This is a genomic window from Nocardia sp. bgisy134, from assembly GCF_057708325.1.
In genome coordinates, this window is record NZ_JBYIRW010000009.1 from 228,009 (window position 1) to 285,679 (window position 57,671).

At 70.2% G+C, this 57,671-nt stretch carries 48 protein-coding genes and 2 pseudogenes (2 of these 50 cut by a window edge); 33 read left to right on the plus strand and 17 right to left on the minus strand.

Annotated elements, in window-relative coordinates; genetic code table 11:
- From AC3ERS_RS18135 to AC3ERS_RS18160, 6 genes are all read left to right on the plus strand, one after another.
- A protein-coding gene (locus AC3ERS_RS18135; protein ID WP_431968948.1) for a DUF4247 domain-containing protein crosses the window boundary here: on the plus strand, positions 1–10 show its 3' portion. Its footprint begins 410 nt before the window's first position; 10 of the gene's 420 nt are visible here — the last part of the coding sequence; its start codon lies off the left edge, out of view; its stop codon occupies positions 8–10.
- Between the two features lie 42 nt (positions 11–52).
- Positions 53–478 (plus strand): DUF350 domain-containing protein, encoded by a 426-nt coding sequence (locus AC3ERS_RS18140; RefSeq protein WP_431968950.1) that lies wholly within the window; start codon positions 53–55, stop codon positions 476–478.
- The gene (locus tag AC3ERS_RS18145) at positions 479–2,044 is read left to right on the plus strand and encodes a polyamine aminopropyltransferase (protein ID WP_431968952.1); all 1,566 of its coding nucleotides are present in this window, start codon (positions 479–481) and stop codon (positions 2,042–2,044) included.
- Positions 2,045–2,123: 79 nt separating this feature from the next.
- Positions 2,124–2,678 carry a GNAT family N-acetyltransferase gene (locus tag AC3ERS_RS18150; protein WP_431968954.1) on the plus strand — a complete coding sequence of 185 codons (555 nt, stop codon included), beginning with the start codon at positions 2,124–2,126 and terminating at the stop codon, positions 2,676–2,678.
- Positions 2,679–3,236: 558 nt separating this feature from the next.
- Positions 3,237–3,842 carry a LuxR C-terminal-related transcriptional regulator gene (locus AC3ERS_RS18155; RefSeq protein WP_431968956.1) on the plus strand — a complete coding sequence of 202 codons (606 nt, stop codon included), beginning with the start codon at positions 3,237–3,239 and terminating at the stop codon, positions 3,840–3,842.
- 163 nt (positions 3,843–4,005) lie between these two features.
- Positions 4,006–4,644 (plus strand): MerR family transcriptional regulator, encoded by a 639-nt coding sequence (locus AC3ERS_RS18160; RefSeq protein ID WP_431968958.1) that lies wholly within the window; start codon positions 4,006–4,008, stop codon positions 4,642–4,644.
- Here AC3ERS_RS18160 and AC3ERS_RS18165 read toward each other — a convergent pair.
- Positions 4,614–5,288 carry an HAD family hydrolase gene (locus AC3ERS_RS18165; RefSeq protein WP_431968960.1) on the minus strand — a complete coding sequence of 225 codons (675 nt, stop codon included), beginning with the start codon at positions 5,286–5,288 and terminating at the stop codon, positions 4,614–4,616. The two genes, AC3ERS_RS18160 and AC3ERS_RS18165, sit on opposite strands and share 31 nt — an antisense overlap.
- A gap of 270 nt (positions 5,289–5,558) precedes the next feature.
- Between AC3ERS_RS18165 and AC3ERS_RS18170 the strand changes: the two genes are divergently transcribed.
- The 11 genes from AC3ERS_RS18170 to AC3ERS_RS18220 all read left to right on the plus strand — a co-directional run bounded on the left by AC3ERS_RS18170 (position 5,559) and on the right by AC3ERS_RS18220 (position 25,639).
- The gene (locus AC3ERS_RS18170; protein ID WP_431968962.1) at positions 5,559–7,286 is read left to right on the plus strand and encodes a fatty acyl-AMP ligase; all 1,728 of its coding nucleotides are present in this window, start codon (positions 5,559–5,561) and stop codon (positions 7,284–7,286) included.
- Entirely contained in the window at positions 7,286–12,883 is a 5,598-nt protein-coding gene (locus AC3ERS_RS18175; protein ID WP_431968964.1) for an SDR family NAD(P)-dependent oxidoreductase, read from the plus strand. The genes AC3ERS_RS18170 and AC3ERS_RS18175 overlap by 1 nt, the downstream gene beginning before the upstream one ends.
- Positions 12,880–15,975 (plus strand): type I polyketide synthase, encoded by a 3,096-nt coding sequence (locus AC3ERS_RS18180; RefSeq protein ID WP_431968966.1) that lies wholly within the window; start codon positions 12,880–12,882, stop codon positions 15,973–15,975. The genes AC3ERS_RS18175 and AC3ERS_RS18180 overlap by 4 nt, the downstream gene beginning before the upstream one ends.
- Positions 15,972–16,751: a thioesterase II family protein gene (locus AC3ERS_RS18185; RefSeq protein ID WP_431968968.1), complete on the plus strand. Its 780-nt coding sequence runs from the start codon at positions 15,972–15,974 to the stop codon at positions 16,749–16,751. Before AC3ERS_RS18180 ends, AC3ERS_RS18185 begins: the two co-directional genes overlap by 4 nt.
- Before the next feature lie 4 nt (positions 16,752–16,755).
- The gene (locus AC3ERS_RS18190; RefSeq protein ID WP_431968970.1) at positions 16,756–17,772 is read left to right on the plus strand and encodes an AfsA-related hotdog domain-containing protein; all 1,017 of its coding nucleotides are present in this window, start codon (positions 16,756–16,758) and stop codon (positions 17,770–17,772) included.
- Positions 17,769–19,415 carry an FAD-dependent monooxygenase gene (locus tag AC3ERS_RS18195; protein ID WP_431968972.1) on the plus strand — a complete coding sequence of 549 codons (1,647 nt, stop codon included), beginning with the start codon at positions 17,769–17,771 and terminating at the stop codon, positions 19,413–19,415. Before AC3ERS_RS18190 ends, AC3ERS_RS18195 begins: the two co-directional genes overlap by 4 nt.
- A gap of 1 nt (position 19,416) precedes the next feature.
- Positions 19,417–20,523: a cyclase family protein gene (locus tag AC3ERS_RS18200; RefSeq protein WP_431968974.1), complete on the plus strand. Its 1,107-nt coding sequence runs from the start codon at positions 19,417–19,419 to the stop codon at positions 20,521–20,523.
- Positions 20,524–20,619: 96 nt separating this feature from the next.
- On the plus strand, positions 20,620–22,854 hold the full coding sequence (locus AC3ERS_RS18205) for an MMPL family transporter (protein ID WP_431968976.1): 2,235 nt from the start codon (positions 20,620–20,622) through the stop codon (positions 22,852–22,854).
- A 68-nt stretch (positions 22,855–22,922) separates the two neighbouring features.
- Positions 22,923–23,369, plus strand: coding sequence for a nitroreductase family deazaflavin-dependent oxidoreductase (locus AC3ERS_RS18210; protein WP_431968978.1), 447 nt, complete (start codon positions 22,923–22,925; stop codon positions 23,367–23,369).
- Complete coding sequence (locus AC3ERS_RS18215; RefSeq protein ID WP_431968980.1) at positions 23,366–24,940, plus strand: MFS transporter; 1,575 nt, start codon at positions 23,366–23,368, stop codon at positions 24,938–24,940. Before AC3ERS_RS18210 ends, AC3ERS_RS18215 begins: the two co-directional genes overlap by 4 nt.
- Before the next feature lie 27 nt (positions 24,941–24,967).
- Positions 24,968–25,639, plus strand: coding sequence for an MspA family porin (locus AC3ERS_RS18220; protein WP_431968982.1), 672 nt, complete (start codon positions 24,968–24,970; stop codon positions 25,637–25,639).
- A gap of 13 nt (positions 25,640–25,652) precedes the next feature.
- Here AC3ERS_RS18220 and AC3ERS_RS18225 read toward each other — a convergent pair whose 3' ends face one another.
- Complete coding sequence (locus tag AC3ERS_RS18225; protein ID WP_431968984.1) at positions 25,653–26,033, minus strand: nuclear transport factor 2 family protein; 381 nt, start codon at positions 26,031–26,033, stop codon at positions 25,653–25,655.
- Between the two features lie 86 nt (positions 26,034–26,119).
- Between AC3ERS_RS18225 and AC3ERS_RS18230 the strand changes: the two genes are divergently transcribed.
- The gene (locus AC3ERS_RS18230; protein ID WP_431968986.1) at positions 26,120–26,965 is read left to right on the plus strand and encodes a helix-turn-helix domain-containing protein; all 846 of its coding nucleotides are present in this window, start codon (positions 26,120–26,122) and stop codon (positions 26,963–26,965) included.
- Here the strand turns inward: AC3ERS_RS18230 and AC3ERS_RS18235 are convergent.
- The 5 genes from AC3ERS_RS18235 to AC3ERS_RS18255 all read right to left on the minus strand — a co-directional run bounded on the left by AC3ERS_RS18235 (position 26,943) and on the right by AC3ERS_RS18255 (position 31,155).
- Positions 26,943–28,088 (minus strand): serine hydrolase domain-containing protein, encoded by a 1,146-nt coding sequence (locus AC3ERS_RS18235; RefSeq protein ID WP_431968988.1) that lies wholly within the window; start codon positions 28,086–28,088, stop codon positions 26,943–26,945. The genes AC3ERS_RS18230 and AC3ERS_RS18235 overlap by 23 nt on opposite strands.
- A gap of 344 nt (positions 28,089–28,432) precedes the next feature.
- The gene (locus tag AC3ERS_RS18240; protein ID WP_431968990.1) at positions 28,433–28,660 is read right to left on the minus strand and encodes a hypothetical protein; all 228 of its coding nucleotides are present in this window, start codon (positions 28,658–28,660) and stop codon (positions 28,433–28,435) included.
- A gap of 201 nt (positions 28,661–28,861) precedes the next feature.
- Positions 28,862–29,479, minus strand: a complete 618-nt coding sequence (locus AC3ERS_RS18245; protein ID WP_431968992.1) for a TetR/AcrR family transcriptional regulator — start codon at positions 29,477–29,479, stop codon at positions 28,862–28,864.
- 4 nt (positions 29,480–29,483) lie between these two features.
- Positions 29,484–30,353, minus strand: a complete 870-nt coding sequence (locus tag AC3ERS_RS18250) for an oxygenase MpaB family protein (protein WP_431968994.1) — start codon at positions 30,351–30,353, stop codon at positions 29,484–29,486.
- Positions 30,354–30,438: 85 nt separating this feature from the next.
- The gene (locus AC3ERS_RS18255; protein WP_431968996.1) at positions 30,439–31,155 is read right to left on the minus strand and encodes an SDR family oxidoreductase; all 717 of its coding nucleotides are present in this window, start codon (positions 31,153–31,155) and stop codon (positions 30,439–30,441) included.
- Between the two features lie 154 nt (positions 31,156–31,309).
- Here AC3ERS_RS18255 and AC3ERS_RS18260 point away from each other — a divergent pair, with 154 nt between their 5' ends.
- Both AC3ERS_RS18260 and AC3ERS_RS18265 read left to right on the plus strand, forming a co-directional pair.
- Entirely contained in the window at positions 31,310–32,140 is an 831-nt protein-coding gene (locus AC3ERS_RS18260) for a helix-turn-helix transcriptional regulator (RefSeq protein ID WP_431968998.1), read from the plus strand.
- Between the two features lie 305 nt (positions 32,141–32,445).
- Complete coding sequence (locus AC3ERS_RS18265) at positions 32,446–32,925, plus strand: nucleoside deaminase (RefSeq protein WP_431969000.1); 480 nt, start codon at positions 32,446–32,448, stop codon at positions 32,923–32,925.
- Between the two features lie 81 nt (positions 32,926–33,006).
- Here the strand turns inward: AC3ERS_RS18265 and AC3ERS_RS18270 are convergent, their stop codons facing one another.
- On the minus strand, positions 33,007–33,765 hold the full coding sequence (locus AC3ERS_RS18270; RefSeq protein ID WP_431969110.1) for a DUF1460 domain-containing protein: 759 nt from the start codon (positions 33,763–33,765) through the stop codon (positions 33,007–33,009).
- Positions 33,766–33,969: 204 nt separating this feature from the next.
- On the opposite strand from AC3ERS_RS18270, the gene AC3ERS_RS18275 reads away from it, so the two are divergent.
- The 5 genes and pseudogenes from AC3ERS_RS18275 (at position 33,970) to AC3ERS_RS18295 (ending at position 38,479) form a co-directional block, all read left to right on the plus strand.
- Entirely contained in the window at positions 33,970–34,467 is a 498-nt protein-coding gene (locus AC3ERS_RS18275; protein ID WP_431969002.1) for a MarR family winged helix-turn-helix transcriptional regulator, read from the plus strand.
- On the plus strand, positions 34,460–36,103 hold the full coding sequence (locus AC3ERS_RS18280) for an MDR family MFS transporter (RefSeq protein ID WP_431969004.1): 1,644 nt from the start codon (positions 34,460–34,462) through the stop codon (positions 36,101–36,103). Before AC3ERS_RS18275 ends, AC3ERS_RS18280 begins: the two co-directional genes overlap by 8 nt.
- A 222-nt stretch (positions 36,104–36,325) precedes the next feature.
- Positions 36,326–36,436, plus strand: a pseudogene (locus AC3ERS_RS18285) (OsmC family protein); the annotation flags it as partial.
- Positions 36,437–36,471: 35 nt separating this feature from the next.
- A pseudogene (locus AC3ERS_RS18290) lies at positions 36,472–37,119 on the plus strand (PLP-dependent transferase); the annotation flags it as partial.
- Between the two features lie 415 nt (positions 37,120–37,534).
- Positions 37,535–38,479 (plus strand): formylglycine-generating enzyme family protein, encoded by a 945-nt coding sequence (locus tag AC3ERS_RS18295; RefSeq protein WP_431969006.1) that lies wholly within the window; start codon positions 37,535–37,537, stop codon positions 38,477–38,479.
- Between the two features lie 117 nt (positions 38,480–38,596).
- Here the strand turns inward: AC3ERS_RS18295 and AC3ERS_RS18300 are convergent, their stop codons facing one another.
- Entirely contained in the window at positions 38,597–39,805 is a 1,209-nt protein-coding gene (locus AC3ERS_RS18300; protein ID WP_431969008.1) for an AI-2E family transporter, read from the minus strand.
- 348 nt (positions 39,806–40,153) lie between these two features.
- Here AC3ERS_RS18300 and AC3ERS_RS18305 point away from each other — a divergent pair, with 348 nt between their 5' ends.
- Positions 40,154–41,449 carry an NtaA/DmoA family FMN-dependent monooxygenase gene (locus AC3ERS_RS18305; RefSeq protein WP_431969010.1) on the plus strand — a complete coding sequence of 432 codons (1,296 nt, stop codon included), beginning with the start codon at positions 40,154–40,156 and terminating at the stop codon, positions 41,447–41,449.
- A 30-nt stretch (positions 41,450–41,479) separates the two neighbouring features.
- Here AC3ERS_RS18305 and AC3ERS_RS18310 read toward each other — a convergent pair whose 3' ends face one another.
- The 3 genes from AC3ERS_RS18310 to AC3ERS_RS18320 all read right to left on the minus strand — a co-directional run bounded on the left by AC3ERS_RS18310 (position 41,480) and on the right by AC3ERS_RS18320 (position 43,811).
- Entirely contained in the window at positions 41,480–42,757 is a 1,278-nt protein-coding gene (locus AC3ERS_RS18310) for an RNA polymerase sigma factor (RefSeq protein ID WP_431969012.1), read from the minus strand.
- Between the two features lie 15 nt (positions 42,758–42,772).
- Positions 42,773–43,192, minus strand: a complete 420-nt coding sequence (locus AC3ERS_RS18315) for a YciI family protein (protein ID WP_431969014.1) — start codon at positions 43,190–43,192, stop codon at positions 42,773–42,775.
- Between the two features lie 268 nt (positions 43,193–43,460).
- Positions 43,461–43,811 carry a hypothetical protein gene (locus AC3ERS_RS18320; RefSeq protein WP_431969016.1) on the minus strand — a complete coding sequence of 117 codons (351 nt, stop codon included), beginning with the start codon at positions 43,809–43,811 and terminating at the stop codon, positions 43,461–43,463.
- 169 nt (positions 43,812–43,980) lie between these two features.
- On the opposite strand from AC3ERS_RS18320, the gene AC3ERS_RS18325 reads away from it, so the two are divergent.
- From AC3ERS_RS18325 to AC3ERS_RS18355, 7 genes are all read left to right on the plus strand, one after another.
- Entirely contained in the window at positions 43,981–45,327 is a 1,347-nt protein-coding gene (locus AC3ERS_RS18325) for a cytochrome P450 (protein ID WP_431969018.1), read from the plus strand.
- Entirely contained in the window at positions 45,324–46,232 is a 909-nt protein-coding gene (locus AC3ERS_RS18330; RefSeq protein WP_431969020.1) for an alpha/beta fold hydrolase, read from the plus strand. Before AC3ERS_RS18325 ends, AC3ERS_RS18330 begins: the two co-directional genes overlap by 4 nt.
- Positions 46,216–47,073 carry an SDR family NAD(P)-dependent oxidoreductase gene (locus AC3ERS_RS18335; protein WP_431969022.1) on the plus strand — a complete coding sequence of 286 codons (858 nt, stop codon included), beginning with the start codon at positions 46,216–46,218 and terminating at the stop codon, positions 47,071–47,073. Before AC3ERS_RS18330 ends, AC3ERS_RS18335 begins: the two co-directional genes overlap by 17 nt.
- The gene (locus tag AC3ERS_RS18340; protein ID WP_431969024.1) at positions 47,070–48,563 is read left to right on the plus strand and encodes a flavin-containing monooxygenase; all 1,494 of its coding nucleotides are present in this window, start codon (positions 47,070–47,072) and stop codon (positions 48,561–48,563) included. Before AC3ERS_RS18335 ends, AC3ERS_RS18340 begins: the two co-directional genes overlap by 4 nt.
- A gap of 10 nt (positions 48,564–48,573) precedes the next feature.
- Complete coding sequence (locus AC3ERS_RS18345) at positions 48,574–49,209, plus strand: TetR/AcrR family transcriptional regulator (protein ID WP_431969026.1); 636 nt, start codon at positions 48,574–48,576, stop codon at positions 49,207–49,209.
- Positions 49,210–49,389: 180 nt separating this feature from the next.
- Positions 49,390–50,724, plus strand: coding sequence for a lipase family protein (locus AC3ERS_RS18350; protein ID WP_431969028.1), 1,335 nt, complete (start codon positions 49,390–49,392; stop codon positions 50,722–50,724).
- Positions 50,725–50,850: 126 nt separating this feature from the next.
- Complete coding sequence (locus AC3ERS_RS18355; RefSeq protein WP_431969030.1) at positions 50,851–51,792, plus strand: alpha/beta hydrolase; 942 nt, start codon at positions 50,851–50,853, stop codon at positions 51,790–51,792.
- 186 nt (positions 51,793–51,978) lie between these two features.
- On the opposite strand, the gene AC3ERS_RS18360 is transcribed toward AC3ERS_RS18355, so the two are convergent.
- The 5 genes from AC3ERS_RS18360 to AC3ERS_RS18380 all read right to left on the minus strand — a co-directional run.
- Complete coding sequence (locus AC3ERS_RS18360) at positions 51,979–52,569, minus strand: QsdR family transcriptional regulator (protein ID WP_431969032.1); 591 nt, start codon at positions 52,567–52,569, stop codon at positions 51,979–51,981.
- Between the two features lie 120 nt (positions 52,570–52,689).
- Positions 52,690–53,898, minus strand: coding sequence for a lipase family protein (locus tag AC3ERS_RS18365; RefSeq protein WP_431969034.1), 1,209 nt, complete (start codon positions 53,896–53,898; stop codon positions 52,690–52,692).
- Positions 53,899–54,104: 206 nt separating this feature from the next.
- Positions 54,105–55,763, minus strand: a complete 1,659-nt coding sequence (locus AC3ERS_RS18370) for a long-chain fatty acid--CoA ligase (RefSeq protein WP_431969112.1) — start codon at positions 55,761–55,763, stop codon at positions 54,105–54,107.
- A gap of 122 nt (positions 55,764–55,885) precedes the next feature.
- Positions 55,886–57,583 (minus strand): aldehyde dehydrogenase family protein, encoded by a 1,698-nt coding sequence (locus AC3ERS_RS18375; protein ID WP_431969036.1) that lies wholly within the window; start codon positions 57,581–57,583, stop codon positions 55,886–55,888.
- A protein-coding gene (locus tag AC3ERS_RS18380) for a GMC family oxidoreductase (RefSeq protein ID WP_431969038.1) crosses the window boundary here: on the minus strand, positions 57,580–57,671 show its 3' end. The gene runs 1,477 nt beyond the window's last position; only the last 92 of its 1,569 coding nucleotides appear in the window; its start codon lies beyond the right edge, outside the window; the stop codon is at positions 57,580–57,582. Before AC3ERS_RS18380 ends, AC3ERS_RS18375 begins: the two co-directional genes overlap by 4 nt.

A 57,671-nucleotide genomic window follows, 5' to 3' on the forward strand; every position in this document is an offset into this window, starting at 1 on the left:
TGGCAAATAACGCCCGCGCGCTCGGGGATCGTCGGAGTTTCAGGAGGAATACATGCTGGCAGACCTAGCTGCCGACGCGGGCGCCGCGCTCGCCTACACCGGCGTCGGCATCGCGTTGATGGCGTTGGGGTTCGTGCTCGTGGACGTCATCACGCCCGGGAATCTGCGCGAACAGATCTGGGTCGAGCGGAACCGGAACGCCTCGCTGCTGGTGGCGTCGAATCTGCTCGGCGTCGGGATCATCGTGGCCATGGCGATCTGGACCTCACAGGGCGCGATCGGCGAGGCGCTGGTGGCCAGCGCGGTGTACGGCGTGATCGGTCTCGGCGCGATGGCGTCGTCGTTCCTGCTGCTGGATCTGCTCACCCCGGGCCAGTTCCGAGACGTGGTCGCGGACAGCGCGATTCACCCGGCCGTGTGGGTCACCGCGGCGCTGCATCTCGCGGTGTCCTTCGTGGTGGCGGCGGGCCTGTCGTAAATGCGCGCGGGCACCGACACCGCGCCGCTACCGCCGCTGCGGCGCCGCCCGGCCCGCATCGCGTTGCTCGTCACCGCGTTCGTGTGCGCGGCCTGCGGCCTGGTCTACGAACTGTCGCTGGTGACGCTGGGCAGCTACCTGCTCGGCGACACCGCGGCGCAGGCCTCGATCACGTTGAGCGTCATGGTCTTCGCCATGGGCTTGGGCGCGCTCGCCGCGAAACCGCTGCGCGGGCACGCGGCGGCGGCGTTCGTGGCGGTGGAGTTGCTCCTCGCGCTGCTCGGCGGGCTGTCGGTGGTGATGCTCTACGCGGCCTACGCCTGGCTGAACATCTACACCACGGCGCTCATCGTGATCGCGAGCGTTCTCGGCATCCTGGTCGGCGCCGAAATCCCGCTGCTGATGGAGCTTTTGCAGCGGATACGCAAGCAGGAGCCGGGCAGCGCGGTGGCCGACCTGTTCGCTGCGGACTACGTGGGCGCGCTGCTCGGCGGGCTGGCTTTCCCGTTCCTGCTGCTTCCGATGTTCGGCCAGATCCGCGGCAGCCTGATCGTCGGCGTCGTGAACGCGGCGGCGGGACTTGCGCTGGTATTCCTGTTGTTCCGCACCGAACTCCGCCCACGTGCCCGCTGGGCTTTCGGCGCGCTGACCGCGTTCGTCGCGGCGACGCTGCTCGGCAGCTATCTGTACGCCGACCGGTTCGAAGCGACCGCGCAGCAGGCGCTGTTCGCCCACCCGATCGTGCTGCACGAGCGGACGAAGTATCAGAACATCGTGCTCACCGAATCGATCTCGCCGTTCGGCACGCCGGACACCCGGCTCTACCTCAACGGTGATCTGCAGTTCTCCTCGGTGGACGAATACCGGTATCACGAGGCGCTCGTGCATCCTGCCCTCGCCGGTCCGCGCCGCACCGTGCTGGTGCTCGGCGGCGGCGACGGCCTCGCGCTGCGCGAGATCCTGCGCTACCCCGACGTCGAGACGATCACCCTGGTGGAGCTGGACCCGGAGATGATCCGGCTGGCCCGCACCGACGAGCGGCTGATCGCGTTGAACCGCAACGCCTTCGACGACCCGCGGGTGCGCGTGGTCAACGAGGACGCCTTCTCTTGGCTGCGCGACTCCCCCGGCGCGTTCGACGCGGTGCTGGTCGACCTCCCCGATCCCGACCAGACCTCGATCGCCAAGCTGTACTCGAAGGAGTTCTACGCGATGGCCGCCCACGTGCTCGCGCCCGGCGGCACGCTCGCGGTCCAGTCCGGTTCCCCGTTCTTCGCGCCGCGCTCGTACTGGTGCATCGCGAACACCATCCGCGCGGCGGGTCTGCGGACGCTGCCCTACCACGTCGACGTGCCCAGCTTCGGCGACTGGGGTTTCGTGCTGGCGACCAGGGAAGCCGAACCGCGCCTTCGCCTGGACGCGCCCGCCCCGCCGCGCTCGCTCGACGAGGCCTCGCTGGCGGCCGCCGCGGTGTTCGCGCCCGACCGTCGCGACACCGGCGCGCCCGTCTCGACGCTCATGCATCCGGTCATCGTGGACCTGGAACTTCGGGAGTGGCGGCGCTGAGTCACCGCGAGGTCACCAGCGCGAGGCGCGCGCTCGCGCCTCGGCCGCACAGCGGCGGGCCCCTGGCACACTGGCCGCCATGGACAACGCCACCGTGCTCGTCCCGATGGGCCTCGGCCATCTGCGCCAGGTGCTCGATCTCGGGCACCAGGTCTTCGACACCAGCACCAAGCCCTACACCTCGTGGTCGCTGACCAGCGTGGCCGAGCACCTGGACAGTCCGGACAACGCGTGCTGGGTGGCGCTGGATTCCGATCGGGTGGTGGGATTCGTGCTCGGCTCCATGGAATTCGAGCTGCGTGACGACTGGGGCTACCTCGAGTGGATCGCCGTCGCGCCCGATATGCAGGGAAACGGCATCGCGCGCAGGCTGGTCGACGCGTGCTCGGCGGCGCTGTTCGCGCGCGGCGCGCTGCGCATCGTCGCCGACGTGGAGAACAACAACACCGCCTCGGCGACATTGATGACCCGCAGCGGCTTCCGTCCCGCCGCGACCGTCACACTGTTCGTGCGCCCCAATCCCGAAGAGCCGACGGCCGACGCCGACGCGGCGCTGCCGCCCATCGCTCCGGGCACGAAACGCGATCTCATCCGCCGTGGCCGGCTGGCAGGCGAGGGCCGCGGCGGACGCTGAGTGCACGGCGGCCCACCGGCGAATCGTGCCGAGTGCCCCCATTTTTAGTGGCTTGACCATTAATTCCGGCACACAGTTCTCACAGCCACGTTTCCAACCCTTGCGGTAAGTGTTAACGGATCGGGAACACTTCAAGCCGAATTGTGCGCTGCGGAACACCTGGGTTGTGGAGACAACCGTTTACGGATAGGGTCACTTCCTATAACCGGTCTCAGGTTCCAAATGCCAAGTGTCGGTGGTCGTTTCGACGCCGATTCGAGGCGGGGCCGGTTCTCTGGTTCATCGGCGAACAGAATCCAGCGGGTTGATGCCGTGTGCTGTCGTGGCATCGGCCGACGGGTCGGCAACGTACGGGGGTGTCACAAGGATGCTTGCCGTGCGCCCGACTCAAGCAACCCCGAGGTGGATGTGGTGAAAATGAGTGGAACCGCCCGAGTAAGACGCTCGGCAAACATCGAAAATGCGGCGCCGGACGCCATTTCGGAATGTTCCGCTCCACGCCTCGTCTCGGTGATACCGACAAACGATATGGCGCAACGGGTCGTCAACATTCAGATTGTGACGGACAACTTTCTCACCCGCGAGATGTTGTGCGGTTTCCTGAATTCCGAAGAGGATTTCGCGGTGGTCGGCGACGTGTCGTGGAGCGAGGCCGGATATCTCGCCGCGGCCGTGCATCCGGACGTGATCGTGCTCGACAACGACGAAATCGGCAGCGCCACCGTGCAGATGGTGCGCGCGCTGACCCGCGCCTGCCCGGCCGCGGCCGTCGTCGTGCTCAGCTCGACCGGCACCGAGACGCTGCTCTACGACATGCTCGACGCCGGCGTGCGATGCTTCCTGCACAAGAAGATCTCGCGCAGCGAGCTGGTCAGCGCGATTCGCGGGATCGCCTCGGTGGAGGACCAGATCACCGTCAGCGTGCCGCGCGACTTCCTCACCGGCTCGGCGGCGAATCGGGGCAGGCTCTCGGCGCGCGAGGAGCAGGTGCTGCGCCTCGTGGCCGAGGCGATGACGAATCGTCAGATCGCCAACGCGCTCTCGATCACCGAGGGCACCGTGAAACGGCACCTGCGGAGCATTTTCGACAAGCTGGGCGCCGTCTCTCGAATAGACGCGGTGAATCGGTACCGGGCCCATACGGGACAACAGAATTCCGCATGACGGCGCCGCCGGGCATGGTCCGCCCGGCGCCCGCGCGCGGTTGTGGCGTCGGCGACCGTTTACCCTGATCCGACCGGGGCATTCGAGCAGCAACCGGAACTGGTCGCTATCCGTCTACCCGTACACTGGGTCGACCAGAAGTAGCCGCGGACGGGAGGCGGATATGCGTATCGCCGAGTTGAGCAAGGTCTCGGGCGTGCCTGCACCCACCATCAAGTACTACATGCGCGAGGGGCTGCTGTTTCCGGGCGAACGTACCAGCCCGAACCAGATGCAGTACGACGATTCCCACGTGCGACGGCTCAAGCTGGTCCGGGCCCTGATCGAGGTCGGCGGCTTGTCGGTGGCGGCGACCAGGGAAGTGCTGGACAAGATGCACACACCGGGGATGACGGTGCTGGAATCCGCGGGCAAGGCACAGTTCGCGATGTCCAGGCCGCCTGCCGCCGAGCCGGACGAGACGCAGCTGGCCGCGGCTCAGCAGGTCCGCGAACTCATCGCCAAACGCGGCTGGCAGGTGCGCGAGACCAACCCGGCCCGCGGCACGCTCGCGGCGGTGCTCGCCACCCTGGGCAGGCTGGGACAGGAGTACTGGGACCTGCTCGACGACTACGCCGAACTGGCCGAACGGATCGCAGCCAAGGAGATCGACACGCTGTTGCGCCAGCCGAACGCGGAGAGCATGGCCGAGGCGCTGGTCGTCTGGACCGCGCTCGGCGATGCGATGTTCAGCGCTCTGCGCCGGCTGGCGCACGAGGACGCGGCCTCGGCCTATATCGCGACGCCCTCGCCGACGAGCTGACGCACCGCGGCGTCCACCTCGGCGGTCGCGGTCGCGGCGTCACGGAACTGCACCGCGCGCCAGCCCGCCGCTCGCGCGCCCTCGCAGTTCTGCGGCAGGTCGTCCACCAGGACGCACCGCTGCGGGTCGATGCCCGCGCGCGCGGCCGCCAGCTCGAAGATCCCGGGATCGGGCTTACGGCAGCCGACCTGCGCCGAGTTCACGATCTCCTCGAACAGCTCCTCCGCGACGACCATCCGCCGCCAGTGCGGCTCCCACGCGGGCGGCATGTTGGACAGCATGCCGACGAACAGGCCGGCGTCGCGGTAGCGCCGCAGCGCGTTCTCCCACGGCACGTTGGCCTTTCGGCCGTCGAACCAGGCGTCCGCGAGGCTGGGGACCTCCGTGTGCACGCCCTGCTTGCGCAGCGCCGCGCGCACCAGCTCCAGCCACTCGTCCTCACTGATCAGGGGCGTGTCCAGCGGCAGCATCATGTCCTCGGTACCGAACGACGCGGTGACTTCCGCGATCGCACGGCGCAACGGATCCGGCGCCAATCCCGTCTTCGCGCAGAATGCGGCGAATGTTTCGGCTACCGGCGGCGTGAGCACTCCCCCGAAATCCGACCAAATGGCGATGCGCTCCCGCGCTGTGTTGCTCGTCACAGTTTTTCTCCGCTCTGTGTTCGGCAATTCTTCGGTGCAGCGGGACCGTATCCGGCACACTGCATCGATCGCCATTACACAAAGGTGACAGTTCCTCCGGACTATTCCTTCCGAAAGATTTCCGTCCGAAAGTGATATGTCTTCCGATCGCGCACGCGTCGCCCTTCGGACCCCGTTCTATGCCTGTCCATTTCATCGCTTGCGCCCGTAATGTCCCTGTTCTGTCGGCACCGTCGTGAGGGGCTGCCGGCTGATAGAGGAGGGATTGCGATGGAAACCACACTCCGGGCTCGAACGCTCGCCGAGGCAATTTCGCAGCGCGCCGCCGACGCTGCCGATAGAATCGCGTACACATTTTTACCGGACGGCGAAAACGAATCGCATTCCTGGACCTTCGGCGAAGTCGAGCAACTGTCCCGCGCACTGGCCGCTCGAATTTCGCAGGACGCCGCGCCCGGCGATCGGGCGCTCATCGTGGCGCCGGATTCCGCGGATTTCGTGCTCGCGTTCCTGGCCTGCCAGTTCGCGGGCGTGGTCGCGGTGCCGGTGTACCCGCCGTTCCCGATCACCTCGCCGCGGCGGGCGCAGACCCTGCGCACCATCGCCGAGGACTGCGGCGCCACCGCGGTGCTGTGCGCCGCGCCCGAGCAGACCCGCGGGCTGCTGACCGAGGCCGTCCCCGAACTGGACCGACTGCGCTGGATCGGCATCGAGGCCGACGCGCAGGGCGCACCGGACTTCGAGCCGGTGCCGGTGACCGGGGCCGACGTGTCGTTCTTGCAGTACACCTCGGGATCGACCTCCGCGCCGAAGGGCGTGGTGGTCACCCACGACGCGCTCATGCACAACCAGGAAGTGATCCGCCAGTCCATGGGTTTCCACCCAGGAACGCGTTTCGTCGGCTGGCTGCCGCTGTTCCACGACATGGGCCTGATGGGCACCGTGGTCCCGGCGATCTACGTGGGCAGCCGCGCGGTGCTGCTGCCGCCGCTGACCTTCGTGCAGCGGCCGATCCGCTGGCTGCGCGCCGTGACCCGCTACCGGGCCACCATCACCGGCGGCCCCAATTTCGCCTACGAGCTGTGCTGCCGCCGGATCCCCGCCGCCGACCGAGAGGGCCTGGATCTCAGCTCGCTCGAGGTGATGTTCAACGGCGCCGAGCCGATTCGCGCGGAGACCCTCGCCAAGTTCGCCGCCGAATTCGCCGGGCATGGCTTCGATTCGAACGCCTTCTACCCCTGCTACGGGCTGGCCGAGTCCACTCTCATGACCACCGGTACGGTCCGCGGCACGGGCGCGGTCACGCTGAGCGTGAGCCGCGACGAACTGGCCGAGGGTCGCGTCACGCCGGGCGCGGATCAGACGCTGGTCGGTTCCGGCCGTGTCTCGTTGCACCGCGAGCTGCTGATCGTCGACCCGGACACCAGGGTCCCCGCGCCCGACGGACAGGTCGGCGAGATCTGGATCGGCGGCCCGGACGCGACGCTGGCCTACTGGGGCAACGACGCGGCCACCCAGGACACGTTCCACGCCGAAACCGTTGCGCCGCAGTCGGGTCCGTACCTGCGCAGCGGCGATCTCGGCGCGCTGATCGACGGCGAGCTGTACGTGGTCGGCAGGCGCAAGGATCTCGTCATCATCGGCGGGCGCAACTACTACCCGCAGGACATCGAGCACACCGTCGAGAACGCCGACTCGCGAATCCGGCGCGGCTGCACCGCCGCGTTCGCGGTCGACCGCGAAGGCGGTGAGGAGCTGATCGTGGTGGCCGAGCTGAAGGCGGACGCCGAGCCCGACGTCGCCGGGCTCACCGCGACGCTGCGCGCCGCCGTCACCGTCGATCACTCGATCACCCCCGCGCGGGTCGTCCTGGTGCGGGCGGGCTCGGTGCCCAAGACCTCCAGCGGCAAGCTGCAACGGCGCGCGACCCGCGCGGCGTTCGAGGACGGCACGCTCGACGAGATCACCTCGCAGGCCGCGACCGAGGCGGTGCGGTGATGAGGTCCACACCCGAGATCGAAGCCTGGCTGATCGCGCGGATCGCCGAGCTACTCGGCGTCGATCCGGCGGGCCTGCCGGTCGACGTACCGTTCGCCGCGCTCGGCCTCTCCTCGATGCAGGCGGTGGAGCTGTCCGACGACCTACAGAGCTGGGCCGGGATCAGCCTGTCGCCGACCTTCGCCTACGACCACCCCAGCGTCGCCGCCGCGGCCGCCGCCCTGGCCGCCGCACTCGCGGGCACGAACGAGACCACCGAGCAGAAGGGATCCGCCGCCGACCCGGCCGATGGCATCGCCATCGTCGGGATCGGCTGCCGATTTCCCGGCGCCGACGGGCCGAAGGAGTTCTGGGACCTGCTCCGCGCGGGCGTGGATGCCATCACGGAGGTCCCCGCGGATCGCTGGGACGCCGCGGCGCTGTACGACCCCGACCCTGACGCGCCGGGTCGAATGACCACCAAGTGGGGCGGATTCCTCGACGACGTCGAGCATTTCGACGCCGGGTTCTTCGGCATCGCGGCCAAGGAGGCCACCAGGATGGACCCGCAGCAGCGCCTGCTGCTCGAGGTCGCCTGGCACGCCATCGAGGACGCGGGCATCGGCCCGAGCAGGCTGGCGGGCACGTCGACCGGAGTCTTCCTCGGCGCGTCGTCGTACGACCACGGCGGGGCGATCCTCGCGCCGGGCACCGAGGTGTCGGCGACAGACGGCACCGGCTCCGCGCTGAGCATCGTCGCCAACCGGCTGTCCTACTGCCTGAACTTGGCGGGCGCGAGCATGGTGGTGGACACCGCCTGCTCGTCCTCGCTGGTCGCGGTGCACCTGGCCTGCCAGTCGCTGCGGGCGGGCGAGTCGGAGGTGGCGCTGGCGGGCGGTGTGAACATCATCGCTTCGCCCAGGGTGGCGCTGAGCTTCAGCAAAGGGCGGCTGATGGCGCCGGACGGGCGCTGCAAGCCGTTCGACGAGCGCGCCAACGGCTACGTCCGCAGTGAGGGGGCGGGCGTGGTGGTACTCAAGACGCTCGACCGTGCCCGCCGCGACGGCGATCGCGTGTACGCCGTGATCCGCGGCGGTGCGGTGAACCAGGACGGCCGGACGAACGGACTCATCGCCCCGAGCCGCCCGGCGCAGGAGCGGGTGCTGCACGCGGCCTACCGCGCCGCCGGCGTCGACCCGAGCCGGGTCGCCTTCGTGGAGGCGCACGGCACCGGAACCGCGGTCGGCGACCCCATCGAGGTCGGTGCGCTGGCGGCGGTGCTCGGTCCGGGCCGCGACCAGGAAAGCCCGCTGCGGGTGGGCTCGGCGAAATCGAACCTCGGTCACCTGGAGGCCGCCGCCGGCGTCGCCGGAATGATCAAAACCGCTCTCTCCCTGCATCATCGGGAGCTGACGCCGACCGTCCACTACCGGCGGCCCAACCCGCTGCTCGAGCTGGACCGGGTTCCCGTCGTGGTGCAGTCGCAGGTCGAGGCGCTGCCGGTCGACGCCGAGGGTGCCGCGATCGCCGGGACGAGCTCGTTCGGATTCGGCGGGACCAACGCGCACGTCGTGTTGTCCACCGCGCCCGCGACCGAGCCCGACGAACCGGTCGGCACAACGGATTTCGTGCTCTTCCCGGTGACCGCCCGGTCCGAGGCGGGGTTGCGGCGGCGGGCGCGCGGCTGGGCACGCGCCGCCGAACGTCATCGCGACGATCCGCACTGGATCGCCCGCGCCGCCGCCACCGCCGCGCTGCGCGGCGACCACGACGGGCACCGCGCCGCGGTGGTGGCCCGTGACGTCGACGAGCTGATCGACGGCCTGTTCGCGCTGGCGGACGGCGAACGGGTGCGCGGGGTCTGCGAGCCGCAGGCCCCCGGCCGTCGCGCCAGGCGCACCGCGCTGGTCTTCCCGGGGCAGGGCTCGCAGTGGGACGGCATGGGCCGCGCGCTCGCCGCCGCGCTGCCCGCGTTCGACGACGCGATGCGCCGCTGCGCCGCCGAGCTGGAGCGACTGCTCGGGGTGCGGCTGTGGTCGGCCGAGCGCGGCATCGTCGCGCAGGGCACCGCCCACGTGCCGCCCGCGCTGTTCGCCATGCAGGTCGCCCTGGCCGAGACCTGGCGGGCCTTCGGCATCGAGCCGACGGCGGTCTGCGGGCACAGCATGGGCGAGATCGCGGCGGCGCACGTCAGTGGCGCGCTGTCGCTGGCCGATGCCGCGCTCATCGTGTGCGTGCGCAGCGCCCTGCTCACCGAGATCTCCGGACACGGCGGCCTCGCGCTGCTCGAACTCGATGCGGCGCAGGTGGATTCGGCGCTCACCGAGTACCGCGACCGGGTGTCGGTGGCGGCGGTGAACGGGCCGCGCGCGACCGTCATCTCCGGCGAGCCGGACGCGCTGGACGAGATCGTGGCGCGGCTGGAGGCCGACGGGGTGTTCGCGCGGCGCATCGCGGTGGACTTCGCGGCGCACAGCCCCGCCGTGGAACCGCTGCGGCCCCGGCTCCGGGAGGCCGTGCGCAACATCGCGGTAGGGCAGCCCACCGTGCCGCTGTACTCGACGGTCACCGGCGGCCCGCTCACCGAGACGCTCGTCGATCCCGACTACTGGGCGCGCAATCTGCGCGACACGGTGCTGTTCGACACGGCGATCACCGCGCTGCTCGACGCGGGCCACGACACGTTCGTCGAGATCGCGCCGCACCCGGTGCTGGCCCGTTCGCTCACCGAGATCGCGGCCGCGGCCGCACCCGGCGCGGAGGTGGTCGCGGTGTCCTCGGCCCGGCGCGACGAGGACGAGGTCTTCGCGTTCCTGCATTCGCTCGGCCTGCTCTACACCCGTGGCGCCGACGTGGACTGGACCCGCCTCTACCAGCCGACCAGTCCGGTGCCGATCCCCTCGCAGGGCTGGAATGCCCAGCGCTACCCCCTGCTTCGCGCCGAGGCCGGGGCCGCCGCCGCGGCGAAGGCCGTGGGCTGGCTCGGGCCTCGCGCGCGGATCGCCACGCACCCCGAGCTCGGTGTGTGGCCGTTGCAGCCGGAGGCCGCGCCGGAACTCGCCGATCACGTGGTGGACGAGGTGCCGGTCATCCCCGGTGCGTACTGGCTCGGCGCGGCCGCGCGGGCCGCCGGTGATCTCGCCGACGGCGAGACGCCGACCGTTGTGCTCACCAACGTCACGTTCGAGGCGCCGCACGTGCTGCTGCCCGGGACGTCGTCGCCGCTGCAGCTGGTGGTCGAATCCGCAGGCGGGCGTTCGGAATTCGTGATCGTCTCCGAGCCGCAGGGCGGTACCGTCACGCACGCGCGCGGCTGGCTCGACCGGGCGGCCGCGCCGCTCACCGATCGACCCGCCCCGGAGATCGCGGAACTGCTGGAGCGGTGCGCCGAGCCGGTGCCGCTCGAGGAGTTCTACGCGCGCCTGGCCGCGAACGGCCTGCACTACGGCCCGGCGTTCCGCGGGCTGACCCAGCTCTCCCGCGGCGGCGACGAAGCCGTCGGAAAGCTCACGCTGCCCGCGTCGCTCACCGCCGACGCGGCGGGCCTGCACCCGGCGTTGCTCGACGCCTGCCTGCACACCGTCGCCGCGGCGGCCGGACCGCGACTGACCGACGCGCTGGCCCTGCCCGCAGGAGCCACCCGCGTGCAGTTCGCCACCCCGGCCGCGCCCGTCACCGAGGTCTGGTGCCACGCCCGGATCGTGCAGTACGGGGAGCGGGATCTGATCGCCGACCTGGTCGTGCTGACCGAGGACGGGCGAGTCCTGTGCTCGGCCATGGACTTCCGGGTCACCACGGCCGAAGCGTCCACCGCCGAGCACGGCAGGCTGTACCGGCTCGCCTGGCAGCCGCTGGAATCCACCGGCGGGCGCGCCCCGCGTGGCAGCTGGCTCGTCCTCGGCGAGGAGCACCCCGCCCTGGCGGCGCTGGCCGAACGCCTCACCGCCCGCGGCGACCGCGTCGTGCGCACCGACGCGCACGACTACGAGGCGGCGGTGGCGGCCGTCGACGAATCCGCCGAAGGGTTGCGCGGCATCATCGACGCGCGGGCCTACGCGAGCGCCATCGAGGACCCGGTCGTCGCGGCGAGCCACACGGCGAACGCGGTGGAGCTGGCCAGGTTCGTGATCGGTCGCACCTGGCGGGAAGCGCCGCGGCTGTGGCTGCTCACCCCCGGCACCCAGCGCGCGGCGCGTCCGGCGCGGCTGTCGGCGGCCAGTCTGTGGGGCGCAGGCCGGGTGATCGCGACCGAGCATCCCGAAGTGGCCTGCGGCGTCATCGATCTGCCTGGCGCGCCGAGCGGCGCCGACGTGGACCGCCTGGTCGCCGTCCTGCGTGATCCGCAGGCGCCGCAGCAGGTTTCGGTCGATCGGGAGGCGCTCGTGCCCCGCTTGGTTCCGGTGCCGCGCACCCGGAGCTCGGTGACCGTCGATCCGGAGCTGTGCCAGGTCGTCACCGGCGGTCTCGGCGCGCTGGGGTTGCGCGTCGCCGACTGGCTCAGCGAGCACGGCGCGCGCAAGCTGCTGCTGCTCGGTCGTTCCGCGCCGGACGCCGACGCCGACGAGGTGATCACCGAGCTGCGGTCGCGGGGCGTCGAGATCACCGTGGCCGCTGTCGACGTGGCCGACGCCGCCGCGCTCGAGGCGGTACTCGCCGGCGCGGGCCGGATCGGCGGCGTCTTCCACCTCGCAGGCGTGCTGGAGGACGCGGTCGTCGCGGATCTCGACGAGTCGCGACTGGTCCGGGCGCTGGCGGGCAAGGCGCGCGGCGCCTGGCACCTGCACCGGGCCACCCTCGATCAGCCACTCACCCATTTCGTGCTGTTCTCCTCGCTCGCCGGGCTTTTCGGCTCGCCGGGCCAGGGCGCCTACGCGGCGGCCAACACCTACCTGGACGCGCTCGCCACGGCTCGGGCCGCACAGGGACGGCCCGCGCACAGCATCGCCTGGGGTCCGTGGGCCGCGATCGGCCTGGCCGCCCAGGTGGGCAGCGAACGCCGCTTGGCCGCCCTCGGTGTGCCCGCGCTGGAGACCGAGGCCGCGATGGACCTGCTGGAGGCGGCGCTGGCCGACCCGGGCCCGGTCCTCGCGGCGGCCGCCTTCGACCTGCCGACGCTGGCCGGTCCTGGCACACCGCCCGTCGCCCGCGAGCTGCTGGCGAATCTGCTGCCCAGCGGCGAAAACGCGGGCGGCCCAGCCGTACCGGCACTGTCGCTGCACGAGATCGACGATCCCGCCGAACGACTCGAGCTGGTGCGCGGTTTCGTGCTCGCCCAGGTCGCGTCCATCGTCGGGACCACGCGGCCGGTCGACCCCACGGCGCCCTTCCGCGATCTCGGCTTCGACTCGCTGATGGCGGTCGATCTGCGCAATCGCCTGGAAACCGGCTTGGGCCAACGGATTCCGGCCAGCCTGATCTTCGCCCACCCCACCGTAGACCAGCTCGTCGAGGAGCTGGCGCAGCGGATGTTCCCGACGTCGGAGCCCGCCCCCGACGCGCCGGCACCGCAGCACGCCCGGCCCGAGATCGACGCGGACCTGGACCAGGCCACCGATGAAGAACTGGCCGATCTCCTGTCGGCCGAACTCGACCTGTCCACCGAAGGGGATGCCCGATGACGACCGAACCGAACGACGACAGGCGCGCGCTACTACGCCAGGCGCTGCGCGAAATCCGAACCCTGCGAGCCGCAGTCGACTCGCACACCGAACCCGCGGCGATCCTCGGCGCCGCGGTGCGGATGCCCTCGGGCATCGACGATCTCGGCGCCTACTGGTCCGCGCTGCGCGACGGCCACGACGCCATCACGCCGCTGTTCGACAACGAGGACGGCCGCCGCACCCTGCGCACCGCGCACAGCAGCCGCTTCGCCGGGCTGCTCGCCGAGGTCGACGGCTTCGACGCGGAGTTCTTCGGCATCTCGGCCGCCGAGGCCGAGCGGATGGACCCGCAGCAGCGGCTAGTGCTCGAGGTCGCCTGGGAGGCGATGGAGGACGCCGGGCTGACGCCCGCCGAGCTGCGCGCCGCGACGACCGGCGTCTTCCTCGGCGTCTACGGCAGCGACTACATGATGATGCAGTTCGCCGACCCGTCGAGCATCAACGCCTACACCGCGCCCGGCGGCGCGCACAGCATCGTCGCCAATCGGCTGTCGTACCTGCTCGACCTGTCCGGTCCGAGCATGGCGGTGGACACGGCGTGCTCGTCGTCGCTGATGGCGGTGCACCTTGCGGTGCGGGCACTGCGCAACCGGGACTGCGACATCGCCCTGGTCGGCGGGGTCAACACGATCCTGTCGCCGCTGTCCACCACCGTCACCGAGAAGGTGCTTCCGCTCGCGCCGGGCGGGCGCTGCCGCACCTTCGACGCGGGCGCGGAAGGCATCGTGCGCGCCGAAGGCTGCGGCATGGTGGTGCTCACCAGGGAATCGCTGGCCAAGGCCGAGGGCAGATCGGTGCGCGCGCTCATCCGCGGCACCGCGGCCAACCACGACGGACGCACCAACGGTCTGACCGCGCCGAGCCCGCGCGCCCAGACCGACCTGCTGCGGCGCGCGCTGCGCGACGCCGCGGCCGCACCCGCCGACGTCGTCTACATCGAGGCGCACGGTACCGGGACGCCGCTGGGCGATCCGATCGAGTTCGACGCGCTGCGCGCGGTGTACGGGGCGGGCGACGAGCCGTGCCCGGTCGGCGCGGTCAAGACGAACTTCGGGCATCAGGAGGCCGCCGCGGGCATCGCGGGCCTGATCAAGGCGATGCTGGTTCTCGAACACGACGAAGTCCCGCCCAACCTGCATCTGGAGCGGCCCAACCCGGAGCTCGATCTCACCGGAACGCGACTGCGCCTGCCGCGCGAGCGCACCCCGCTCGGCGGTGGAACCGGCTCCAAGCTGGCCGCGATCAGCTCGTTCGGCTTCGGCGGCGCGAACGTGCACGCCGTGCTGGCCGCCGCACCGCGCGAGGAGATCGATCCGCACGCGGAAGGCGCTCTGGTGCTTCCTGTTTCGGCGCGCAGCGCGGCCTCGGCGCGGGCGCTGGCCGGTCGGTACGCCGATCTGCTCGCGGCCGCCGACCACGCCACCGCGGCCGAGATCTGCGCGGCCGCGGCCACCCGGCGCGCACATCTGCCGGTGCGGCTGTGCCTCACCGGTGACACGGTCGACGAGCTGGTCGACCGTGCCCGTACCGCCAAGGCGGCCAGGCACATCGGCAACGGGCCGCGGCACCGGACGCTGTTCGTGTTCAGCGGGCAGGGTTCGCAGTGGCCGGAGATGGGCCGCCTGCTCGCCGACGAGCCCATCGCACGGGCCGAGATCGATGCCTGCGACGTGCTCGTGCGCAAGCTGGCCGGCTGGTCGCTGTGGGAGGAGCTGCTGGCGGCCGAGTCCGACACCAGGCTGCACCGCACCGATGTCGCGCAGGTGTGCATCGCCGCGGTGGAGCTGGCGCTGGCCGCGCTGTGGCAGTCGTGGGGCGTCCGCCCCGCGGCCGTCGTCGGGCACAGCATGGGCGAGATCGTCGCGGCAACCGTCGCCGGAATGCTCAGCAGGGAGCAGGCTTTCGAGATCCTGGTGCGGCGGGCCGCGCTCACCGAGCGGCACGCCCGCGGCGGCGCGATGTGCAGCATCGCCCTGCCCGCCGCGGCGGTGACCGAGCTGCTGGCCGGACAGTCCGAGGTCACCATCGGTGCTGTGAACGGCCCGCGCTCGACCGTGATCACCGGACCGGCGCCCGAGGTGCGCCGGATCGCGGCGGAGGCGAGCTCCCGCGGCGCGTCGACCAAGGAGCTGCCGGTCGAATACGCCTTCCACAGCACGCTGCTCGCCACGTGCGCACCGGAATTCGCGACGCACGCCGACACGGTGCGCGCCGCGCCGGGGACCGTCCCGATGTACTCGACCGTCACCGGCGAGCGCGTCACCGCCGAACACCTCACCGGCGCGCACTGGGCGGCCAACCTCGTCGACGCCGTCCTGTTCGCGCCCGCGATCCAGGCGGCGCTGGCCGACGACGCCGCGCTGACCACCGTGCTGGAAGTCGGCCCGCATCCGGTGCTGATCCGCGATATCGCCTCGGCCGCGGGCGAACTCGACCGCTCGGTCATCCTGGCGGCGAGCCTGCGCCGCGACCGGTCCCGATCCGCGTCGCTCGATCACAGTGTCGCCGAGCTCTACCTCGGCGGTCACGACCTGAACTGGTCGGCCGTGCTGGGAGCGCCCAGCGGCCGGGTTCCGCTGCCGCACTACCCCTGGAACCGCAGCAGGCACTGGCTGCCGGAACGGCGCGTCGCCGAGGAGCAGCACGTGCACGCCACCGTCCGCCCGGCGACGGCCAAGCGCAGGCCGTCCGGCCCCGTGGCGCTGACCCGCGCCCACCACGTCGACCGGCCGACCCGGCTCGACGCGCTCACCGGATTCGTGCGGGAACGGATCGCGCGTGCGCTGCGCAAGCCCATCACCGAGATCGACGAGGCGACCCCGATCCGCGACTACGGACTGGAATCGCTCGTGGTGGTCGAGATGAAGAACGAGATCGAGGCCGAGTCGGGCACCGTGGTGCCGCTGGCCCAGCTGCTCGAGGTGCTCGAACAGGGCAGCGCGCGCGACCTGGCCAAGGTGATCGTCGAGGCCGAGTCCGCCGCCGCGGTGAGCGGCGACGAAGGCGGAAGCGGGTCGCTGCTGACGAGCGTCGGCGAGGCGGAGTCATGAGCTCCTCGACGGCAGCGCCGCTGCCCACCGGGCACCGCGGCGTGCTGACCTGCCCACGCCCGCAAGCCAATCCGGCGATCCGGTTGCTGTGCTTCGCCCACTCGGGCGGCAATCCGCGGATGTTCCAGCCCTGGATCGACCAGCTCGCCCCCGCGATCGAGCTGTGGTGGGTCACCCTGCCCGGACGCGGGCCGCGCTGGCGCGAACCGCACGCCAGGCAGTGGGAGCCGCTGATCGCCGACATCACCGAGGCGGTCGTGGCGCACGTGCCGCGGCCGGTCGCGCTGTTCGGGCACAGCCTCGGCGCGCTGCTCGCCTTCGATGTGGCGCTGCGGCTCACCGAGGCCGAACTGCCGCCCGAGCACTTGTTCGTCTCGGCCCGCGCGCACCCGCGGCGACAGTTCGCCCTCGAGCTGCCCGAGGACGACACCGGCCTGCTGCGGCTCGTCGACCAGGTGTACCGCGGCGTGCCGGAGGCGATCCTGAATACCCCCGAACTGGCCGAGCATTTCGCGCCGACGCTGCGCGCCGACCTGATGCTCGGCGCCGACTACCGCTATCGCGGCGCACGCACCCTTTCGGTCCCCATCACCGCCCTCGGCGGCGTGGACGACCCGATGACCCCGACCGAAGAGCTGGCCGCCTGGCAGGACTGCACCACCGCGACGGCGCGGTGGCGTCAGTTCCCCGGGGGCCACTTCTACCTCGACGAGTCCGAAGCCGGCGTGCTCCGGACGATCCGCCGCGGTCTCGCCGCACCGATGGGCAAGGAGTGAAACGATGACCGAAACCGAAACCCGGTTCCCCGCACCGCCTTCCACGCTGACCTTCGATCGCACCGTGGCGCGGTCGCACGCGCACCGGCGCGCACTCGGAGAGGTGTTCGTCTCCGACTCGGTCGCCGACGGCGATTCCACCTTCTACACCGCGGTCCAGGTCCCGCGGGCGCACAGCCTCTGGTACGACCGGACCACGGTCTACCACGATCCGTTCGCGATGGCCGAGGCCGCGCGGCAGGGCTCGTTCGTGATCCTGCACCAGCACGTCGGTGTCCCGGTGGGGCTGCCGTTCAGCATGCAGCGCTACGAGTTCGACGTCACCGATCGGGAGGCCTTCCGCGACGACGAGAGGACCCCGTTGCAGGGCGTTCTCCGCTACGAGATCGTCTCGCGCGTGGACCGCAGCGCCGATTTCAGCGACCTGACACTCGCGGGCGATCTCACCGTCGACGGCCGCGTCGCCATGGAATTGAGCGCGGACGTGGTCTTCCTGGCCCGCGCCGACTACGAGGCGCTGCGCGCCTACCAGCTCGGGCGGGTCGCCGCGGGCGGCCCCGACTACACGGCCGCGCCGCTGCCCCCGGCGGCCGTCGGGCGCCGGGATTCGCGCAACGTGGTGATCGGCGCGCCGGTCGCGGTCGGCTCGGCCTGGGACTATCCGCTGCTGCCCGACCGCCGTCACCCCGCCATGTTCGATCACGACTACGACCACGTGCCAGGCCCGTTCATCATCGAGGGCTTCCGGCAGGCCGCGATCGACACCGTGGTCAGGGAAGGCATGCTCGGCACCCCGAACACGATGGTCATGTCCTGCTCGTCGCGTTTCTCGCAGTTCGCCGAGTTCGGCGCCCCCATCGAATGCCGCAGCACGCCACTGGATCCGACGCGGCCCGGCACGGCCCGCGTCGAGCTGGAACTGCGCCAGTTCGACAAGGTCCTCACCGTCGGCACGATCGAGCTGGCGGAACTGACCGGTCACGAAGACCCCTTCCTGCACCGAACGGAGCACCAGGCATGAGTGAGACGCTGCACGTGCTGGTGGTCGGCGCGGGGCCGACCGGTCTCGCACTGGCCACCGAACTGCGCAGGCACGGACTGACCTGCCGGATCATCGATCGCGCCGTCGACAGGCCCGCCAATCAGGCGCGCGCGCTGACGATGTGGGACGGCGCCCTCGACGTGCTCGACCGCCACGGCACCGGGGACGCGGTGCGCGCGCGGGGCCTCCCGATGACCGCCGCCCGCTACTTCTCCGGCGGACGTCCCGTCGCGCAGGTGCGTTTCGGGCCGACGACCGGCAACGACGCCGAGCCGCTGATCATCACCCAGCCGTCGGTGGAATCCGTACTCGTCGAGAACCTTCGGGCGCTGGGCGTCCCGGTGGAGTGGCGCACCGAACTGCTGGAGCTGACCGATCGGGGCGAGCACGTCGAGGTGCTGCTGCGCCACGGCGACGACGTCGAACGACTCACCGCACAGTGGGTGGTGGGCTGCGATGGTGCGCACAGCGCGGTGCGCACCCTGAGCGGAATCACCTTCGAGGGCAGCACCTATCCGCAGTCCTACACGCTCGGCGACGGCGTCATCACGGCGCCGGTGCCGCCGGGCGAGGCGCACTACCATCTGCACCCCGACGGCGTGCTCGTGGTCGTGCCGCTGCCGGACGGCCAGGTGCGGGTCTTCGCCGACGCCAGCACCATCGGCGGCGATCCGGACGCCGCACCCACGGTGGATGACCTGCAACAGCTGGTCGACAAGCGCGCGCCCTACCCCATCCGCATCCACGAACTCCAGTGGGCCACCAGGTTTCTGGTGCACATGCGGCATTCGGCCGCCTTCCGGTCGGGCCGCTGCGTGCTGGCGGGCGACGCCGCGCACGTGCACAGCCCGGCGGGCGGGCAAGGCCTCAACACCGGCATCCAGGACGCGGCCAATCTCGGCGGAAAACTGGCGGCGATCGTCAGCGGCGGCGCGGACGCCGAGGTGCTGCTGGCCGGCTACGAGTCCGAGCGGATGCCGATCGCGCGCGAGGTGATCCAGGCCGCCGACCGGCAGACCAAGCTGTGGACGGTGCGTTCCCGCCCGGGACGCGCGCTGCGCGACCTGGTGCTCAGCAGCCTGAGCCGCAGCGGGCTGCTGGAGAAGCGGCTGGTGCCCTCGCTGGCCCAGTACGAGCTCGACTACCGGCACAGCCCCGCCGTCGGCAAGCGCGGCGGACGGCGGGCGCTCGGGCGCGCGATTCCGGAGGCGACGCTCGTCGGCCCGGACGGCGCGGGGACCGGGCTGCGCCGGTTGCTCTCCGCGCCGGGGCATGTGCTGCTCGCGGTGCTCGACGCGACGCCGTCGGCCGACGACGCCGGGCGGGTGTCGATGCTGCGCGCGCGAATCAAGGAGTCGGGCTTGCCTTTCCGGCTGCACGTGATCGTGCCCGGCGATCCGTCGGCGACGACCGCGCCCGATCTCGGCGAGGTGTTCTACGCCCCGCCCGGCTTCGCGCCGAAGCACGAGCTCGCGGGCTGCAAGCTGATCGCGATCCGGCCGGACGGCTATGTCGCCGACGCCTCCCCGACGCTCGACCTCGACGAACTGCTCGGCAAGCTGCCCGGCTTCCGCGCGCCGCACGGCGTTGTGCCCACCCCGCTCGGACGGAAGGTCTCCTGACATGTGCTCCCCGCAGATCCTCGCCGCCGCCCTGGCCGAGGCGCCGCCGCACGACGACCTGTGCGGCGGATACGGACACCCCGCGGGCGCGCATCACGAGCACGGCGCGCACGCCGGACGCAGCGCGGACGCGCATCATCAGCACAACGCGACAGCGCATCATCAGCACAACGCGGCCGCGCACCCCGGACACCACACGGCCACGCACCACGAACTCGGTGCGCGGGCGCCGCACGAGCGCAGCGCGTCTGCGACGCACGAGCACGGCCGCGGCGCGGCACCCACCGCCGAGGGCATCGGCCGTCGTCGCGCGCTGCGCACCGCGCTGGGCGCCGCGCTCGGCATCGCGGGTGCGTCGGCCGCCGCCGGGGCGATCGGCGCGCCGCGCGCCCAGGCCCAACCGCTGAACCTGAGCGGCTTCAGCGTGCGCGACCTGACCCATGCGGTGGGGCCGGAATTCCCGGTGTTCAACCTGTACGTGCGCCAGCCGGTGCAACGTCAGGTGATGTTCGAGGAGATCATCGGCTTCAACACCGCCGAGTGGACCATGAACGAACACACCGGAACTCACATCGACGTGCCCGCGCACTCGCAGCGCGGCCTGGCGCACGCCGACGCGATCCCGGTGGAAAACCTGGTCGCCCCGCTGTGCGTCGTCCGCATCACCGAGCGCGCGGCCCAGGACAACACCACCGAGCTGCACGTGGAGGACCTGCTCGACTGGGAGCGCCGCAACGGCCGCATCCCCGACGGCGCGTTCGTCGCGATGGACACCGGCTGGTACCACCGGGTCCACGATCCCGCCGCCTACCTGCCCTTCGACCCACTGCGGCTGGCCCTGCTGATCCCCGGCATCGGCCCCGACGCCGCCGAATTCCTGCTCACCGAACGATCCATCGTCGGCTTCGGCACCGACAGCAGCAGCCTGGACGTCGGCACCAGGTTCGAGCCGATGGTGCACCGGATGCTGCTGCGCTCCGGGCGGTACGGCATCGAGAACCTCGCCGCGCTGGACACCGTGCCGGAACGCGGCGCGACGCTCGTGGTCGGCGCCGCGAAGTTGCGTGGCGGCTTCGGCGCGCCGGTGCGGGCGCTGGCCTTCGTCTGATTGCTGTTGCCGCTCTTGGCAACCCGCCGTAGCATTCCAGATAGATAGCAGCACTATCCGTAGTGGATAGTTCGACTCTATATAGGTGGAGGAATCGTGTTCGAAAAACTCGGCAGGTGGTCCGCCGCCCATCGCAGATGGGTGGTGGTAGGCACCGTTCTGTTCATCCTGCTCGGCGGCTTGTGGGGCTCGGGCGCGGGCAATCTGCTCGGCGGCGGCGCCGGACTCGACGATCCGACCAGCGAGTCGTCGCACGCGGACGAGATCCTGGAGACCACCCTCGGCAGGCACGTCGCCGACGTGGTGGTCATGTACGAGAGCGCGGACATGACCGTCGACGATCCGCGCTACCGCGAGCGGGTCGAGAACGGGGTCGCCAAGATCCCCCGCGACTCCTACACCTGGCTGGAGACGTTCTGGAGCACGGGCTCCCCCGATTTCGTCTCGGCCGACCGGCACAAGACCTACATCTCCATGCAGCTGCCCGGCCAGATCGAGGAAAAGCGGGTGGTGGTGTGGCGCGAGATCGAGCACCTGTTCGATCAGCCCGGCCTCGAGGTCCGCTTCGGCGGACTGGTCGCGGTGAACGACCAGTTCAACGAGATCACCGAGGAAGATCTCGCGCGCGCCGAGTTGATCTCCTTCCCGCTGCTGCTGCTCCTGCTGATCGTCATCTTCCGTAGCGCCATCGCCGCGGCGCTGCCGCTCGCGGTCGGCGTCGTCGTCTCGATCGGCTCGCTCGCGGTACTGCGCGTGGTCGGCACGTTCACCGATCTGTCCACCTTCTCCATCAACCTGGTCGTCCTGCTCGGCCTCGGCCTCGCCATCGACTACGCGCTACTCATCGTCAACCGGTTCCGTGACGAGCTGGCGGCGGGCCGCTCGGTCGACGATGCCATCGGCATCACCATGGCCACCGCTGGCCGTACCGTCGCCGTCTCCGGCATCACCGTCGCAGTCACCCTGGGCGGCCTGGTGATCTTCCCGTCGCGGTTCCTCACCTCGCTCGGCTACTCGGGCGTCAGCGTGGTGTTGTTCGCGGTGCTCGGCGCGCTGATCGTGATGCCCGCCCTGCTGCGTTTCGCCGGCCTGCGCATCAACTCGCTGCGCATCCCGCTGCCGTCGTTCGGCAAGGGCGGCGGCGAGCCGGGCTCGCGCTGGTACAAGGTCGCCCACGCGGTGATGCGCCGCCCCGTGCTCGCCGCGTCGAGCATCGGTCTCGCACTGGTGCTGCTCGGCCTGCCACTGCTCGGCGCGACCTGGACGCGGCCCGCCGACTGGGCGCTGCCCGACGGCACCGACAGCCGGGTCGTCTCGGCGGAGCTCGATCGGGACTTCCCGCTCGATCCGACCAAGGTGATCACCGCGGTGGTCGACATGCCCGGAGACGCCGCGAGTCCGCAATCCCAGCAGGCGCTTTCGGCCTACCTCGACCGCCTGCGCGCGGTGCAGGGCGTGGACAGCGCCACCGTGACCGGAACGGCGGGCGATCTGGCCCGCGTCACGCTCGGTTACTCACTGGACTCGATGGACGCGCCGATCCGCGACGTGGTGCGCGAACTGCGGGCCGTCGAACCGCCCGCCGACGCCACCTCGTCGTTCACCAACCGCCCCGCGGCGGTGGCCGACCTGCTCGACATGCTCACCGAGCGGCTGCCCTGGATGCTGCTGATCGTGACGTTGGTGTCGTTCGCGGTGCTGTTCCTTGCCTTCGGCTCGGTGCTGCTGCCGTTGAAGTCGGTGCTGATGAACCTGCTGTCGCTGTTCGCCGCCTTCGGCATCGTGGCGCTCATCTTCCAGTACGGTTTCCTCTCCGGCCCACTGAATTTCGTGCCCGCGGGCTACATGGACGCGAACATGCCGATGATGATCATGGCGATCGCCTTCGGCCTGGCGATGGACTACGAGGTGTTCCTGCTGGCGCGCATCCGCGAGCACTATCTGCGCAGCGGTGATCCGGTGGAGTCGGTGGCCTTCGGCGTCCGCCACACCGCGCGACTGATCACCAGCGCCGCGCTGCTGCTCGCCGTCGTGCTCGGCGCCTTCGTCTTCTCCGGCATCACGATCGTCAAGATGATCGGCGTCGGCCTGGTGGTGGCCATCTTCCTGGACGCCACCATCGTGCGCGGCCTGCTGGTGCCCGCGACGATGCGGCTGCTCGGCAGCAAGGCGTGGTGGGCTCCCGCGCCGCTGGCGAGGTGGTGGGACAAGTACGGAATTCCCGAACCTGGAGCCGACGCGGCTCCGGAGACCGGCGGTGCAGGCCGGCCGAGCGAACCGGCAAACGCGCTCGGCACTACGGCGGCGACCTCGACAGCGCTGTCGCGGTGATCGTCGGTATCGCGGCGGGCCCGGCATCCTCCTCTTGCCGGGCCCGCCGTACCGGAAGGACATAGAGCATGGCAGCGCAGTACCTAGCCGGTCCGGTCCGCAAGGTCCTCAATCGCGCCGTGATGGCGTTGGCCGCGCGCGGCGCGGGACCGGACGGCATGTACATCCTGGAGACCACGGGGCGGCGCAGCGGTCTGGCGCGCCGAAACCCGGTGCGCATCATCGAATTCGACGGCCAGCGGTGGCTCGTCTCCCCCTACGGGGAGGTGGCCTGGGTGCACAACGTCCGCGCCAGCGATCTCGTCCGCCTGCGCCGCGGCGGCGACGACCAGCGGGTACGCGCCGAGGCGGTGCACGGCGAGCGCGCGGGCGCGGTGCTGCATCAGTACATCAGGAAGGCACCGGTGACCATCCCCTACTTCGACGCCTCGCCGCGCTCCGCGCCGAGCGAGTTCGCCGCCGAGGCGCACAAACACCCCGTCTTCGTATTGCACGGCTGGAGCAAGACCGCATGACCACCACACGCCCGACGACAGCGCCGAATTCGACGGTGCACGAACCGGTCACGGATCCCAGCCGGTGGTGGGTGCTCGCCACGGTGTGCGTGTCCACCTTCATGCTCACCCTCGACATCACGGTGGTGAACGTCTCGCTGCCCGCCATCCAGGCCGACCTGTCGGCGAGCTTCAGCGCGCTGCAATGGGTGGTGGACGCTTACGCGCTCGGCATGGCCGCGTTCCTGCTCACCAGCGGTTCGCTGGCGGACCGGGTGGGCAGGCGCAGCCTGTTCGCGGGCGGGCTCGTGGTGTTCACCGCGGCGTCGGTGGCCTGCGGTGTCGCTGGTAATCCCCTGCTGCTCAACGTTTCTCGTGGCGTCCAAGGCGTCGGCGCGGCCATCCTCTACGCCGTCGGCCCTGCCATGCTTGCGGCGGCCTTCCACGGCAAGGAGCGCGGTACCGCGTTCGGCCTGTTCGGCATGACGACCGGAATCTCGGTCGCCGCGGGTCCGCTGGTCGGCGGCGCGCTCACCGAAATCGATTGGCGCTGGGTGTTCTACCTGAACGTGCCAACGGGGCTGCTTGCGCTGCTTGTGGTGCTGGCGAAGGTGCCCGAAAGCGCCCGGCGCGGCAGCAGGCCGGTCGACCGGGCCGGGCTCGTGCTGTTCTCGGCGGCGCTGTTCCTGTTGGTGTACGGGATCATTCGCGGTCCGGTGGCCGGGTGGACAGCGGGCTCCTCCATCCTGTGCTTCACCGGGTGCGTCGTGCTCGTCGCGGCATTCGTGCTGGTGCAGCGCCGGGGCAGGCACCCGATGCTGGATCTGAGGCTGTTCGCCAACCGCACCTTCGACGCGCTCTCGGCCGCGACCTTCGTGCTGAATTTCGCGGTCATCCCGGTCATCCTGTTCGGGGTGCTGTGGATGCAGGGCGTGCTCGGCCACTCCGCGATCGAGACCGGGCTGCGCTTCCTGCCGCTCACCGGCATGCTGCTGGTGGCGGGCGTGCTCGGCGGCATATTGAGCGTGCGGGTGGCGACCAACCGGCTGATCGGCGCGGCGCTGATCCTCACCGGCGTCGGATTCCTGCTGCTGAACTCCATCGGCCCGGAGGACGACTGGACCGCGGCCCTGCTGCCGTTCCTCGTCGCAGGCATCGGCATGGGACTGTTCAATCCGCCCCGGGCCAACGCCGCGGTCGCCATCGTCGCGCCGGAGGACTCCGGCATGGGCTCCGGGGTGAACGAGACCTTCCAACAGGTGGGTTCGGCGCTGGGCGTCGCGGTGCTCGGCGCGGTCGCGCACGCCAGGATCGCCGACAGCCTGTCCGGGCAGCCGGTGCCCGCCGCGGCCGTCGACGCGATCGCCGCGGGCTCGATCGATCGGCTCACGGCCGAAATCTCCCCCGCGCACGCCGCCGAACTGACCACCGCCGCGCACGCGGCGTTCGTCTCCGGCCTGCACGCCGTGGCGACCATCGGCGGCCTCGCCAGCGTGATCGTCGGCGCGGCGGCGCTGGTGCTGATCCGCCGCCAGGATTTCGTCCAGGATCCGGCCGCACCCGAACACGACGACGCACCCGTCCCTGCCTGACCGGCTAGTGACTTCCCAAGGAGAGACATGAACTGTCGCAAGCACATCGGAAGGTCCGTCGCGGCCGCGGCGGCCGGCGCCGCCGCGCTCGCGTGCGGCACCGCCGGCGCCGACGTGGTGGTGCCGCTACCCGGCGCCGAGAAAGTGCAGACGCTGTCGGACGGCACGGTGGTCACCGTCCGGCTCGTCGGCGAATCGGTGACCATCAATCCCTCGCTCGGCGGCACCCCGCTGCATCGCAACGCCTGGGTGTCGGGCAGCGCGCAGGTCGAGGTGGCCGGGGCGGGCGATCGGCCGGGCGGCAAGCTCATCCCCGGCTACACCGTCGGCTGTCAGGTGGACATCTCCGGCGGCGGCGTGGAGGGCGGGGTGGAAGGCGGGCTCAACTGGAGCAACGGGCAGAACGTGCGTCCGAACGTCGGCGCGGAGTCCGGCGGCGCGCTCTCGCTCGGCCCGGGCCAGACCCGGTCCTTCTACCTCATGGACGTCGAGGTCCCCGACGACTTCGGCAACGAAGACCACAAGCCCGTCAACCGTTTTCGCGGCAACACCGGGTCGGTGACCTGGGCCGACTCCACCATCGCGCTGTCCGGCTGCGCGGGCTACGCGCAGGCACGGGCCTTCATCCGCGTCGAGATCGAAACCGCGACCGTCGCCTCCCACCTCACCGTGTGGGGCGCGCCGTTCAGCCTGGGCTGAGCATCAGCTTCCGTCAGAACATTCCGTGCGGGATCTGCGCGGCGTCGGGCACTGGCTGCACCACATCCCAGTGCTCGACGATCTTCCCGTCCTCGAGTCGCCAGATGTCGACGACCGCGCTGCCGCGCTCCGCGCCCGGCTCGATCATGTGGTAGTGCACCACCGCGTATTCGTCATCGGTGACGACGCGCTTGATGTCGAGCCGGGCGCCGGTCACCGGCGCCGTGGCGAGGAATTCGAGGAACGCGTCGCGGCCCGACGGGTTGCCCGGACTGTGTTCCAGGAAGTCCTCGTGCAGCAGGTCGCGCAGCACTTCGACATTGCCGCCGGTGAATTCGGCGAGGCCGTGCAGCACGAGGTCTTTGTTCTTGGCGGCGAGAGTGTTGTTCGTCATGGGACAACCATGGCGGCCCGAGGGCGACGCGTCGATTACCAGACATGTCATGGCGTCGCGGCGGGAACACCGTCGATACTGGCTGCATGGATCACGATCGTCCGGTCGGCGCGTTGCTGCGCGAGTGGCGGGTGCGCCGAGGGTTGAGCCAGCTCGCGCTTTCGGTGCGCTCGGGGATCTCCACCAGGCACATCAGTTTCGTCGAGACGGGCCGGACGCTGCCCAGTCCGGACATGCTCGATCGGTTCGCCGGACACCTGGACATTCCCCTGCGGGAACGGAATCGGCTGCTCGTCGCGGCCGGGCACGCGCCGCGCTACCGGCAGCGTCCGATCGACGACCCCGAACTGGCCGAGGCGATGGCCGCGGTGCGGCGGGTGCTGACCGCGCACGAGCCGTATCCGGCGCTGGCGGTGGATCGCCGCTGGAATCTGTTGTACGGCAACGCCGCCGCGCAGATCTTCCTCGACGGGGTCGCGCCCGAGCTGCTCACCCCGCCGATCAACATGATGCGACTCGGCCTGCATCCGCGCGGATTCGCCCCCCGGGTGCGCAATCTGGCCCAGGTGCGCGGCTTTCTGCTCCCCCGGCTGGCGCGGCAGGCATTCCACACCGGCGATCAGGAACTCGCCGCGCTGCACGAGGAGTTGTGCGGCTATGCCACCGAAGACGCACCGGATCTGGTCGATCCGGCCGCCGTCGCGCTACCCATTCACCTCGTCCACGACGGCATGCGACTGTGCTTCCACAGCACGATCATGACCTTCGGCGCGGCCTTCGACATCACCCTCGACGAGATCGCGATCGAGACCTATCTCCCTGCCGACGCGGCCACCGCGGAGCACCTGCGCACCCTCGCCGAACAGCGAGCGCGGGAACCCGTCGCGGCCGCTCGCCGACCAGGCGCACTCAGCCCGCGAGATCGCACATGACCGTGTCGAGCATGTCCTGGATGCCCCCTCGCGGGGCGAGCGAGGCGGCGAGGGTCGGCAGCTGATTCATGGCGAGGGTGACCGCGAAACGGTCGGTGGCCGCGCCGACCACGCTGCTGCCGGTGATCGTGCCGCCGTGACCCCACGTCTCCATGCCGCACCTGTTCACCCGCCGGAACAGCCCGAGACCGATCTCCTGGTCGACCAAGGGCACGCCGCTCGGAATCGTCGTACGCATCTGCTCCAGTTGCGCGAGCGGGACCACCCGGCCCGAGTTCAACGCCATGAAGTAGCGATTCAGATCCCGTCCGGTGGCGACCATCGCGCCGTCGGCGAGGCCCCAGTTCGGATCGATGTCGGTGACGTCGACGCGTTCGACGCCGTTGACGAGATAGCTGCGGGGATGCGGGAGGCGCACCACCTGCTCGAGCGGATACAGCGGCCAGTAGGTGTCGTGCAATCCGAGCGGCAGGATGATCCGCCGCGTGACCTCCACGCCCACCGGGAGGCCGGTCACCCGTTCGATCATCGAGCCGATGATCAGGTAGTTGGTGTTGGAGTAGCCCCAGTGCGCGCCGGGCTCGAACTCGGCGGGCCGGTCGAGCGCGCCGCGGATCAGCTCCGACGCCGGACGGTAGTTCTGCATGCCCGCGACGCTGTCGAGATCCACCTGGCTGAGGTAATCGGGGATGCCGCTGGTGTGCTGCAACAGATTGCGCACGGTGATGCGCTGCCCGTCGCCACCCGGGCCCGTGACGACGCCTGGCAGGTATCGATCGATCGGCGCGTCCAGGTCGACGCGCTGCTCGGCGACCAGCTGCAAGGCGACGGCGGCCACGAACGCCTTGGTGTTGCTCGCGATCCGCACCTGCGCGTTGTCGGGGAAGGGCGCTCCGGTGCCGAGATCACCCGATCCGCTGTTCAGCTGGAGCTCGCCGAAGTCGCCGCTGACCACCAGCTGCGCGCCCGGCACGCCCGACACGACCACGACGCGATCGAGATCGGGTTGCCAGGACGGCCGCGCGAGGCTCGGTTCCGCCCCCACAGAACCGGACACCGGACACAGCATCATCGCGACCAGCATCGCCGCCACCGTGAACCAGCGCATGTTTTCCCCTCTCACCGGAACACCGCGGCCCGCCGCCGGGCGGACCACAGGGCCGGGCACAGAGCGAATGACCCTCAACAGGTGTGGACACATCTGATTCGAGCAACCGTTCGGCACGGTTTCCGGCTCCCGAGCGGCTCCGATCGGTATGCCGTACCCATACCCAGCCTTCCGCATGTCACGCCTGGGAGGTAGCCCCCACCGCACGCGATCCAGTCCCCGGCTCCCACGGCGGGGCCGCACGCTGCGAGACCTGCCGCTCTTCACCGCCACGGAGGTCGTCACGCGCTCGGCCGATCCGCCGCCTCGATGCCACGATCCAACGCCCCGGTGCCCCGATCCGAACTCCGCGGTCGGCGCTATCGGCCGAACGCACCGCCGAGCGCGAGCACGACCACCGCGGACGCCGCCACCGACCAGGTCACCGCGGACGCTTCGGCCAACGCGATGAGCGCGGAGAATGCCTGTAGCGCGGCGCACTGCCCCGGTGAGAGCACCTCGAAGCGGCCTTCCTCGCCTTCACCAACGGAACCACGCAGGAGCTCAGTGGATTTCGCGTCGCCGACCCCACCTTCGTCCGTTTCCAACAGCTCTGGTCGGCTGGTCGTGAACTGTCCCCGCCCGCTGACGATGGCCCGCAGTGAACGGGGTAGCGGCGGCAGAGCGGGCGGCAGAGCGCGACGGCGGAGCCACACCCGGGTGGGGCCCCACCGGATTGCGGATCATCGTGCTCGTCCCCTCCACGCGCCGATGCTCTACCGGTCGAATCGTGGTCGGCCCCAGGCTCGTTACCGACTGTCGGCAGCGATCGCGGCGGGTAGCAGATGGTTGCGGGCGAAGGCGCGGGCGTCTTCGTCGGTGTCGAGGCGGAAGTAGCTGTCGGGGATCAGAAGCAAGGTGAGGGAAAGGCGAGCGGCGATCTCGGCGGCGGCGTCGGGATCGATGCCATCCGCATCGTCGGCTTGGCGGAGCTGGTCGGCGAAGAAGGTACGCGCGGTATCGACCAGGGCGCTGCCATAGGTGATGAGGAACGGCTTGCCTGCTTCGTCGGCGAGCAGGATGCGGTTGGTCAGCGGGTCGGCGCGCAGCGTCCGCAGCGCGATGGTGAAGCCTTCGACCGCTCGCGTACGGACGTCGGGGTGGCCCGCGACGGTGTCCGCGATGTCACCGAGCACGCGCTGCACCCAGGTGGTCAGCGCGACGCCGACGAGGGTGTCCTTGTTGGGAAAGGCCCGGTAAACGGTCGCGCGGTGCATCCCGGCGCGGCGCGCGATGTGTTCCATGCGCACACGATCGAGCCCGTGCTCGCGGAACTCGTCCAACGCCGCGTCGACGATCCGCGCGGCCTGCGGATCGGCGTCGGCCGCCGATCCTGGGGAGGCGACCATCTGCCGGGCTGTGAACATCGCTTCATCCCTGACTGAGTGCGGCATGCTCGCGCATGCCTTGGCGGGCACGGGGATGGTAGCGCAGCGGTTCGGGCAGCAACGGCCACGCGTTGCGGATCAGCGTGACCGCGGCGCGGAACCGGGCGCGGTCGACGGCCGAATAGCGCAGCCCGAGCCGATCCCGCGCGGATTCGGGCAGCAACGCGGTGGTGATCACCCGGTATTCGGACATGATCACCGGACGCACCACCGCCTCGATCGGCCCGGGCAGATACGGCAGCCGCAGCCCGCTGGTGACACCGAGCTGCCCGGCCAGCCACCGCGCGGATTCCGTTGCCTCGAGCACGTTCTCGCACATGTCGTCGAAGTAGCGGGTGAACGCGGCGTAGTCGGCGGGCATGGGCCGCTCGCTGAGCCCGTAGCGGCGGTACCAGGTCTTGCCTTCCTGATAGAAGGTCTCGCGCTGCGCGTCGGTCAGCCCGCCGTCGTAGACCTCGGCGATGGTGATCACACCCTGCAGGATGGTGGCGTGGGTCCAGAAGTAGACCTCCGGATTCAGTGCGTGGTAGCGCTTCCCGTGGTGATCGACTCCCCCGATGTCGCGGTGGTAGTCGCGCACCCGCGCCGCGGTACCGGACCGGGGTGAGTCGTAGACGGTGCCGACGATTTCGGGAATCGAGCGAAACACGCGGTCCCACGGATCGACGAAGAAGTCGGAATGGTCCGCCACGCCCGCGCCCACCGCCGGGTGCATGAGTTGCAGCATGCCGTAGGGCGCGGTGACCAGAAAAAGGCGAAGATCCCCCGCGTAACGCCAGGTCAGAGAGCCGGGACCCAGCTCGGGCGCGATGTCGGCATTCGTGTCGTCGATCCGGTGGGCGCGTGCGGTCATCGTTGACCCCTTTCAGTGTGCGACAGAATTACGTTATCTGTCGCACACGTCGCGAGCAAGGCCGCTCGTCAGCGGGCGCCGCACCTCAGCGCTGCCGCACCGGCCGGACGACGATCTCGTTGACGTCCACATCCGGCGCTTGACCCACCGCATAGGCGACGGCGTCGGCGATCGATTCGGGCGCGATCGCGTTCCGCCGGTACTCGGCCATCACTGTCCGCGCGTGCGGGTCGCTGATAGTCTCGGCCAGTTCGCTGTGGACCACGCCGGGCGAGATCGTGGTGACCCGGATGCCGGGCGGCGATTCCAGCCGCAGCCCCTCGGTGATGGCCCACGCCGCGTACTTGGTTCCGCAGTACACGGCCGCGGTGGGGCTGACGGCGTGCGCACCGATCGACGCGATCGTCACCAGGTGGCCGCTGCCTGTGGCGTGGAAATGCGGAAGCGCGGCCGCGATGCCGTACAGCAGACCGCGGATGTTGACGTCGATCATCCGGTCCCATTCGCCGACCAGACCGGCGTCCAGCCGCGACAGCGGCATCACCCCCGCGTTGGCGACGAACACATCGAGCCGGCCGTGCCGGGCGACGAGGTCGTCGACGGCGCGGCGGACGGCATCCCGATCGGTGACGTCGAGGGCGCACGGCTCGATCGCTCCCCCGCTCTCCTCGGCGAGCTCGTGGAGCCGGTCGATGCGTCGCGCGGCCGCGACGACGCGCATGCCGTCGGCGGCGAGCCGCCGCGCGATGGCACGGCCGATGCCGCTGCTCGCGCCGGTGACGAGGGCGACGGAGTCTGTCATGTTCTCTCCCTTGGATATTCGGCGAGACGCCGCGCCGGCCGGGCGGTCGGCGCGGTGTCCACTCTCGAAGCCCGTGGCCGCCGCTGGAAGAGCGAAACGTTCCTGGGAGCAGCGCACCCAGGCTCTCGGCGGGTCGCCGCCCTACGATGCGACCATGGCAGATACCGAGCTCGGCGCGTTCCTGCGCGCCCGCCGCGAACAGATCGCGCCGTCGCGGGTCCGGCTGCCGATGGCGGGCCGACACCGTCGCGTGCCCGGCTTGCGCCGCGAGGAGGTGGCGCTGCTCGCCGGGGTGAGCGCGGACTACTACACCCGCCTCGAACAGGGGCGGGAGCGCAGGCCGTCGGCCCAGGTCGTCGACGCGCTCGCCGCCGCACTCGACCTCGACGAGGACGCGCGCGGGCACCTGTTCCGGCTCGCGGGCCTCGGCCCGCGCGCGCACGCGGCGACCGACGACCGCGTCGACCCGCGCCTGCTCGAGCTGGTCGCCGCTTGGCCGAACAATCCGGCGGTCGTCTACAACCGCGCCTACGACGTCCTGGCCGCCAATGCCATCGCCGACGCGCTGTTCTCCGGCTGGCGCCACCCCCGCAACCTGCTGCGCATCGTGTTCACCGATCCGGCCGCGCGGACCTTCTATCGCGACTGGCCCGACGTGGCCCGCAACGTCGTCGCCGGATTCCGCCTCGGACACGGTGCGGCGCCGCACGATCCGCGCGTCCGCCGAGTACTCGCCGACCTGCTCGACACGAGTCCCGAGTTCGCCGAACTCTGGGCCCGTCACGATGCGCGCGGAAAATCGTTGGAGCGCAAGCGTTTCGACCACCGCGACGTGGGGCTCGTGGAATTGACCATGCAGACCTTCGACGTACGATCCAGTCCCGGACAGGAACTGGTCGTCTACCACGCCGAGCCGAACTCATCGAGCGCCGAGGCGCTAGCGTTGCTCGGCTCCCTCGCCGCCACTCCACGTCCGTCGCACTGATTCGGCCTTCGGCGGCGGAGAGCTCAATGCGTCGATGCGCATATCTTCATAGTGCAATTTTTTCCACGTCGGTCACGCATCTGCTGAACGAGAGCGTGGCAAGGATTCGGCACCGATTGGCCGATGTTCTCGTACGACCTCAGAGACCCCGCGGTCGCCGACGAGCATGGGAAGAACTTCTACACGCGATGCTCGGGCTGTTCCGCAAGCCGTTAGGCGACTCCCCTCCCCCTGGATGCGCCGCCCAGGCCGCCGAAACGACGACATGCGACGCTCGCAGAGCCGCCGAAGCATACGCTCGGAGCATGGTCGATGATGCTGATCTCGTGTACCTGCGACGGTGCGTGGACCTGGCCCGGGAGGCGCTCGACGATGGCAACGCGCCGTTCGGCTCGCTGCTCGTCGGCGACGGCCGGGTGCTCGCGGAGGCGAAGAACGGCGAAGGCGGCGGTGATCCGACCCGGCATCCGGAACTCGAATTGGTGCACTGGGCCATCGCCCACCTCGCACCCGCCGAACGCGCGACCACGACCGTCTACACCTCCGGCGAGCACTGCCCGATGTGTTCGGCCGCGCACGCCTGGGCCGGTCTCGGTCGCATCGTCTACGCCAGCTCGGCGGCGCAGCTGACCGAATGGCTCGACGAGATGGGCATCCCGCCCGCCCCGGTCCGGGCCTTATCTATCAACGTGGTCGCGCCGGGCATCCCCACGTCGGGGCCCGCCCCCCAGCTGGCCGGCGCGCTGCGTGAACTCCACCGACTCCACCGGAGGCCCCACGACTGATCAGCCCGGCCCGCACCGGCAAGTTCGCCGCGCCCCGCGGCATCCAACAGCACTCTTGGCCGGTCCCGCTCGCCCGGCGCGTTATTGCGGCCGCAGCACCACGATCCCGGGTGTCGATCGCACATAGTCGGCCAACGGCGAATCGACCACCTGGTTGTTCGCCGCGAGGGAGGACGCGTTGCGGAAGATCGGTCCGTCGGACGTCATCACGAAGATGCCGACGTGGGTGACGTCCAGTCCGGGCTGGTCGGTGTAGGCGCCGATGTAGTCGCCGGTGCGGAGCTGCCCGATGACGTTCCCGTCGACCGCGGCGCTCGGGATGTAGGTGATGTCGCGGCCGACCACGGGCAACCCGGGGAGATACGTTCCCCCATCGGCTTTCGCGTTGAGCCGCTTGCCGACCGTCACCGCCGCGGGGCTCAGCGTCGCGGTGATATCGGTCGCGGCGATTCGCGGCGTGTGCGACCAGTCGCTGAAGAAGTGTTTGCGCTGGAGGAAGTCGACGCGTCCGCCCGCGTAGCGCGTCTCGATCAGGTTCGCCACGAACTGGTCGCGGTCGGCGGACCTGCTCAGCGCTTCCACGTAGTCGAGGAAGGTGAAGCAGTCCACCCGCCGCAGATCGACGACCAATTGCTCGGGTTGGGTCGCGGAGCCGACCAGCATGTTCGCCCCGTACGGCGTGCCCAGAAACCGGCTCGACAGCAGCGCGAGCAACTCCCCCTTGGCGGCGGTGGGCGCGGTGGCGCGCAGTGCCAGCAGCTCATCGATCTTTCGCGCGGTGGCGTCGTCGAAGCTCGCGGCGTTCGGCGCTCCCACCGCCGCGGGCAGCGCAGGCACCATGCCGCACGCCAGGGCCAGCAGGACGAGCAGTACGCGGGCGATGGTGCGCAAAACGCCTCCCGAGAGTGGACCGGTGCAAGAACCCACCGTAGCCCGCCGCCCCGTCGGCCCGAAGTCGTCCATCCACAGGATTTAGTTGCTTAGCTCAAGCAAGTGAAATATAGTTGCTGACTGCAAGCAAATTATCTCCTGCGGGGAGCGGACATGGCGGTATCACCCGATACGGCACAAAGCCTGATCAAGGAGCTCTACCTGATCGGCAGGGCGATCCGGATCACCCTTCTCCATCCGGAAGAAGGCCAGCTACTGCCCGGCGGCGTCGGCGTGCTGGGGACCTTGGAAACCAAGGGCCCCTGCCGCCAGGTCGACCTGGCGGTGGATCTGTGCATCAGCGCCTCGGCGCTGAGCAGGCACGTCACCGAACTGGTCGGCGCCGGCTACATCAGCCGCCACGCCGACCCCAGCGACGGCCGGGCCACCCTCATCCAGGTCACCGACGCGGGCCGGGACCTGCTCGGCCGCGTCCGGGCGTCGCGGGCGCGCGGCCTGCAGACCGTCCTCGCCGACTGGAGCGAGGACGACGCCGAGCTCGCCTGCGAGTCGGTCCGCAAGCTCAGGAATTCGCTCGCCGCGCACGCGCAGCGCGCGGGAACGACGGAACCCCAGCCGGTTTCGACAGAGAGTCAGGGAGTAGATGTCTAGTTCAGTCGAGACGCCCGTGCGGCGCGACCCGACCGCGATGAGCCATCGCGAAGTCCTCGAGGCGATGACCGGCCTGCTGGCCGCGCTGTTCACCGCCCTGTTGAGCACCACCATCGTCGCGACCGCGCTGCCCACCATCATCGGCGATCTCGAGGGATCACAGACGGCGTACGCGTGGGTCATCACGACGGCCCTGCTCGCCAACGCCGCGTCCACCCCGATCTGGGGCAAGTTCGCCGACCTGTTCAACAAGAAGCTGCTGGTCCAGACGGCGATCGTCATCTTCGTGATCGGCTCGATCATCGCCGGATTCGCGCACACGGTGGCCCTGCTGCTGGTCGCCCGGGTGATCCAGGGCATCGGCATGGGCGGGCTGACCGCGCTGGCGGTCGCGATCATCGGCAGCATCGTGGCGCCGCGCGAACGCGGCCGGTACTCCGGCTACATGGGCGCGGTGATGGCGGTATCGATGTCGGGCGGCCCGATCCTCGGCGGCGTCATCGTCGACAGCCCGCTCGGCTGGCGCTGGTGCTTCTTCGTCTGCGTGCCGCTGGCGGTGATCGCGCTGATGCTGCTGCACCGGACGCTGCGGCTGCCCACCGAACGGAAGCCGGGCGTGTCGATCGACTGGCTCGGCGCCGCGCTGCTCACCGCAGGGGTCTCGGTGCTGCTGATCTGGGTGTCGTTCGCCGGGAAGGCGGGCTACTACGAGTGGATCTCGCGGGAGTCGGCCCTGTACGTCGGCGGCGGCGTGCTGCTGCTGATCGCGACCGTGTGGGTGGAGTCCCGCGCCAAGTCACCGATCATCCCGCTGCCGATCATCACCGAACGCACCACCGGACTGGCGATCCTCGCCTCGATCGCGGTCGGCGTCGGCATGTTCGGCGCCACCACGTTCCTCGGCCAGTACTTCCAGACCGCGCGCGGCTATTCGCCGACCGCCGCGGGCGTGCTGAGCATCCCGCTGGTCGTCGGCATGCTCATCGCCTCGGTCGGCTCAGGTCAGCTGATCACCCGCTTCGGCAAGTGGAAGCGGTTCGTGGTCGCGGGCGGCGCGCTGCTCGTGGTCGGGTTCGCGCTGCTGTCGACTATCGATCACGCGACGAACCTGTGGCTGGTCGGCGCGTACACCGTCGTCGTGGGTCTCGGCGTCGGCATGATGATGCAGAATCTCGTTCTCGCCGTACAGAACACCGTGAGCGTGCACAACATCGGCGCCGCCTCCAGCAGCGTCGCCTTCTTCCGCACCTTCGGCGGCGCGATCGGCGTTTCGGTGCTCGGCTCGGTGCTGGCCACCCGGGTGACCGAACTGTCCACCGAGGGGTTCGCCAAGCTCGGCATCCAGACCCGCTCCTCCGGCAGCGGCAACCTGAATCTCGACGCGCTGCCCGGACCCGTCGCGACCATCGTGCGCACCGCCTACGGCGACGCGACCGGCCGCATCTTCCTCATCGCCGCGCTGGCCACGGTCGTCGCGCTGATCGCCACCGCGCTGCTGCCGAATCGCCCGCTGCGCAACACGATCGACATCGATCCGGCGCTCGACCCGATGCGCGCGCAGGCCGAGGACACTCCCCCGGTCGGCGCATCGACAAGCAGCCGTGACGACGACAAGGTGCGGGTACTACAGAGCTGAGCGACCAGAGCGGGGCGACTCCGAACGGGGGTCGCCCCGCTCGCCGGTACGGGAAAGTGGCCGTGTCGCAAAGCAACTCGCCGACAACGTGTGCAAGTGCGCCGATGGATCGGCAGCTACCTTTCAGCTCACAGGGAATGTAATTATCGCCACGACGCGAGCCGATTCCTACGGTCGGTAGCCGTGACAGCGAATGTGAGCACGTCGTTGAACGACATCACGGAGACCGCCGAGCGCTACGCCGAACTGCAACGGGCCGTGGACGCGCACTGCCCGGTCCTCGATCTCTCGACCGCGGCGACGCCGGTCGAGACCACGCTGATCACCGCCTGACCTTCCCCGCGCCCGCACGCGGGCCTTTCGCACTGGTCGGCGGGCACGGCACGGCCATCGGCGGCGTGATCGTCGACGGCGGCACGTTCGACTGGACCGGCGGGCGGTTCCCCGGCTTCACCGAACCCGACCCCAGCTACCACGGCGTCCGGTACGCCGATCTCGGCGCTCCCGCCTACACGCTCAAGGCCCGGGTGCAGCTGCTGCGCGATCTCGGCGCGGCCATCTCGCCGTTCAACGCCTTCCTCATCAGCCAGGGCCTCGAGACGCTGAGCCTGCGCGTGGAACGCCATGTGCGCAACGCCCAGGCGGTGGCGGAATTCCTGGTGGCGCGGCCCGAGGTCACCTCCGTGTCGTACGCGGGACTGCCCTCCTCGCCGTGGTACGACCGGGGCCAGGCGCTCGCTCCCAAGGGCGCGGGCGCGGTGATCGGTTTCGAGCTGGCAGGCGGAGTGGACGCGGGCAAGCGTTTCGTCGAGGCCCTCACCCTGCACAGTCATGTCGCCAACATCGGCGACGTGCGCTCGCTGGTGATCCACCCGGCCTCGACGACCCACTCCCAGCTCACCCCCGACGAGCAGCTCGCCGCGGGCGTCACGCCTGGTCTGGTCCGGCTCGCCGTCGGCATCGAGGGCATCGACGACATCCTCGCCGACCTGCGCACCGGTTTCGCCGCCGTCTGACCACGCTCGATTCGAGGATCCTCCGCCGCCCCGGCGACGGAGGATCCTCGCCGCCGATCCGGACGACGCGCGAAGCGCGCTGACACATGACTCGCTCACTCCGTTCGCTCATGCGGGAACCCCTGTCGTGATGCTCGTCGGCGTCGCGGGACCGCTGTCGCCCTCGCGATTCGATCACTGCCGCGTGCCCGCTCGCCTCATCCGTCGCGGGTGAGATCCCGTCCGGGCGGCAACATCGGGAACGTCCCGAACGCGCCGCATTTCGGCCCACTCAGCACACCTCGGGCTACTATCCTGGGGTCGTTGCTGTTTCGACCGGAATTCACTCGATTCCGATCGGTTCGGACCATGCGTTCCGGCGTCCGGCCTCCGAGACCGACCCTCGGTGGCCGAGGCGATAGCGGAGAGGACGGCCATGGAACACCGCCATCACGACGAGCCCGGGGGATGCTGCGCGCCGAACGCTCGACGAACGGTCCTTCCCGGCGCGCCGACCGAGACCGAGTCCGAGGGCGACGCTCCCGCCACGCTGATCCTCTTGCCCGGCGGAGAATTCCTCATGGGCGACGAGAGCGCATGGGCCTATCCGGGCGACGGAGAAGGTCCCCGCCACCAGGTGACCGTCGGTTCGTTCGCCATCGACCGGTACACCGTCAGCAACGCCGCCTTCGCCGCCTTCGTCGACGCGACCGGTCACCGCACCGACGCCGAGCGGTACGGGTGGTCGTTCGTCTTCGCCGGTCTGCTCCCCGACGACGCGCCGCCGACCAGGAGCGTGGTGGGCGCACCGTGGTGGCGGCAGGTGGAAGGCGCCGATTGGCGCCACCCCTCGGGTCCGGGATCGCGCATCGACGACGTCCTCGACCATCCGGTGGTGCACGTCTCCTGGAACGACGCCCAGGCCTACTGCGCCTGGTCGGGCACGCGGCTGCCGACGGAAGCCGAATGGGAGTACGCCGCGCGGGCCGGATCGGCCGACTCCTTTCCCTGGGGGCCGGACCTCGAACCGGACGGGCAGCCTCGGATGAACGTCTTCCGCGGCCGGTTCCCGCGCACGGACCCCGGCGCGCACCTCGGCACCGTCGCGATCGATGCCTTCGCGCCCAACGACTTCGGCCTGCACAATGTCACCGGCAACGTGTGGGAGTGGTGCGCCGACTGGTACGCCCGCGACTACTACCGGCACAGCCCCGACCGCGATCCCACCGGCCCCGCGACGGGAGCAGGCCGGGTCATGCGCGGCGGCTCCTATCTCTGCCATCGCTCCTACTGCCGCCGGTATCGCGTCTCCGCGCGGCAGGGCAGCGAACCGGTCTCCTCGACGGGCAACCTCGGATTCCGCGTCGCGCAGGACCGCTGAACAGCTGCCACAATCGAGACCGCCAGCAGGGGCAGATCTCCGAGTACCGCGCCAATCCGGGACACGGTAGAGCGAGGACACTCGGTGTTCGTCATACGTCGCGGGTGAGACGGCGGCTCAGGTCGAGGGCGTCTCGGTGTCTTTGCCGGGCGTCTCGGTGCCCTTCGAATCCTCGCTGCCCTTCGAATCCTCGCTGCCCTTCGAATCCTCGGAGACTTCCGCTTCCCCGGTGTCCGGCGCTCTTTCGGCGATCAGCACATTGGCCCAGCGCGTGGTGGGGTCGATGTCGAACAGGGCGCCCTTGACCAGCAGCGTGAGCGGGATCGCCAGCAGCGCGCCGAGCGGGCCGAGCGCCCAGGACCAGAACGCCAGCGACAGGAAGGTCACCGTGACGCTCAAACCCACGGCGTCACCGACGAACTTCGGCTGTATCACCGACTGGATGACGAAATTGATGACGCAGTAGACCACGATGACCCAGAGCATCAGCCCGACCCCGCCGTCCAGCAGGGCGAGCAGCGCGGGCGGTATCAGTCCGATGATGAATCCGATGTTCGGGATGTAGTTCGTGATGAACGACAGCAGCGCCCACAGCAGCGGCAGCGGCACGCCGAGCAACCACAGCGCGGCGCCGTCGAGCACCGCGACGATGAGGCCGAACACCGTCGACACGAGCAGGTACTTGCGCGTGCCGAGCGCGAAAGCGGAAAGGGCATACGCGATTTCGGGCCTGGTGCGCTCGACGAACGTCATCTTCTTGTCGATCACCATGCCGTCGAACGCCATGAACACCAGCAGCGCGAACACGAAGAACAGATTCGAGAAGACGCCGAGCAGCCCGCGCAGCGCCGATTCCAGCACGCCGACGACCTTGCCGATGTCGAGCGAATTCAGCATGTTCTGAATCTCTTCGGGGCTCACCCCGGCGCCGGCCAGCGCATCGCGCAGCCGGTCCACCAATTCGTCGGCTCGGTCGCTGTAGTTGGGCAACTCGGTGGCCAACTGCGCGGCCGACACCACCACCGCGCCGATGAGCCCGATCAGAATCGACACGACCGCGACGAGGGCGACGACCATGCCGACCCACGGCCGCAGCCCGCGCCGCTGCGCCCACGTCTGGAGGGGTTGGACGGCCATGGTCAGCATCAGGGCGAGGAACACCGGCCCGAGAATGCCCGCGAACGCCTTGATCCCGCCGACGGCGACCACCGCGCTCGCCGCGGCGAGCAGCACGACGAGACCGCGCGGAATGGCCCAGATCCCCGCGGTGGCGGCCGGTGGCCGCACGGCACGCGCCTCCGTCGGCCGTCGCCGCGGCGTTCGCATCGTCTTCCGCCCTGGTCCGGTCAGTCCGCGAAGGCTGGGCGCGAGGTGGCGAACGCGGTGCTCGCCCCGAGCGGGATTGCGGCCATGACCTGCTCCTTCGCTGCTCGATTCGCGCGGGTACGCCGACGCTAGGTCCGCCGCGCCGATGGCGCCTCACCCGTTGCGGGTGAGATCGGCGACCTTGCCCTGCTCGTCCCGATGGTCGCCGCGATTCGGCTCTCGGTGATCGGAACCGGTGTCCGGCTCGGTGCGGCCCACTAGCGTCGGCCGCATGAGCGAACGGAGTGAGCGAATCGTGTGCCAGCGCGCCTCGCGCATGCCGGAGCCGAGCGCCAGCGAGGTGCAGGCATGAGTGTGGGTGGGCGACGGCGGCCTTTGAAGATCGTCACGGGGGTCAGTGGCTCACCGGACGTGTACGGGGCGGCGGTGGATCCGCGACGGTCCACGCTGGCGTCCGCGGTGGAGATCGCGAAGATCGCGGAGGCCGAGAAGTTCGACGCGCTGTTCGCGGCGGACCTGCTGAGCTTCGGCTCGCAGGGCGCGATCGGCGCGCAGGAGCCGCTGATCTTCGTCTCGGCGCTGGCCGCGGTGACCTCGCATGTCGGGCTCATCGCGACGGTGACGACAACCTTCCACCACCCGTACAACCTGGCCCGTCTGTTCGGCACCCTCGACCACGTGAGCAACGGTCGCGCCGCGTGGAACGCGGTGACCTCCTCGGTGGGTGAGGAGAACTACGGCGACCAGGAGCTGCCGAGCCCCGAGGAACGGTACGCGCGAGCGGCTGAATCCCTGACGGTGGTCAACGCGCTGTTCGACAGCTGGGCGCCGGGCGCGCTGACCCCCGACGGCCGCGGCGGCGCGGTGCTGCGCCAGGAACTGGTGCGTCCGATCGACCACGCCGGACCGTACTTCACGGTGCGCGGCCCGCTGAACATCCCGCCGCTGCCGCAGCGGCGGCCGGTGCAGTTCCAGGCCGGTCAGTCCGAAGGCGGCATCGAGCTCGGCGCCCGCTTCGCCGAGGTGGTGTTCACCTCGCTGCCCACCTTGGCCGACGCCATCACCTACACCAAGCGCATCCGCACCCGCGCCGCCGAACTCGGTCGCGCCGAAGGGCTTCCGTTCATCATGAGCTCCTTCCACGCCACCTACGGCGCCACCGAGGCCGAGGTGCGCGCCGCGGTACGGGAACGTGCGGAGGCCACCGACTTCGACGCCGGGCGCCTCGCGCTGGCCGACATGCTCGGCGGCGCCGTCGACCTGTCCGAGCTGCCGCTGGACGAACCGATCCCCGAACACCTGCTGCCCGATGTGCACGCGGTGCACCGCCGCCGCGGCCGGGTCGAGATCTTCAGCAATTTCGCCAGGTCGGGAAAGACGCTGCGGGAGTTGATCATCGCGGCGAAGGACACCGGGCACTGGGCCGCGGCGGGCACACCGGAACAGCTCGCCGACGCCATCGAGGAACGCTACGACGCGGGCGTACTGGACGTCATCGCCCTCGGCGGCTTGGACAACCCGCGCACCAGCGACTTCCTCCGCAACGGTCTGCTCCCCGAACTCCGCCGCCGCGGCATCGTCGGCGCCGACTACGTCGGCGACACCTTCCGCGCGAATCTGGAGCTGCCGCCGCTGCCGGAGTGAATGCCGCCGCATCCGCTCCGTGTCGGCGCGTCAGCCAAGGACGGCGAGTTTGCCTGTCAGCACCGATCTTTCGCGTTCGTTGGCGCACAGCCGCACGGCGAGTTCCAGCTCGGTGCGCGCCTCCGCCGTGCGACCGAGCCGGGTGAGCAGCTCGCCGCGCACGCTCGGCAGCAGGTGCGAATTCGACAGCGCCCCAGCGGCTACCAGATCGTCCACGATCGGCAGCGCCGCTGCGGGCCCGTGCGCCATGGAGACCGCGACCGCCCGGTTGAGGTCGATCACCGGGGAGGGCGCGAGCCTGCCGAGCGCCTCGTAGAGCAGCACGACGCGCTCCCAGTTCGTCTCCTCGACCGATGCCGCGACGGCATGGCATTCGGCGATCGCCGCCTGCAAGCCGTAGGCGCCGAGGCCACGACCGAGCCGCTCCGCGGCGGCGAGTGCGGCGCGGCCACGCCGAATCGCCGCGCGGTCCCACCGGCGGCGGTCCTGCTGCTCGAGCAGGACCGGCGTGCCGTCGGGCGCGGTGCGGGCCGGGAAGCGCGCCGCGGTCAGCTCGAGCAGCGCGAGCAGGCCGTTGGCCTCGGTTTCGTCCGGCACCAGGCGGGTGAGCACCCGCGCGAGGCGCTGCGCCTCGCTCGCCAGATCGAGCCGGATCAGATCGCTGCCGGAGCTGGCCGTCGACCCTTCGGTGAAGATCACGTAGACCACGTTCAGCACCGACCCGAGCCGGGCGCGCCGCTCCTCGGGCGAGGGCGCCGCGAACGGCACCCTGGCCGCCGCCAGGGTCTTCTTCGCCCTGGTGATCCTGGCCTGCACGGTGGCGGTCGGCACGAGGAACGCCTTGGCGATCTCGTCGCTGGTGAGACCGCCGACCACCCGCAGGGTGAGCGCGATCCGCGCTTCCCGCGAGAGCACCGGGTGGCAGGAGATGAACATCAACGCGAGCACGTCGTCGTCGATCTGGTCCGGGTCCCAGAGCACGTCCTCGGCCGGCTCGGCGGGCGCGCCCCCGGAGGCGGCGCCGCCCTCGCCCAGCTCGTGGGCGAGCGCGGCGTACCGCTCGTCGAGGGCGGAGCGCCTGCGGAACGCGTCGATCGCGCGGCGCTTGCCGACGGTGAGCAACCATCCGGCGGGATTGCGCGGCACGCCCTCGCGCGGCCAGGTCACCAGCGCCTCGGCCAGCGCCTCCTGGGCCAGGTCCTCGGCCAGCGCGAAGTCGCCGGTGTAGCGCGCGAGCGCGCCGACGATCCGCGCGGACTCGATCCGCCAGACGGCGGCGACGGCCTCACGGCCGGTGTGGTCGGCCATCGCCGGAGGGCCCGCTCAGAGCTGTCCGGTGGCTTCGCGCCACGCCCGCTCCTTCTGGATCCACTCGTTGTCCTGCGGGAACTCGTCGATCGTCGTGACCCTGCGGATCTCGGTCTTGAGCCCGGGGCCGGTCAACGGCGCCCGCTTGGCCCACTCGATGGCCTCTTCCTTCGAGGCCACGTTGAGGATGTAGAACCCGCCGAACAGCTCCTTGGTCTCGCCGTACGGGCCGTCGGTGACGACAGGCGTCTCGGAGGAGTGGTCGACGACCACACCCTCGGCGGCGTCGTCGAGGCCCTCCGCGGCCAGCAGCACACCGGCCCGGATCATCTCGTCGTTGAACCTGCCGATGGTCTCGAGCATCTTCTCGAAATCGACGTCGGCCATACCCGCCCAGGCCTCGTCGGTGGCGCGCATGATCAGCATGTACTTCATGGTCTGTCTCCCTGTGCTGTGCGGGTCCCGCTCGGACCCTCTCGCCCATAGGTCGAACGGGGATCGCGGCGGATCGACACCCGCGCCGAAGTTTTTTCCGCGATCGCGGGGCAGCATATGACGGTGTGTCCGCGGATGCGGGGCGGTTGGCCGTCGTCGGTCAGCCGCGCGTGGTCGCGGGCTGGGTCACCGACGCCGCACCGCCGGGTGCGGCGCCCACCCCGGTTCGCGGATTCGGGTGGTGATCGCGACAACGATGTCCGGCGCCTCAGTCGGCCTTCCAGCGCCCCGCGCCAAGGCGCCGCGCCCGCCAGGTGATCGTCGCCGACACCGTCCGCAACTCGCCTGACAGCAGGAACGCCTGCACGAGCCCCTCCACCTCGTCCAGCACCGCGCCGTCGGGCCCGCACACCAGGCAGTGGTACCAGCATCGGCCGCGGTGCAGGCCGCCCGCGCCCGGCCCGAGCAGGTCACGGTAGATCCGCGTCGCCAGCTCGGACAGCGCCGCCGCCGTCTGCGCGGGCGTGCCGGTGTTGCTGATCCGCCACCACTGCTCGTCCAACCGGCCCGGCAGCGAGATCTCGACCACGTAAGTCAGCTCCGAGCTCGGATCACCCATAGCAAGCAATGGTGCCCAGCGAAGACCGTCCTGTTCGTCAACGACGCGCCGTCCGGGACTCCGCCCTCGGTCAGCGCCACCTCGACGAATCGATGTGACCCTTGCCACACGTGGTACATGAGCGTACCGTGCGGGTGGTACGCCGAAGTACCACGCTGGGAGATGGCGCATGAGCACAGTGCAACTGCCCGAAGGACCATCCACGCCGCCGTTCGTCCAGAACGTCGCGATCCTCGCGGGCCGGACCCGCGCCTGGCGACACTGGCACCGAAAATACGGGTCCGCGTTCACGGTCCACGCACCACGATTCGGCCGGACCGTCGTGATCTCCGACCCCGCCGAGGTCAAAGCGCTGTTCACCGCGAGCAGCGACGTCGCGGACAACTTCGAGGTCAACCTCGGCCAATTCCTCGGTCCCGGTTCGCTGTTCGCGTTGCGCGGAGCCGAACATCGCAAACAGCGCAAGCTGCTCACCCCGCCCTTCCACGGCAGGCGGCTCGCGGTGTACGAATCGCTCGTCGAGGAGGAAACCGAACGCGAGCTGGCGACCTGGCCGTCGGGTGTCGAGTTCGCGACGATGGACTCGATGATGCGGATCACCCTGAACGTGATCCTGCGCGCGGTCTTCGGCGCCGAGGGCCGGGAGTTCGACGAACTGCGCGCCCTGCTGCCCCGGCTTGTCCTCGTCGCCTCCGCGCTGGCCGCCGTGCCAGTGCCGCGCGGATTCCTCGGCCGTTATGGCCCGTGGTCCCGCTTCGTCGCGCACCGCAAGAGCTACGACGAGATCGTCGGGCGACTCATCGCCCGCGCCGCCGCCGACCCCGCTCTCGGCGACCGCGACGACGTGCTGTCGATGATGCTGCAGGCCCGCTACGACGACGGCTCCGCGATGACCCACAGCGAGATCGCCGACGAACTGCTCACCCTGCTCACCGCCGGGCACGAGACCACCGCGACCACGCTGGCCTGGACCGTGGAGCGGTTGCGCAGGCATCCGGACGTGTTGCGGCGCTTGGTCGCCGAGGTCGACGCGGGCGGGTCGGAGCTGCGCGAGGCGACCCTGCTCGAGGTGCAGCGCGTTCGTCCCGTGGTCGACGCGACCGGGCGTCAGGTGCGCGCGGAGACGATGTCGTTGGGGCGCTGGACGCTCCCGAAGGGCCAGCGAGTGCTGGTGAGCATCCGCCTGATGCACGACAACGAGGAGCTCTTCCCGAGGGCGCGCACCTTCGACCCGGACCGGTTCGTCGGGGTGCGGCCCGGCACCTTCACCTGGATCCCGTTCGGCGGCGGTTCGCGCCGCTGCATCGGCGCGGCCTTCGCCACGATGGAGATGAACGTCGTGCTGCGCACGCTGCTCAGGGATTTCACGCTGGAGACGACCGACGCGCCGGACGAGCGCACGCACTTCCGCGGCGTGGCACTGGTTCCCGCCAAGAAGGGCCGCGCGGTCGTGCGCAGGCGAACGCCGCGCCCTTCCGTTTCCACCGACGCGCGGGCCGCCGAGGTGACGGCATGACCGAGGGCCTCCTCGACGTCGGGCGCGACATCCGCCTCACCTATCAGCGTCTCGGCGATCCGGACGGCACACCGGTGGTCCTGATCGCCGGACTCGGCCAGCAGATGCACTCCTGGCCGGACGGTCTGTGCCGTCTGCTCGTCGAACGCGGGCATTCGGTGCTCCGCTTCGACAACCGCGACGTCGGCGAGTCCACCCACTGCACGTTTCCGCCACCGAGTCCGCTCGGCTTCCTGCGCAGGCGGTGGCATCCCGCGCAGTACCGACTGGGCGACATGGCCGCCGACACCGTCGGCCTGCTCGACGCGCTCGACATGGATGCTGTGCACCTGGTCGGGGTGTCGATGGGCGGCATGATCGCGCAGACCGTCGCCGCACGCTATCCCGAGCGGGTAGCCTCGCTGACCTCCATCATGTCCACGACGGGTGCCCCGCGCGTCGGCCGCCCGGCGCTTTCGACGTGGCGGCGGATGTTCGGCAAACCGGCGCGCACCCGCGACGAGCACGTGGACGCCGCCGTCCGCATGTTCCGGCACATCGGGTCCGCGGGCTATCCGTTCGACGAGGCCGCGGTGCGCGCGGCGGCGGCGCTCGCATGGGATCGCGATCCGCGACCGGCGGCCGGAGTCGCCCGCCAGCTCGCGGGAATCCTGGCGTCCGGCGACCGAACTCGCGAACTGGGCGCGGTGACCGCGCCGACGCTGGTGCTGCACGGCGATCGCGACCGCATGGTGGCGCCGACCGGCGGCGCGGTCACCGCGCGTGCCATCGCGGGCGCCCGCCTGCACACGCTCACCGGCATGGGCCACGACCTGCCGGAGGGCGTCTGGCCGGCGCTCGCCGACCTCATCGACGACCACATCCGCACCGCAGCCACCAGGAGCACCGATGCCCCGAAACGCTAGGCCACTGTCCGGCCATCCGGCGATGATCACCGGCGCCGCCTCCGGCATCGGACGCGCACTCGCCCACCATCTCTCGCACCGCGGGTCCCCGGTCGCCATCGCCGACATCGACGCGGCGGGACTGAAGGAGACCGCCGCGTCGCTGCCCGGCCCCGTCCTCACCCGCGTGCTCGACGTCAGTGACGCGGCCGATCAGCGGGCCTTCGCCGACGAGGTCAGGGAGTGGCTCACCGCGCCCTTGGCCGCGGTGTTCAACAACGCGGGCGTCGCGGTGTCCTCGTCGGTGCTCGACGCGGACGCCGAGGACGACGAATGGTTGCGCCGGATCAACTTCGACGGCGTGGTCAACGGCACGCGCGCCTTCCTGCCGCTGCTCGTCGAGCAGGACAGCGGCGTGATCGTCAATACGTCGAGCGTCTTCGGATTGGTCGGGATGCCGAACCAAAGCGCCTACTGCGCGGCGAAATTCGCGGTCCGCGGCTTCACCGACGCACTGCGCCAGGAACTTCGGGGCACCGGGGTGTCGGCGGTGACAGTGCATCCGGGCGGCATCACCACGAACATCGCGCGAAACGCCAGGATGCGCAAGGATCCCGAGGGGCGCGGGCGCAGCAAAGAGCAGATGGCGGCCGAGTTCGAAGCGGTCACGCTGACCTCGCCCGAGAAGGCGGCCGACATCATCCGGCACGGTGTCGAACAGGGCAAGGCTCGGATCCTCGTCGGCCCGGACGCTTACCTCTTCGACGCGCTGGCGCGGGTGACGCCCACCCACTATTTCGCGGTGATCGCGCTGCTGGAACGAACGCTGCGCGCCAGGGGACGGAAGCAGGCGCGGACATGAACCACCATCTCGACGTGGTGATCGTCGGTGCGGGCCTGTCCGGCATCGGCGCGGCGCACCACCTGCAGACCGCGTTCCCCGGCCGCACGTATCTCGTACTCGAGGCGCGCGAGGCGATCGGCGGCACCTGGGACCTGTTCCGCTATCCGGGCGTGCGCTCGGATTCGGATATGCACACCCTCGGCTACCGATTCCGGCCGTGGACCGACGCCAAGGCCATCGCCGACGGCCCGGCGATTCTCGACTACGTGCGCGCGACGGCGACGGAAGCGCGCATCGACCGGCGAATCCGCTTCGGGCACAAGGTCGTCGACGCGTCCTGGGACAGCGGGACGGCGCGCTGGACGCTCACCGTCGAACACGACGGCGCCTCGATCACCATGACGTGCTCGTACCTGTACGTCTGCGGCGGCTACTACCGCTACGACCGCGGCTACACCCCCGAGTTCGACGGTATCGAGGACTTCCGCGGCCGGGTCGTTCACCCGCAGCACTGGCCTGACGATCTCGATCACGAAGGCAAGCGCGTCGTCGTGATCGGCAGCGGCGCCACGGCGGTGACACTGGTCCCCGCCATGGCGCGTACCGCTGCCCACGTGACGATGTTGCAGCGCTCCCCCACCTACATCATGTCCGTCCCTACTGTGGACACGGTGGCGACCCGGCTGCGTACGCTGCTCGGTAACCGGCGCGCCTACACGATCACCCGGTGGAAGAACGTGGTCATCGGCACGCTCATCTATCAGCTCAGCCAGCGGCGGCCCGCGATGATGCGCAAATTCATTCGCACGCAGACCGTCAAACAGCTGCCCGAGGGCTACGAGGTGGACGTCCACTTCAACCCGACCTACGGTCCCTGGGATCAGCGGCTGTGCCTGGTGCCCGATGCCGACCTGTTCCAGGCGATCGGCGACGGCAGCGCGTCGATCGTCACCGACCGGGTCGACCGGTTCACCGAGCGCGGGGTGCTGCTGGCCTCCGGCACGGAAATCGAGGCCGACGTCGTGGTGACCGCGACGGGTCTGCAATTGCTCGCCCTCGGCGGCATTCGCCTCACCGTCGACGGGCGGGAGATTCCGCTGCCGCAGACCATGGCCTACAAGGGCATGATGCTCGGCGGAGTGCCGAATTTCGCGTTCACCATCGGCTACACGAACGCGTCGTGGACGTTGAAGGCCGATCTCGTCGCCGAGTACGTCTGCCGGCTGTTGCGGCACATGGACATGCACGGGTATGACCACTGCGTGCCCGTGCCCGACCCGGCGATGGACGCCAGACCGCTGCTGGATTTCCAGGCCGGCTACGTCCTGCGTTCGCTGGACCGGTTCCCGAAGGCGGGATCGCGGGCGCCGTGGCGGCTCGGCATGAACTACGCCCAGGACGTGCTCACCCTGCGTCACGGCCGGATCGCGGACGGCACCATCCGGTTCGGGCGAGCGACGCCGCGCAGCGTCGACTCCGAGATGCTGGCGGGACCCGCTGGTCACTAACCTGGTCGATGTGACCCGTGCCGAGCCCGTCCCCACGACCGCCGCCGAGCATGCGCCGGAATCCGGATTCCGGCGCAGGCTGCTCGACGCGATGGCGGACGCGGTGCGCGAGCGCGGCTACCGCGACGCCACGGTGGCCGACGTGGTCCGGGCCGCGCGCACCTCGCGGCGGACCTTCTACGAGCACTTCGCCAGCAAGCAGGACTGCTTCATCGCGCTGCTGACCGAGCGGAACAACCAGACCATCCGGCAGATCTACGACGCCGTCGATCCGGAGGCGCCGTGGCGGACACAGGTCCGCCAGGCCATCGAGGCGTGGCTGAGCGCGTCGAAGACCGACCGGACGATCACCCTCGCCTGGATTCGCGACACCCCCGCGCTCGGCGAGAACGCGCGGCAACTGCACCGCGACGCCGCCGACGCGTTCATCGCGTTGATCCAGAACCTCACCGCGACACCGGAATTCGGGGCGGGTGGTGTCCATCCCGCGACGCGGAAGACGGCCACCATCCTGTACGGCGGCTTCCGCGAGCTCATCGCCTCCACCGTGGAGGACGGCGAAGACATCGCCGATATCGCCGAGGTGGCCGTGGAGACCGCCATCGCACTGCTGGGCCCGCGCTACGAACCCGAGGGCCGCGACTAGCACCTGCCGCCGCTCGACGCCGTCCACCTCCACGGCGTGTGCTGCGCCTCTGTGCACATGCACAAGTGCCACGGCAGCAGAGCTGTCGGTCTGGCGGTAGGCAGCCGCCGATATCTCGCGTGGAATGGTCGTCGATGGCGGCCGTGACCCAGACGGCCGGTCGAACGAACGGACGCTTCGATGAGGAAGAGCCTGCTGCGGCAGTTGGTCGCGGTGTATTCGTCGGTGTGCTTGACGACGCTCGGCGCGGGTGTCGTCGCGGCGGAACCAGTGTTTCCGCCCGCGTTTCCGCCGGATCAGAATCAATTGCCGCGACTGCCGTCGGAACCGCAGTTGTACGACCTGCTGCCGATTCTGCCGCCGGACCGCGACCCGTGGTACAACGATCCGCCGGACCTGGCCGACTACCAGCCGGGCCAGATCGTGCGCACCAGGGAGGTGCAGACCCGGCTGCTCGGCATTCCTTTTCCGGTCTACACCAAGCAGATCCTGTTCCGCACCAACGACGTCCACGACAACGCGATCGTCACCGCGACGAGCGTGCTCGTCCCCGGCATTCCCTGGCAGGGCAGCCCGCGCCCGGTGCTGTCGTTCCAGGAGGCGATCGATGCCAGCGATTCGGCGTGCAATCCCTCCTACACGTTGCAGGTCGGAACGATGAAAGAGGCCGCGCTGGCCCAGTTCTGGCTCGCGCAGGGCTTCGCGCTGAACGTGCCCGACTTCGACGGCAAGTTCAACACGTTCAACACCTACGACGAGGGCAAGATGGTCCTCGACAGCCTGCGCGCGCTGAAGAACGACCCGGCGCTCGGACTCGCCGATTCCGGCATCGCGCTGTACGGGTACTCCGGCGGCGGCTCCGGATCGCTGCGCGCCGCCGAGCTGCGCGCCGGTTACGCCCCCGACGTGCGGTTGCTCGGCACCACGATCGGCGGGACGCCGGGCAACCTGATCGAGCTGGCCCGGTACGCCACGGCCAGGCAGCCGGGGTTGACCGGAACCAGCAGTTTCACGATGTGGCTCGGCCTCGCCTCGTTCGCCAAGGAGTACCCGGAGGTGTTCCGGGTCGACGAACTGCTCACCCCGGAGGGGCAGGCGATCGTCGCCGATCTCCAGAACCGCTGCGTGTACACCGCCGCGCTCACCGGCGTGTACCGGCCGGTCAGCGAGTACTACCAGCCGGGCAAATCGCTGGAGACCTCGCCGGAGATCCTGCGCGTGCTCGCCGAGAACAGCCTCGGCAAGCACATTCCCGACACGCCGATCCTCTGGTGGCACGGCATGTGGGACGAGCTGATCCCGCCCTCGACCGTGTTGCCGACCGTCGAATCCTATTGGGAGCGCGGCGCGGATCTGCGCTTCTACACGGTGCCGGTGCCCGAGCACATCACCAACGCGGTGACCGGCTGGATTCCGGCGGTCGCCTGGACCAACGCGATCCTGCGGGGACTGCCGCCGGGGCCGAGGTTCAACGCGGCCTTCCAACCGCTGCCGCCAGGGTTTCCCGGTAGCTGAGGTCCTCCCCTGAGCGCCACAGGAATTCGTGTCTGGTGAGTGTTCACAGTTTCACGAACACTGCTATTCGCAGAACCGGTAGTCGACTACCTTCCCCTGCGACGGCTCGCACCGAAAGGATCTCCCGTGTCCGGACCGATCAGAATCGCCCTGGCGATCGTCACCGTATTGGCCGGTGTCGCACTCACTTTCGTCCCCAGCACCACCGCGACGGCGGCGGGCATCGTGCGCTGGGAGGCGCGGGTGAGCGACCGCATCCTCGACATCGGCATCTCCTCACCCAACCTGGAAGGCCCCGACTGGTCGGTCAAGGTCGTCCGCCTACTGCTGCCGCCCGGCTGGTCCAAGGACGCGAACCGCACCTGGCCGACGGTGTGGGTGCTGCACGGCGGCTTCGACGACCACAAGTCCTGGACGGACAAGGGCGATCTCGAAGCGCTCACCGCGGGTAAGGACGCCCTCTTCGTATTGCCCGAAACCAGCTGGTGCAGCGCCTATTCCGATTGGTACAACAACGGCTCCTTCGGCGCGCCCGCCTGGGAGAAGTACCTCCTCGAAGACGTGCGCACCATCCTGGAGACCGGCTACAAGGCCAACACCACGCGCGCCGTGGCGGGCAACTCCATGGGCGGGCTCGGGGCCATGAAGTTCGCGGCCGAATACCAGGGCTGGTTCCGCTCCGCGGCCGCCTTCAGCGGCAACGTCGACCCGTTGCACGCCTCCGGCGCCCCCGGTGATCCGGACAAGCCGGGCCAAGGCTGCGGCGCCGACTGGAAGCGCGTCTGGGGCGACTACACCATCCCGGCCCAGCGCGCGATCTGGGAACAGAACAATCCCTACAGCCAGGCCGCGCGGCTCACCGGCAAGCCCCTGTTCGTCTCCTACGGAAAGAACGACGCCGTCGAATCGGCGGTCTACGAACAGAATTACCGTTTCGTCGACCGGCTGCAACAGCTCGGCGCCACCGTCGACGAGCGATACGTCCCCGGCCACGGCCACAACTGGGACGCGTGGCGGGCGCAGATGCAGAACGCGCTGCCGATGCTGCTGTCCTCGGTAGGCGCCTGACCCGCGCCGCCGCCGGGCGACCGGGTCATGCCGGGCCGCGCCGCCGCACGGCGTCGTGACCCTGGAATGTTCGGATCTGGCACTCGGAAATGATTACCCGCCAACGGAATACAACGGCCCTGACGACCCGCCGGGGCCGTTGCCGAGCCCGGAACTCCAGCGAAACATGCGGCCCCACGCGGCGACTCACTCCGTACGGAGCACCCCTTCGACCAGGGCGGTGACCAAGGTCGACGCCTTGGCGATGTTCGACTGCCGACCCGCCAAAAGGTCGGCGTACAACACGGATTCACCGAGCCGGACCACCGCGAACGCGAGCGTGCCCAGATCCACCGAGGGCCGCAGACCACCTTCGCGGACGTCGTGCTTCAGCAAATCCGTGATGGCGGTGATCATCCGGGGTTGCACCGCGCCCTCCGGATCGGTCAACGCCCGGATGGCCGCGATCGGCTCGTCGTCGAGGAGCTTCTGAAAACCGGTGTCGCGCCCGGTCCGCGCGCAGTGATCGGTCACGATCCACATGCTGCGCAGCGCTCCGCTCTCGCTGCGCACAGCGTCGCCGTTCACGTGTCGCCAGCGGCCGATGGAGGATTCGAGGCTGCGCTCGTTCAGCCACCACAGCGCCTCGCTCAACAGCTGATCGCGGTTGCCGACGCGCCGGAACAACGTCACCCGCGAGATGTGCAGTTCGGCCGCGAGCACACCGAGATCGAGTCGCTTGCCCTCCTCGATCTCGGTTGCCGCGTACCGAATGATGTCGTCGCGTCCCACCGGCATAGCTCCCTACCGTAAGCGCATCGCACCCGCGCGATGGAATCCGCATGCCACCCGCGTCCGCCTCGGGTGAGCCGGGGTGCCACGAGGCGCGTCACACACTCCGGCGCTCGCGCGGGCCGGTCAGCAATTGCTTTGGGCGGGGCGGCCTTCCAGTCGATCGGCGAGCCAGTCCATCGCGGGTCCGCCGCCCGTGACGGCGGCAGGTCCGTGCCCGGCCAGCGGATAGGTGTGCCACTCGACGGAGGCGCCGAGCGCGCACCAGTCCGACCGGAGCTGCTCGCCGAGCCCGTAGGGCACGACCTCGTCGGTGGTGCCGTGGTAGAGGTACACCGGGGCGGCGGGCGACCGAGTCCCGAGGCGGTCCTCCCCGAGGCGCCGCTGCCATTCCGGCGAGTCGATCGGATTGCGGGCGAGGAGATCCTCGAGCGTCCTCCCCCTGCTGGCGACGACGTTCTCCAGCACGCAGCCGCCGCGCAGCTTCTGGACGAGCGTGCGCCCATCCCCCGTCAGGTACGAATCCAGCTTCAGCTCGGGATAGGCGGCGTCGTGGCCGATGGCGATCATCATCGAGAGCCCGACATTGCGTGCTTCCTGCCCTTTCCCGTCGGAGGCGCCCTGCAGGACGTCCGCGGGCACCCCACCGCTGGCGATGCCTTCGACCTGGAGTTCGGGCGCGTAGTCGCGGGCCAGCTCACCGGCCCACGCGCTGGCGTGACCACCTTGGGAGTAGCCCATGATGCCCACCGGCGAGCTGGTCGTGACGCCCTCGCGCTGCGCCTCGGGCAGCCGCTGCGCGGCGCGGGCGGCGTCCAGCACTGCGTTACCCTCGGCGCGGCCGACGAGATAGGTGTGGTCGCCGGGCGTGCCGAGCCCCGGATAGTCGGTGATGACCACGGCCCAGCCGTGTTCGAGCGCTCTGGCGATCGAGGGCGCCTCGACGGCGGTGCCCGTGGTGAGGGTGGCCGACGGCGCGCACTGGTCACCCATTCCGACGGTGCCCACCGCGTAAGTCACCAGCGGGCGCGTTCCGGTCCGGCCGTCCTCCGGCACGATGACGGTGCCGGAGACGACGTCCGGCCGGCCGGTGGCGTCGGTCGAGTGATAGAAGATCTTCCACGCTCTGGTCGGGGTGGGAAGAACCGGCAGCACGCGGAAGGTGTACGGCTCGACGCCTGCCAAGTCCCCCGGACGCCCACCGGCGATGTCGGCGCCATCCTGCCCCGCCGACGGGCCCGCACCGGTGACATGTGCGAGAGCGCCGACCAACGCGACAACTGCCAGCACGGCGAATCTATTGCGGTGGTAGAGCTTTCGCCCGCTTCGTTTCATGGTTCTCCTCGAGATCACGGCTCGCGCCGATGGCGGGCGTCGCGCGGACGGATGTGGCGCCGATCCGTCCGACGCGAGGCGCCCGGACTCTCGTCATGAAACACCTAAGCGATCTGTTTCACAAGACTTGTACACCTCAGAAGGCAGGCGTACAGACCCACGCCGCCGACGACCGACTGGTTCCGGCGGCGCGGGCGCTCGCAGCGCTAGTTCGCTTGCGCGAGACCAGGATTCGAGACCGCGATGTCGAGTTCGTCGGCCGCGTAGCGGGCGCGAAGGACCTTCTTGTCGAACTTGCCGACGCTGGTCTTGGGCACCTCGGGCAGGAATGTCCAGCGTTCCGGCACTTGCCATTTCGCCACCTTGCCGGTCAGGAACTCGCGCAACGCGCCCGCGTCGGCCTCGGCGCCGGAGCGCAACGTGGCGGCGACGACGGGGCGCTCGTCCCACTTCTCGTCGGGCACCCCGAACACCGCGGCCTCGACGACATCGGGGTGCGCCATGATCGCGTTCTCGAGTTCGACCGACGAGATCCATTCGCCGCCGGACTTGATGATGTCCTTGGCTCGATCGACCAGGGTCAGGTAGCCGTCGGCGGTGATGGTGCCGACGTCGCCGGTGCGCAGCCAGCCGTCGCGGAACGCGTCGGAGCCGACCGTGCCCGCGTCCGGCGAGTAGTAGGAGGCGGTGATCCACGGCCCGCGAACCTCCAACTCGCCCACCGCTTTTCCATCATGCGGCAGCTCCGTGCCGTCGTCGCCGACGAGCCGGGCTTGCACCGGAGCGGGGAAGCGGCCCTGGGTGACTCGGTACGCGTAGGCCGCCTCGCCTTCGGCGCCGGGCGGCGGCCACGCGACGGAGCCCAGCGGCGAGGTTTCGGTCATGCCCCACGCCTGGATGATGCGCACGCCGTGGCGCTCCTCGAAGGCCCGCATCAGCTGCGGCGGCACGGCCGAGCCGCCGACCACGACCGCCCGCAGATGGCCGAGGTCCTGCGGGGCGGCGTCGACCGCGGCGAGCACGCCGTTCCACACGGTCGGCACGGCGGCGGCGAAATCGGGGCGCTCGGCCGCCATGAGCTCGAGCAGCGGCGACGGCTGCAGGAATCGATCGGGCATCACCAGCGAGGCGCCTGCCATCAGCGCCGCGTAGGGCAGGCCCCAGGCGTTGGCGTGGAACATGGGCACGATCGCCAGCACCCGATCCCCCGCCCGGATGCCCATGCCGTCGGCGGTGCAGGCGTGCATGGAGTGCAAAAAGTTCGACCGGTGCGAATAGACGACGCCCTTCGGGTCGCCGGTGGTGCCGGAGGTGTAGCACATCGCGGCGGCGGACCGCTCGTCGAGCACGGGGAAGTCGAACGTGGCCGGATACGCGGCGAGCAGCGTGTCGAGTTCGTGCACCGCGACACCCTCGGGTGCGGGCAGGGCCGACGCGTCACCGTTGGCGACGATGACGTGGCGGACGGTACGCAGCCGCGGCAGCACCTGCGCGAAGGCGGGCGCGAGCGATCCGTCGACGATCACCACCTGGTCGGCCGCGTGGTCGGCCACGTAGGTGATCTGGTCGGGAAAGAGCCGGATGTTGAGGGTGTGCAGCACCGCGCCCATGGCGGGCACGGCGCAGTAGGCGACGAGGTGTTCGTTGTTGTTCCACATGAACGTGCCCACCCGGTCGCCGCGGCCGATGCCGAGCGCGGTGAGCGCGTTGGCGAGCTGGGCCGCCCGCTCGCCGAGCTCGTGGTAGGTCATGACGCGCGAGTCGCTGCCGGTCCAGGTGCGCACGGTGGCGTCGGCGTGCACGGTGGTCGCGTAGCGCAGCAACGTCGCCAAGGAGAGCGGTTCGTCCTGCATGGTGCTCAGCATCGGCAGGTCGTAATCGTGATAGGTCATCGGGGTTCTGGTCTTTCTCGGAGAATGCCCGGCAGGCTGGAGCGGCGGTGAGCCCGGGCCGAGGGCGTCGCCTCGGCCCGGGCTCACCTGTGTGCTCAGCCGCGTAGTGCGGAAGCGAAGATCGACGGCAGGGCTGCGACGCGGGGGTTCTTCGCGAAATCGGTCAAGCGCCGCAGGGTCGTGGCGCCGGTGCGGTTGGTGACGAACCACGGCGGCTTCGGCGAGAGACTGAATTCGCCGTGCAGCAGCGACCGCGGCGCGGGACGGAACGGGCCGCGGACCACCGTGCGCTCCGGTTCGGCGATCAGCAGCGCGTTGTGCACGACGCCGATGCCGCTCTGGATGTCGGCGAGGGTGTGCCCGGGGAAGGCGCCCCACGACGCGCGAGCGGTGAGATAGCCGAGGCCGGTCCAGGCGTTGACGGCGATGGTGCCGTAGCGCAGGTCGGTCACGGCCTTGTCGAATCGCTCGCCCAACCGCTTGATGCTGGCGGGGTGGGCGATGATGTTCGCGCCGAGCGTGCCCTCGAACTCGTCGTTGCACACCTGAACCGCCCGCGCCAGGAATGCGGCCGGGTCGCCGGGCAGTTCGATCACGCCGAGCACCGGCGCGAAGTATTCGGTGTGCAGCGCGGGCTCGCCGCGATCCGGCGCCAGGCCCTCGATGAGCGTGCGCGCGCCGATCGCCTCTGCCTGCGGGTAGGTCCGGCGCGCGGCCGCGACCCGGTCGGCCGATCCCGGGTAGTAGTCGGGCCGCTGCGGCGCCCGGTCGATCGCCGCGCGCAGTTCGTCGAGGAACCGCTCCTTCTGCGGCCAGTCCGCGGAGATCACCGCGACCTGCGCGGCGACGCAGTTGTACCCGTTGTTGTGCAGCCGCTGCGTGGCCAAGTGCTCGGCCTGGAAACGCAGGTCCGCGTTCGACCAGCGACCCGGCACCACGATCGTGGGCGAGACGCCGCCGAGCTCGCTGGTGATCGGCTTGTTCAGTGCGGGCGTGCCCGCCGCCTTGTTCCGTTCGCCCTCGGCCCCGGTGCCGAACACGATGGCGTCGTGGGTGAGCGAGCTGCCGGTCATGTGGACCGCGTTCACATCGGGGTGGTGCACCAGCGCCGAGCCCACGTCGGCGCCGCCGGTGATCACCCGGACGAAACCGCGCTCGATCGCCGGAGCGAAGATCTTCTCCAGCACCGGCAGCAGCGGATCGGTGATCGGGTTGAGCTTCAGCGCCACCACCCGGTTGTCCGCGTAGAGCTGGTACAGCACGTCCAGCGGGGCGATCGAGAAGATGTTGCCCGCCCCGAGCACGACGCCGATACCGCCGGTGTCGGCGGGAGTGCGCTGGCCGAGACCTGCACGGGCGCGCACTGTTGCCGAGTCGACGCCGGGCCGCGACCAGACCTCGGCGCTGAAGCCGTTGAGCAGCAGGGCATCGAAGATGCCGTGCGGGAACACGTCGACGGCGGTGCGGCCGCCGGGCGCCGGACGCATCGGGTAGCCGTCGACCGGGCTGCGCCCTTCCTCCAGCGCCAGCAGCGATTCCGCGAGCCCCGCGGCCCCGGTGAGCAAGGAGTACGGGCCGCTGACCCACTCCTCACCCAGCAGGGGCGAGTCCAGGGGCAGTTTCTTGATGCGGGCGGCGGTCTCGACCCACTCCTGCGCGTGCCGTGCGGTATTGGCGTGAATCTGGTCCAGCAGTTGCCTGCGGGCGGACAGCGCGGTGCGCGCCCACTCGATCTCACCGCGTCGTAGCGCGGAGACGGCGGCCTCGACGGTCGCGGTCACAGTGGTGGTCACGGCTGGTTTCCTTCCGAATCGGCGTCCTCGAGGAGCATGGCGGCGGCCTTCTCGCCGATCATGATCGTGGGCGCGTTGGTGTTGCCAC

Coding starts and splice junctions, on each gene's coding strand:
- AC3ERS_RS18140 (WP_431968950.1), top strand. CDS start 53: ATGCTGGCAGACCTAGCTGCCGACGCGGGCGCCGCGCTCGCCTACACC.
- AC3ERS_RS18145 (WP_431968952.1), top strand. CDS start 479: ATGCGCGCGGGCACCGACACCGCGCCGCTACCGCCGCTGCGGCGCCGC.
- AC3ERS_RS18150 (WP_431968954.1), top strand. CDS start 2,124: ATGGACAACGCCACCGTGCTCGTCCCGATGGGCCTCGGCCATCTGCGC.
- AC3ERS_RS18160 (WP_431968958.1), top strand. CDS start 4,006: ATGCGTATCGCCGAGTTGAGCAAGGTCTCGGGCGTGCCTGCACCCACC.
- AC3ERS_RS18170 (WP_431968962.1), top strand. CDS start 5,559: ATGGAAACCACACTCCGGGCTCGAACGCTCGCCGAGGCAATTTCGCAG.
- AC3ERS_RS18175 (WP_431968964.1), top strand. CDS start 7,286: ATGAGGTCCACACCCGAGATCGAAGCCTGGCTGATCGCGCGGATCGCC.
- AC3ERS_RS18180 (WP_431968966.1), top strand. CDS start 12,880: ATGACGACCGAACCGAACGACGACAGGCGCGCGCTACTACGCCAGGCG.
- AC3ERS_RS18185 (WP_431968968.1), top strand. CDS start 15,972: ATGAGCTCCTCGACGGCAGCGCCGCTGCCCACCGGGCACCGCGGCGTG.
- AC3ERS_RS18190 (WP_431968970.1), top strand. CDS start 16,756: ATGACCGAAACCGAAACCCGGTTCCCCGCACCGCCTTCCACGCTGACC.
- AC3ERS_RS18195 (WP_431968972.1), top strand. CDS start 17,769: ATGAGTGAGACGCTGCACGTGCTGGTGGTCGGCGCGGGGCCGACCGGT.
- AC3ERS_RS18200 (WP_431968974.1), top strand. CDS start 19,417: ATGTGCTCCCCGCAGATCCTCGCCGCCGCCCTGGCCGAGGCGCCGCCG.
- AC3ERS_RS18210 (WP_431968978.1), top strand. CDS start 22,923: ATGGCAGCGCAGTACCTAGCCGGTCCGGTCCGCAAGGTCCTCAATCGC.
- AC3ERS_RS18215 (WP_431968980.1), top strand. CDS start 23,366: ATGACCACCACACGCCCGACGACAGCGCCGAATTCGACGGTGCACGAA.
- AC3ERS_RS18220 (WP_431968982.1), top strand. CDS start 24,968: ATGAACTGTCGCAAGCACATCGGAAGGTCCGTCGCGGCCGCGGCGGCC.
- AC3ERS_RS18225 (WP_431968984.1), bottom strand. CDS start 26,033: ATGACGAACAACACTCTCGCCGCCAAGAACAAAGACCTCGTGCTGCAC.
- AC3ERS_RS18230 (WP_431968986.1), top strand. CDS start 26,120: ATGGATCACGATCGTCCGGTCGGCGCGTTGCTGCGCGAGTGGCGGGTG.
- AC3ERS_RS18245 (WP_431968992.1), bottom strand. CDS start 29,479: ATGTTCACAGCCCGGCAGATGGTCGCCTCCCCAGGATCGGCGGCCGAC.
- AC3ERS_RS18250 (WP_431968994.1), bottom strand. CDS start 30,353: ATGACCGCACGCGCCCACCGGATCGACGACACGAATGCCGACATCGCG.
- AC3ERS_RS18255 (WP_431968996.1), bottom strand. CDS start 31,155: ATGACAGACTCCGTCGCCCTCGTCACCGGCGCGAGCAGCGGCATCGGC.
- AC3ERS_RS18260 (WP_431968998.1), top strand. CDS start 31,310: ATGGCAGATACCGAGCTCGGCGCGTTCCTGCGCGCCCGCCGCGAACAG.
- AC3ERS_RS18265 (WP_431969000.1), top strand. CDS start 32,446: ATGGTCGATGATGCTGATCTCGTGTACCTGCGACGGTGCGTGGACCTG.
- AC3ERS_RS18270 (WP_431969110.1), bottom strand. CDS start 33,765: ATGGTGCCTGCGCTGCCCGCGGCGGTGGGAGCGCCGAACGCCGCGAGC.
- AC3ERS_RS18275 (WP_431969002.1), top strand. CDS start 33,970: ATGGCGGTATCACCCGATACGGCACAAAGCCTGATCAAGGAGCTCTAC.
- AC3ERS_RS18280 (WP_431969004.1), top strand. CDS start 34,460: ATGTCTAGTTCAGTCGAGACGCCCGTGCGGCGCGACCCGACCGCGATG.
- AC3ERS_RS18295 (WP_431969006.1), top strand. CDS start 37,535: ATGGAACACCGCCATCACGACGAGCCCGGGGGATGCTGCGCGCCGAAC.
- AC3ERS_RS18300 (WP_431969008.1), bottom strand. CDS start 39,805: ATGCGAACGCCGCGGCGACGGCCGACGGAGGCGCGTGCCGTGCGGCCA.
- AC3ERS_RS18305 (WP_431969010.1), top strand. CDS start 40,154: ATGAGTGTGGGTGGGCGACGGCGGCCTTTGAAGATCGTCACGGGGGTC.
- AC3ERS_RS18310 (WP_431969012.1), bottom strand. CDS start 42,757: ATGGCCGACCACACCGGCCGTGAGGCCGTCGCCGCCGTCTGGCGGATC.
- AC3ERS_RS18315 (WP_431969014.1), bottom strand. CDS start 43,192: ATGAAGTACATGCTGATCATGCGCGCCACCGACGAGGCCTGGGCGGGT.
- AC3ERS_RS18320 (WP_431969016.1), bottom strand. CDS start 43,811: ATGGGTGATCCGAGCTCGGAGCTGACTTACGTGGTCGAGATCTCGCTG.
- AC3ERS_RS18325 (WP_431969018.1), top strand. CDS start 43,981: ATGAGCACAGTGCAACTGCCCGAAGGACCATCCACGCCGCCGTTCGTC.
- AC3ERS_RS18330 (WP_431969020.1), top strand. CDS start 45,324: ATGACCGAGGGCCTCCTCGACGTCGGGCGCGACATCCGCCTCACCTAT.
- AC3ERS_RS18335 (WP_431969022.1), top strand. CDS start 46,216: ATGCCCCGAAACGCTAGGCCACTGTCCGGCCATCCGGCGATGATCACC.
- AC3ERS_RS18340 (WP_431969024.1), top strand. CDS start 47,070: ATGAACCACCATCTCGACGTGGTGATCGTCGGTGCGGGCCTGTCCGGC.
- AC3ERS_RS18350 (WP_431969028.1), top strand. CDS start 49,390: ATGAGGAAGAGCCTGCTGCGGCAGTTGGTCGCGGTGTATTCGTCGGTG.
- AC3ERS_RS18360 (WP_431969032.1), bottom strand. CDS start 52,569: ATGCCGGTGGGACGCGACGACATCATTCGGTACGCGGCAACCGAGATC.
- AC3ERS_RS18365 (WP_431969034.1), bottom strand. CDS start 53,898: ATGAAACGAAGCGGGCGAAAGCTCTACCACCGCAATAGATTCGCCGTG.
- AC3ERS_RS18370 (WP_431969112.1), bottom strand. CDS start 55,763: ATGCTGAGCACCATGCAGGACGAACCGCTCTCCTTGGCGACGTTGCTG.